The sequence below is a fragment of the Crocosphaera sp. XPORK-15E genome, from assembly GCF_034931425.1.
Classification (GTDB): domain Bacteria; phylum Cyanobacteriota; class Cyanobacteriia; order Cyanobacteriales; family Microcystaceae; genus UHCC-0190.
Map to the genome: position 1 here is coordinate 1 of NZ_JAYGHQ010000014.1, position 57,671 is coordinate 57,671.

A 57,671-nucleotide genomic window follows, 5' to 3' on the forward strand; every position below is an offset into this window, starting at 1 on the left:
GGGCTTTAAGAAGCCCGCACCGTACCGTACTCGGTCGGTGTCGGGAGTATGTCACCCCAACACTTTCATACTGCGATCGCTGCGCCCTGATCTCCCAAACTTCCCACACTTTCAAGAAGCAAGATATAATTTGTTACAAAAGCGTTAACAAAGTTTGCTAAATGAGTAATCCTGTTCTTCATGCCTTCTTTTTAGGTCGAGCTTTCGCTGAAGTTCTCAGTGAGAAAGTCGAAGAGTCCTTAACCAACGCCCTCAGTGAACTGGGGAAATTTGATGCTGAGCAACGGGAACAGTTGCGGCAGTTTATCGAAGAAGTGCAGTCTCGGGCCGAAAGAGATGTGTCTCAAGACAGTACAAGTTCCACCACCACCGGAGATGGTTCCCCCGTGGATCTCCAAGAGACTATTGATGATTTACGGGCAGAAATTGCCCGTCTCAAAGCCGAACTCAAGAATTATCGTAGTCAACAGGTTTAACCGATTTTCTTGCCTCTCATCCCTGAAAAACCCAAATTAGAATCAACCTAAGAAACCGAGTGTCTGCCCTGTCTTCAAACGCCAACTCCTCTCTCCCAGTAAAGAGCAGTGCTTCTGTCTCCAGAAGTATGACCCCGTTAGAAACGGCTCAAAAATACCGTTGGAATCAAGAAAACTACTCCATTACCCGCCGTCGTCTCGATATTTGGCGGTTCGTTCTCACCCTGTTATCTCAATTTTGGCTTAATGGCAAGAAATGGAGTTATCGAGGGGGCTATACAGAACAAAAATTAGCAGTACGGCGAGAAAAACAAGCTCTTTGGATCAGACAAAACTTGCTCAACCTGGGGCCCACTTTTATTAAAGCCGGGCAATTATTCTCAACCCGTGCCGACTTATTCCCTGTTGAATATGTCTATGAACTCTCCAAACTTCAAGACGAGGTTCCCGCCTTTACTTACGAGCAAGTAACCGCCATTATTGAAAAAGATTTCGGTAAACCCCTCGCCAAACTGTATCGAAGTTTTGACCCCGTTCCCATTGCAGCAGCAAGTTTAGGACAAGTTCATAAAGCCAAACTCCATAGCGGGGAAGAAGTCGTTGTTAAGGTACAACGTCCTGGACTGAAACAATTATTTACCATTGACTTAGCAATTCTCAAAAAAATTGCTTACTATTTCCAAAATCATCCCCGTTGGGGCAAAGGAAGGGACTGGCTCGGCATTTATGAAGAATGTTGTCGCATTCTCTGGCTAGAAACTGATTATCTTAATGAAGGGCAAAATGCTGATACCTTTCGCCGCAATTTTCGGGGAGAAAATTGGGTCAAAGTTCCCAGGGTGTATTGGCGTTATACTTCCCCCCGTGTCCTCACTCTAGAGTATCTTCCAGGCATCAAAATCAGTCATTATGAAGGATTAGAAGCAGCAGGGTTAGATCGCAAGTTATTGGCGAAATTAGGAGCCAAAGCTTATTTGTGTCAACTGCTCAATGATGGCTTTTTCCATGCTGACCCCCACCCTGGTAATATTGCCGTTGATACGGATGGGGCCTTAATTTTCTACGATTTCGGTATGATGGGGCGCATTGAGACTAATGTGAGAGAAAAGCTCATGGATACTCTCTTTGGCATTGCCCAAAAAGACGGCGATCGCGTGGTAACATCTCTCGTTGCTCTTGGTGCTTTGAGTCAAACGGATGACATGGGGCCCGTGCGTCGTTCCGTTCAATTTATGCTGGATAACTTCATGGATAAACCCTTTGAAGAACAGTCTGTGTCCCAAATTAGTGATGATTTGTACGAAATTGCTTACGATCAACCCTTTCGCTTTCCGGCCACCTTTACCTTTGTGATGCGGGCCTTTTCAACTTTAGAAGGAGTTGGTAAAGGGTTAGATCCGGATTTTAGCTTTATGGAAGTCGCCCAACCCTTTGCTATGAACTTAATTGCGGATATGGATGGAAACACGGCCAACAGTATTATTGATGAAATTACCCGTCAAGCGACTCAAGTGAGTAATACCGCTTTGGGATTACCGCGACGGATTGAGGATACCATTGAAAAGTTAGATCGGGGAGACATTCGCTTACGGGTGCGCTCAGTGGAGTCCGATCGCTTGTTACGCCGCCTAGGAATGATGCAAATGGCAACAAATTATGCCCTTTTTATCAGTGCTTTAGGGGTTTGTGCTACTATTTTGTTTGTGAATGCTTATGTTAAAGTTGCTGTCGCCGCTATTATAATAGGGTTAGCTCCGGCATGGGCATTAATTCGACTGCTTCGTCGCATCAATCGCTTAGATCGGATGTTCTAAAAGCAGCATTACCATTGTTAATCTTTACTAACCAAGTCACCAATGATAAATCGTCGTTTCAAGGGTCTTACTGATCCAGGACTGTTGAGATCGGTCAATCAGGATAATTTTTATATCGACCCTGATGGGCGTTTTTTCATTGTAGCTGATGGGATGGGTGGCCATGCCGGGGGACAAGAAGCTAGTCTAATTGCCACACAACAGATTAAAACCCACCTTGATAGTTACTGGGAATCTGAATCTTCCTCTGATCAGATTCTGGAAGAAGCGATTTTAAAGGCTAATCAGGGTATTTTAGAAGACCAACAAGAACATCCTGAAAGACGGGAGATGGGAACGACTGCGGTGGTGGTTTTGTTCCGAGGAGAGCAACCTTTACGGGGCCATGTGGGAGACTCTCGTCTCTATCGTCTCCGGGGTGGTAATTTAGAGCAAATTACGGAAGATCATACTTGGGTGGCAAGGGCCCTAAAAGTGGGAGATATTGAGCCAGAACAGTCAAAAACTCACCCCTGGCGGCACGTTTTATTCCAATGTTTAGGTCGTAAGGATACTAATAAGGTGGAAATTGCCGAGTTAGATGTACAGCCAGGAGATCAATTATTATTGTGTAGTGATGGGTTAACGGAAGAAGTTGCGGATGAAGCTATTCAAGAGATTTTTGAGCAGGGTGAATCTTGCGAGGAAATTGCCACAAACTTAATTGAAGCGGCTAAGGATGGCGGCGGTTCTGATAATATTACTGTGGTGATTGTGGCTCAAGATTAAGGACTTGTGATAGCCGATTTTCATGGGGGATCTCAGGGCATCTTAAAGTTGTGCGTTTAGGCAGATGGTGATGTGCCACAGGCAAAAACAAAAAACTGGGTTAAGATTGTCGGAAAAACCTTTCCACAAAGTCAACAGCCTAACATCTGTTTAAGGAGCGAATTTCATGACAGGAGAAAACCCTATGATTCTTGCGGTTAAGAGGGGATTGGCACTGCTCAGTCTAACCACCTTATTAACAATGGCAACAAATAAGGCTGAGGCAGCTTTAATAAGTGTTGATTGGGACTTAGATAACACTCCCGATGGTATGGCTACTGGAACTTTTGGCATCTACGGTGTCACCTTGACTTCTACTAATGGTACAACCAACGGAGGCATTGCCGGTAATTTTCTTGCTAACTGGAGAACTGACTTAGGAACCAACGATGTGCCAGGAATTAACAGTCCTGGTATTGTTCAGGAGGGTGCCGCTATCGATTGGGTGACGGGTCAATCTGGTTTTGTTACGGTTGATTTTGGTGGTGCAACTTTAACTAACCCCATTTTGTTGTTCAACTTTGCCGACGGCATTGTGGAAACTTTTGATTTTAGTGATAATATTCTCATCACCATTTTAGATCAAAATCCCTTAAATTCTGTTAGTATTGCGTCTGGTAACATCATAACTACCAATGGAAGTCATTCCAATAGTAATCATGATGGTTTTGCTATTCAACTAACGGGAAATTTTTCGAGCATTACTTTTAATACTAATACTAACTTGCAAAGATCCGAAAGTCTCGGTTTTTCCGTTTTTGTTGATGAGCAAGATATTCAAGAAGTGGTAGTTCCTGAGCCTTCATCTATATTAGGTTTCTTGGCTTTAGGTATTTTAGGTAGCACTTCTGGTTTAAAACGTCGTTTAGGTCACAGCGAGAAAGATTTGAAAGAAAAACAACGACAATAATTGATAAGGTTTGAGTTGGGTTTCATTCTTCAACCCAACTTACTTACTATCTATTTTCTTACCCTAGCAATAATAGCCCGATATTGACATTTTTCTTCAATCACTCAATTAGGGGGAGTATAACTGAGACTTAGATTTATTTGACTTTTGGGAAAATTTGTGCAATAATGAAAAATAATACTTCATAATGAAAATATGACCTTCAAAAAGCAAAAAAGCCACTATTTCCCATTATAAGATAGTATATCATAAAACTTGCCCCTTTGGATCATTGAAGCTAAAATTTGGCAATTTTTTTTTGAGATTTAGAGACAAAAACAATGATTTTGTGTACCGCGCGAGGCTCTAGGAAGAATCTCTGAGCCGTAACGCTTAATGAGGCTGTGCAGACAGCCTTTGTTCTTATCGTATCAGGCTTTAGACTGTAATGGTCGTTAATTTGGCTAGATTATCCTTCCCAATAATTATACCATTTTCATCTCTAGTTTATAGATAAAGCTTAATTTGCTTGATACAAATAAAGATGAGTTAGGAGGAGTTTATGGATTAATTTATTTGCCATTTTTGCAGTAACCAGCGACTAACTTCAGAATGATTAGTTTCTCTACTTTTCTGTAAAGTTTCAACTAAGATACTCATTTCTAAATCTGGTAAAACCTGAGATTTAGTAATGCGTCTGCTGCCTTTTTCTTCCATTTGAAAAGCAATAATATTGACATTTTTCACATCAATTATCCAATATTCTTGGACACCTAAATCTTCATACAAAAGACGTTTTTCTCCCTTATCATCTGCTAAAGAAGTATTAGAAACTTCAATGACTAAATTAGGGGGAGTATAAATGTTTAAATCAACAATAGAAGTACCATAAGGAATAACATTAACATTATCTCCAATATAAAAAGATAAATCAGGTTGTGCTTCTTTTCTTTCTGCTTTACGATAACTACAATTATCATTACCATTTAAAGGAATATTCCGTAAACCAGCATATAAATAGATAGCATGGCAAATAATTCCATGATCTCTTGAGTGATCATTACCTATAGGTGTCATTTCAATTCTTCCTTGTTCATTATAATAATAAAACTTAGCTTTTTCATAGTTGGGATCATCACATAATTGTAAATAGTTTTCCCAAGTAATAGTTATCCAAGTATCAGTTATCAGTTTAGCTTGTGTGGTAATCATGGTTAGAAAATAATGAACTTATTTCAATGGTAAAGGAGCTTGAGTTATTAATGGACAATTGATAATTGATAATTGATAATTGTTGAAGATTGAGTTTGAGTTGGGTTTGATGCTTCAACCCAACTTACTGACTACTGACTATCTATTTTTTTACCCTAGCAACAATGGCCCGATGACGGGGACTAATAGGAGTAATTTTAGGAGACTCAAACCCGGTTTCCCTCAAAGCTGTTTCGATATCTAAGGAAAAATATTCATCCAAATAGGGTTCCGTACTCTTGAGTAAAGTCAGAATATAAGGAGGCATTTTCTGGTAAGCTTCCGCACGAGGGTTCATATCCATCATGGTAAAATAGCCCCCTGGTTGTAATAAGCGATAAGCTTCTTGAAAAATAGCTTTAGCTGCTTTTTGAGGCAATTCATGGTACAACAAAAAGGTAGAAACCAGGTCAAAAGATGTCTCCGGTAAACCCGTAGATTCTGCTTCTGCGTGTAACCATTTAATAGAAAGATCGCGCTGTTGACTGCGATATTGAGCAACCGCAAGATGATAAGGAGATAAGTCTACTCCTGTAATTTGAGCTTGGGGATAAATTTGTTGTAAGGGAAAGGTACTCATTCCCACACTACATCCTAGATCAACAATCTCTTGAGGTGTAAAAGGTAATTGTTGCTTCAATATTTCATGATAATTCTGACGCAACCGAGGATCGCCATTAACCCCGGCCCCAGGCCAAATACTAGCATGAACCGCACAAGCAGCAGATTCCACTTCTAGGGCAGATTCCCAGCTTAAATTACCCTTATCATAAGCATGGAAAGAACGGAGATAATAGTCAGGGTAGACTAAATTAGGATTTTGGACATTAGCGAGTTCTTTTTCCCAGTCGTGGGTACGAAGTTGACGCACATTTTCCCGCCAAGGAACCCCAATTTTTTCGGCCCTGTTAATCATCATTGAGCGAGCCTGATATTTCGCTAACTTAGCGAGAGGTTTGATGGATAAAATGCCATTAACTAAGCGAGAGGCAATGTTAGGTTGAGATTGAAATGTGGTTGCTGTCATAAAATTTTGCGGCCGTGAATAATGAAATAGCAAGGCTGTGTCGATCGCTAATACAATTTACTTTCTCATTTTTCGGGTAGCAAGTTTAGGGAAAGATCAAGAAATTTAACAAATATTTTGACAATGGCCGCACCTAAGCTAAAACGCATTTAAAAATCACAAAACCCCGATTTTTCAAGACAGCAAACCAAGCATGACTTCGTTGCTATTTTGTAAAAAATCGGGGTTTTCAAGCTAGGTGCAAGATTTCAGTCTAAGATTAAAGGGTCAAAGATTGAGCATTGGTTTCAATTAACTTAGCCAAATCTTGTAAAAAGGCTGCGGCGTGGGCCCCATAGATAACACGGTGATCACAGGTAATAGTGACTGCCATTTGACGTTTAACCCCAAATAACCCTTCTGATGTTGCTACAACTTGGGGACGAGAGGCACCGATCGCTAAAATTGAGCCTTGTCCTGGGGGTAAAATAGCATCAAAGCGATCAACTCCAAACATTCCTAAATTAGAAAGGGTAAAAGTGCCGCTATTGTATTCTTGGGGTTGTAATTGTTTAGTGCGGGCCCGTTCAACTAAATCTTTCCAAGTACGGGACAAGGAATAAATATCAACCTGATCAGCATTTTGTAAAACGGGTGTAATTAAGCCCCCATCATCCATTGCAACGGCGATCGCCACATTGATCGATTGAGGATATTGAATGCCCTGATCGCTATAACTAGCATTAACGAGAGGATGTTTTTGTAAAGTCACAGCCACCGCTTTAGCAAGGAGTGCCGTCATGGTCACGCCTTTGGGCTTAATTTGTTTATAAAGCTTATCTAAGCCATCGGTAGTGATAGTATAGCCCACATGGAAGGTCGGCACTTGTAGGGTAGCTACCATGTTTTGTACCACTGCCTTTTGGAAGGTGGTTAAGGGTACAGTTTCCCCTGCTGTTACGGGTACAGGGGCCGCGGGTGCAGGTTTCGGGGTTGCCACTGGTGCAGGAGGCTGAGGTAAGGTAGCGGTAGGGGTTGAGGTTTTTCCTGCGGCCCGTTCAATATCTTCGGCCACAATTCTGCCATAGGGGCCACTGCCTTCAACGGCATTGAGGTTAACCTTTAATTCTTGTGCTAATTTCTTGGCTCTGGGAGAAGCAACAATGCGGCCATTATGAGCATTGGGGGAAGGAGCCGGGGCTGCGCTAGAGATAACTGTTGGGGTCGTCTCCGCCTTTGTTTCTGGAGGTGGGGGTGGAGTTGGGTCTGCCGTTTTTGAGGGGCTAGAGGGGGCTTTTTGTTGAGCTTGAGCGATTTCTTCTTGGGTTTCTGCAATTAAAGCGATCGCTTGTCCCACGGGGGCTTCTTGTCCGGCTTCGACTAAAATAATGGCGAGATAACCTTCATAAAAGGATTCTACGTCCATATCTGCTTTATCAGATTCTACCACCACCACTGTTTCCCCTTTGGCGACTTTATCCCCTGGAGACTTAACCCAGGAGACGATTTTTCCTTCGGTCATGGTGGAACTTAAAGCAGGCATGAAGATGTCGTGAATCATGGAGCGGCCTTCCCAAATTAGAGTGTTAAAGCGTTATTGATATTGCTGCTGAAGATAGCAGGGGCAAGAAAGTATCAATTGTCTGCCACATTGTATTTTACAGGATTCTGCAAACAAAGCCCCCAAGTCTCAAATTCAATAAGGGATTGACAGCGGTGACACTTAAAGGTAAATATTTTAGTTATAAAAGTAATCAATTGTTGACAATTGCTCCTTATGAGCTATTCTTACCTTCCTCCCGAAGACTTGCCCTCCCAAGTTCCTGTAGACGACTCCCTACAACGGAAGCTTGATCAAGCTGTCACTCAATATTTCTCTGACATCTGCGATCGCTATACCAAAGCTATATTATCTCAATGTGGATGGTATCTCACCACCTGTAGTAATGCTTTAACCCTGGTGATCATTTGTCCTGATAACAGACGTAATTGGGAAATTTTAAAAGTTCTCCCATCTTTAAGGAAATACTTAGCAGAATTTGCCCCAAATACTAAAATCTGCATCTATCCCCCTCCAGGAGAAGGGACATCCTTAAAACTGCGGTTTCAATCAACTTTGCTGGCTCGATAGCTTGTTATTTCCTCCGACATTCCCCAAGATGGTGTATGGTTCATTGAGACAGATATGGGAAAATTTGGGGAATGGATACATCACAACTCATTTTAGAGACAGTACAAAACCTATTTAACGGGTTAGCCATTGGCAGTGTGATCGCTTTAGCGTCCGTAGGGTTAACCCTAACCTATGGCATTTTGCGACTGTCTAACTTTGCTCACGGGGATTTTTTGACCCTGGGTGCTTATTTAACTTGGTTAGTCAATAGTCAAGGGCTAAATTTAGGACTGTCTGTCGTGGTTGGGGCCGCGGGGACTGTTTTGGCGATGTTAATCTCGGAATATCTGTTATGGAAACCGATGCGCGATCGCCGAGCGACATCAACCACCCTCATTATCATCTCTATTGGCTTAGCCTTGTTTCTTCGCAATGGTATTTTAATGATTTGGGGAGCCAATAACCAAAGATATAATATTCCTATTGTTCAGGCTCAGGAAATTTTTGGCTTAAGATTAGCAACAGATCGTATATGGGCCATTATCTTGGCTGTGGTGGCTATATTTATTTTACATTTGGTATTGCAACGGACTAAAATTGGCAAAGCGATGCGGGCCGTGGCGGATAATCTTGATTTAGCAAGGGTTTCAGGCATTAATGTAGAACAAGTAGTGCGGTGGACTTGGGTAATTACAGGAATTTTGACGGCCTTGGGGGGTGTCATGTTTGGCTTAATTACTACTACTGTGCGCCCCAATATGGGCTGGTTTTTGATTTTACCGATGTTTTCTTCGGTTATTTTAGGAGGCATTGGCAACCCTTACGGGGCGATCGCCGGGGGGTTAGTGATTGGAGTGGCCCAAGAGTTAAGTGTGCCTTGGTTGGGGTCTAATTACAAATTAGGGGTGGCCCTCCTGATCATGATTGTGCTGTTGTTGGTGCGTCCTCAAGGACTGTTTAAGGGGACTTTGTAGTTAACAGTTATTGTAAAATAGCCAGCAGTCGTCTATGTGTGGAGTGATTATGGAGTCTAATTTTCTTACTGCGGTTTTTCTCCCTCTTGCCCTGTTTATCATTATGATGGGCATGGGGTTAGGGCTGAAAGTGGATGATTTTAAACGGGTATTGGTTGAACCCAAAGCCGTAATACTTGGACTAATTGCTCAGTTAATTCTGCTGCCCATAGTGGGCTTTTTGTTAGCGGGAATTTTCCCCCTCACCCCAGAATTAGCCGTAGGAGTAATGATTTTAGTTGCTTGTCCTGGGGGTGCCACTTCTAATATGATCACATATTTAGTTCGAGGCAATGTGGCCGTATCAATTACGTTGACGGCTATGAGTAGTTTAATTACTGTCTTTACAATTCCAATGGTTGTTAACTTAGCCATGGAGAGCTTTATGGGAGGAGAAGCGGCTCTACAGTTGCCTATCTTAAAAACCGTGATGCAAATTGCGGTGATCACCCTAATTCCTGTTTCTTTAGGGATGTTGCTGAACTATTACAAACCCCAATTAGCAACTAAACTGGAAAAAACAGTTAAATGGCTATCTATATTTTTCTTGGCTTTAATCATCTTTGGTTTACTGTTAAAAGAACGCGCTAATGTTCTTAATTCTTTACGACAAGTGGGGGGAGTAACATTAACATTAAATATAGTGACGATGCTTATTGGTTATGGTATTGGCACCGTGGCCAAGCTAGATGATAGCATTACTAAAGCGATCACGGTGGAAGTCGGTATCCAAAATGGGACATTAGCGATCACCATTGCCAGCACCTTGCTAAACACACCCAGTATGGCGATTCCAGCAGGTATATATAGTTTACTAATGTTTGTCACCAGCGCAGTATTTGCCCTATGGGTGCGAAATCGAAAAGTTATCTCTATAGATTAATTTCCAGAGGTTGGCGGAACAGGGGAGATAACTGAGTTTGAAGGGGAGGGGTTAGGGGAGGTGGTGTCATTGGGTTTAAAAAGTTGTCCCAGGCCATAAGCACCAGCAGCGATAATAAGAATTAATAGCCCGAAGGCACTAAGTAACAGAGGTGAAATTTTTTGGGGTTGAGATTGAGCAACCGCAGACGGGCTAAGGGGTTCCGTGGGGATAAGATCCTGGGAAGTATCATCTAGGCTGTCTTCTGTGGGTTCTTCTTCCGTTAAACTGGCGAGGGATGCTTCGATCGCCGCCATGGTTAGAGGAGTAGGATTAAGATTAGTTAATTTTACTTGACAATAAACTAAGCCAATTGTTACGTTGTCATGGCCATTTTTATTATTAGCTAACTCAATTAATTGTTTACCAACTGTCGAAAGATCTTTTTCTCCTTTAAGGATAGGGACAATTTCACTATCCCAATATTGATCGATCCGATCATAATCACTTAACCCATCAGAACACAATAAAAAGATACAATCTTCATCAATGATGAGACGTTGCACATTGGGATGCAAATTAGTGGAATTACTCATACCCAAAGCTTGCACCAGGGCCCCTGAGTTTGGATATTTAATGGCATCTCGATAGAATAAATAGCCTAGACGCACTTCTCTAGAAGCTAAATCATCATCAACGGTAACTTGATGACAACTGGTGGTAGTAATTTGGTAGATGCGGGAGTCTCCCACATGAGCTAGATAAATTTCAGGGCCACGAGCTAAAGTTAAAACTAGGGTAGTTCCCATCCGTTGTCGATCTTGACGGTGTTCTGCATCATTGCGTTTACTAATGAGGTTATTAGTTAAAGCGATCACCTCTCCTAACTGTTGCAGACAGTGTTGAGAATTCCAAGTGTCTCGGAAAACAGGGATTTTGGGAATTTCTTGGATTAAGGTATCAATAGCTAATTGAGAGGCAATTTCTCCCCCGTCTTGTCCACCAACGCCATCACAAACCAGGGTAAAATTGGGAAACTCTGGAGAGGGTTGCTTGAGTTTTCCTGACTCTGGATAACAAGCATCTTCGTTATGATGGCGTGTTGGCCCGGCATCGGTTTTGGTAAAGATTTGATATTGTAGTTCGTACCACTGTCCACAATGGCTTAAGGCATTGTCAAAGTAATTGAGAAGATATTCAGGATGGGGAATTTTGCCCCGTTGCAGGTATTGACCAAGGGTTTTTAGGTAATCAGCGATCAGGGGAGATGCTTCCTCAACCAAGGATAACCAAAACTGACCTAATTCTTTAATACTGTGATAGCTATGTTCGTCTTTGCGGAGTTCCAACAGTTGAATGTTCACCCCATTTACCCTGACAAGAAAGGGATCGAGTAAACTGGACACCATGCGCTGTCCTTCTAGGGGTTGCCACAATTTGGCCATTTGCCACAACAAGTTTAATTGTCGCAAGGGGTTGTCTTGATAATCTGCCCAAACTTCAGTTAATTGGGGTAATAAATGCGGATAACAGGGTTCTCCGTTTTCATCTAGGGGAATAGTCCCGTATTCCAGTAAACATACCCCAGCAGGATCAAATTCTTGAATGGGTATTTTTAGGGTTTTTCTCGCTTTTTTCTTTTTCGGTTTCTTGGGGGGAGTTTCCTCTGTCACTGGAGGAGGAGTTTCCTCTGTCACTGGAGGAGAGGTTTCTTCCGTCACGGGAGGGGGAGTTTCCTCTATCGCGGGAGGGGGAGTTTCTTCAACGGTTTCGGGTTCGCTGATGAGGGAATAATAGCTATAAATTTGGGGTAAATGGAGACGATAGGGAAATAATCTTAAATAAGTTCTGAGTAGATCGGGAATATCTTCGTTAAATGAGGGGGGAATTCCTGGTTTAGTGTCTAGGACAATTTTCTCGGCCTTGAGGAGATACCGTTCATCGATTAGTTGACCTACTTGGTACGATTCTATCCAATCACCCAAGGGCCATAAATAACGCTTAAGCAGAGGGGTTCCGCATTTCTCGCAGAATTTGTTGTCTAGCGAGTTGGCAGCTTGACATTCGGGTTTAGAACATTGAGTGGTTGCCACAGTTTCTGTCATGACAGCAATTTTTCCCTAGGGGGAAAGGGTTGGGGGTTGAGTGTTGGGTGTTGGGAAAAATGTACCACCCAAAAAGAACCGTTAAACAAGTCCTAGGAAGACTATTCCATATTATATGATATCAAGTCTTGAGTGTTAGGGTTCACCGGAATAACTGATCAATGTTTATCAATTGACAATTGACAATTGGTTAATTTGGTTTAAAACCTCCTCTTTTAAGGGGAGAAATTAAAAAAATTTTCCTTATTTTCAATCCTCTACCTTTTAGGTAGAGGTAATTGTCAATTGTCAATTGTCAATTGTTGAATGATAACGTGCCGTATCTTTCAATAATACGAACAGGTGTTGATTCTTCTTTGCGGTTACGAATTAAAATTTCATAGCTTTCTTCATATACTTGATCGGATAAATCTCTCTCTCAATTTTAAACTTTAATGGAACTTGGTTCACCTACCGCACCAATAATACGATGACAACCTGAGTCTGGTTTTGCCCATTGATATTGATATTCTTGAGGATTTCCCCAACATAATCCTAAGTATAATTCAGTCCTAGCTGCATCTATTTCTGCCCATTCTACTTCTGTGATAAAGTCTTCAATAGAATCGCCAGAAATAGGACGACGACGATGGGCCGATAACCAAAAATTCATCCCTTCGGTCATTCTCCACCAAAAATTGATGACAGATTCTTTAGATTTCATTAATATTTCTTTGTCTCCTGGAACAGCAATTAATTGATTATGTAATTCAGGATAACGGATAGATTGCCCTTGATAGGTACAGCTACGCCAAATAATACCTGAAACCCGATGTTGTATCTGATATTTATGAATTTGACGGCGAAAGTCTTGATAAGCAAAAACTTGACTCATTTTATCTTGATTCAAGGCTTTGGCAATAACGGGATTATTGATACGATCTTCACAAGATAAAATAACGCGCTCCCCTCTCCAGGTGGCCCGTAATTCTTGATCGAGAATTTTAATCAGTTGTTGAGTAGTATAAGTCATGATGGAATCAGAAATCTAGTTTGATGACCATTATTTATCCTGTCCCTAGTGTATATATAATTTTGAGAATTGTTCATCTTTTTAAGGAATAAATCATCAAAGATAGTTGACTTTTCCCAAATCCCCTATGATGGTGTAAATAGCTACAAATTATTAGGATCATTTTAAATATTGATGCAAATAAGACCAATTATCTTTAACCAAGGGAGAGGAAAAGATGATGGTTGATGCTTCTAAGAGTTGACCTAAGCAAATCCAGAGCTATTGAGTATTGAAAAAATATTATCATAACCATTGTGAATTTTCAAGGTCAACCCTTCATTTTACTGAGATCTTGCACCATGATTTAAAAATCACAAAACCCCAATTTTTAAAGACAGCAAACCCTGTTGACTTCGTTACTATTTGGTAACAAATCGGGGTTGTCAAGCTAGGTGCAAGATCTCAGTTTTAGAATTTTGCCTTATTTTTGACAGCAATTTACGTAGAATTACTATATAATAGAAGTAAATGCTTTGCTGATTACCCATCAGGTTAAATTAATGTTTGATATTATCTCTCTTGGTGAATTTTCTCGTAATAATTGTGTTGGCATTTGTGCTTTTTTAGTGCCGACAAATTTACTTGCTACCCTACTTAGCTTAATCTTTGTTGTGATTAAACCTTCCCGTTTTAAGCTGATAACTTCTGTTATTATAGGGATTAGTTTAGCCCTCATTTTGTCTCTTCATGTTGCCAGTTGGTGGATAGTGGGAGTAATACAAGCACCTACCTTTATTTTACTGGCTTTGTCTACGGTTTGTCTTGGATTAAATATTTGGGCAATAACACAAAAAAACAACCTAGATTGGTTATTTTCTCAAAATTTTGTACCATTTAGGAAGTCTTCAGAAATTTGTTGATCTTTTTAACAGATCAAACCCACAAATACAAACCAAGGGTTAATTTAAACCCGATAAAAATGTAGTGGGTTAACTCAAAAGTTTACCCACTAAAATTCCTGGCACTTATGCTTATTATGAAATACTAGAAAGACATTATATAAGTAATGCTAATTGTTACTTTTGACTTCTTAAATTGCCATTACCCAAAAACCATAAATAATATCCAATGTTAATTATGAATGGTTTTGTATTATAATAGAAACCAAACAATCATTTAACCAAAATGCCCAAGCCTCGTTTTGAATTTAATCGTAAACTCGTCTTTCACTTTATTGAGACTGCCCAACCCTATTTTTTCCCGACTGATTTTAGACAAAGTTGGGTATTTTTTGGACTCTTAGGGATCTTAGTCATTGCTGTTATTAGTTTTACTTTTTTCTTAACAGTTAGCTTGACTTTATTAGGTAATACTATTTTTCCTGAATTTTTTGGGAGTGTTGCGAGTGGACTGGTTAAAAATGTTAATGGTTTGCTGAGTTCAAATATTCCCTATATTGCCTTAGCAGCTTTATTACTTAGCGGGTTAATTTTTGTTTCTCAACAAGCCAAAATAATAGATAAATGGAAACAATGGTCACTGTTAGGGTGTCTTTTATTTCTATTATTTATTGTTAATGGATTAAATGTAATCCTGAGTTATGTTTTCCGGTTTATTGATACCTCTTTAAATGAAAAAGATGCTACAGTATTCTGGCAATTTATGATTCTTTATGGCATTGTTTTAGTGGCGGCTGTTCCGATTATTGTTTCTTACCGTTATTTGCGCCAAAAATTAGGTTTATTGTGGCGAGAATGGCTAACAAAACATTTTATAAAACGATATTTTGACCATCGCGCTTATTATGAATTAGATTCCAATTCTATCAATACAGAAGTAGATAACCCCGATCAACGAATTACCCAAGATATTAAAGCTTTTACGGGGGTCACATTAGATTTTATTCTCGATATTCTTGACTCAATTTTAACGCTCTTATCCTTTACAGTAATTCTCTATAGTATCTCCAAAGAATTAACTTGGGGTTTATTAGTTTATGCTGCATTTGGAACAGCAGTTGCCTTAATTGTAGGTAGTCGTTTAGTGAGAATAAATTATAACCAATTACGGTTAGAAGCAAACTTTCGTTATGGTATGGTACGGGTAAGAGATAATGCAGAATCAATTGCATTTTATCGAGGAGAAGAATTAGAAAAAGGGCAAGTTCTTGATAAGTTAATCGATGCCATTAAAAACTTTGATTTGTTAATTATTTGGCAATCAATTATTAGCTTGTTTCAGTTGGGGTATAACTATTTTACCCGTTTAATTCCTTACATTATTATTGCTCCCTTATACTTAAAAGGAGACTTAGATTTTGGAGCGATCGCTCAAGCAAGTGTAGCTTTTAGTTTAGTTTTAGGGGCCCTTTCTTTGGTCACAAACAGAATTCAAGACATTACTGAATTTGCTGCTAGTATTAACCGTTTAGGAGAATTTTATGAGTCGTTAAATCCTGCATCTTTCAAAAAAGAAAAGTCACAAACTAGATTTATTACAACTCAATATAAACCTGAAGTTTCCCTACGTAAGGTTACTTTGCAGCCTCCAAATTCTGACAGAATCTTAATTGAAAATTTGTCTTTAAGTGTTAGTTCTAGCAGCAATTTATTGATTATGGGAGCGAGTGGAACAGGAAAAAGTTCCTTACTGCGGGCCATTGCAGGATTATGGAATTCAGGAGATGGCATAATTTTACGTCCTCAACCTGAAGATATTCTATTTTTACCCCAACGTCCCTACATGATTTTAGGAACCTTAAAGGAACAATTACTCTATCCTAATCCCAAAAATGAGATTAGTGAGAAAGAATTAAAGAAGGTTTTAAAAACGGTTAATTTACCTAATTTACTAGAACAAGTTGGAGGTTTTGATGCTGAAGAAAACTGGGAAAATGTGCTATCTTTAGGGGAACAACAACGGGTTGCTTTTGCGAGAATTTTGATTACTAAACCCCGTTATGCTATCTTAGATGAAGCGACAAGTGCCTTAGATGTTAAAAACGAGGAAGCACTTTATCAACAATTATCCGACATGAGAACTACTTATATTAGTGTAGGTCATCGACCAACTTTAACCCTATATCATCAACAATTATTAGAGATATTTGATGGAGGAACATGGGAAGTTAAAGGAATACAAAATTAGGTATATATTATGTAGAGACATTGTATACAATGTCTCTACATTTTTTGACAGTTTAACAAACTACATATCAATGGCTTGAGGTTTAATTCCTCGGTTAGTTAAAACCTCTTGTAATTGAGTTTCATCATCTTTACTTAAGGATGTTTTTAACACTTTTCCCCCAAAAGGTGCAACTTCTTCGAGTACCTTATCTGGGGTAACTTTGGTGAGTAAAACAAACAAAGCAGAACTTCCTGGGGTGAGATTTTCTCCTAATTCTCGCATAAAGTTATCATCGACCCCAATATCGCTTAAAGCACCACTCAAAGCACCACTCAAAGCACCTACAGCAACCCCAACCAAGGGGGACAAAAATAAGGTTCCGATCAAAAGACCCCAAAAACTTCCACTCGCTGCACCCGCAGCAGTTAAATTAATGGCCTGTTTGAGTTTAATTTCACCTTTTTCGTTTTTGACGACAACCGCAGCATCTTCGAGTTCAATTAAATGTGCTTTTTGTAGTTTTTCTAAAGTCAGACGAACTTCTTCTGCTTTAAATTTATCATCGTAAGCGATCGCAATTAAGTCACTCATAATTTAATAGTAGATTGTTTGCTTTTTCTTTGTTACTTTAACAAATTTTGGGGGATTTTGTGACAGAATGTTATACAGAATACTAAATTATTAGTTTTCCCAATCATTTATTTTATTAATATTTGTCATAAATTCTTGTAAATTTCCTTTAAAAATTCCTCAAAAGTCAATCGTTCTTGTTCAGGATTTGCCATAGGTTTTTCTGCTTCTTCAAGATCAAGTTTATCTTCTGCTTGTTCTAAAAGTTTGATAAATAGTTCATAGTCTTTAGCAGGAATCATATAGACTGTTTCTTTGCCAGGACTTTTAATAGCAATATGTTCTAAATCACAAGCTACATGGTTTAGGGTATCTGTGAAACATTCTCTTACTTGTTTAGAGGATAAAGAACGCATTTCCATATTTTAAGATGATTACTAGAACTTATATTTATAGTATACACTATAATTAAAGAATCTTTAGCACTTGTAGGTGATAGAATAAGACAGTTGGTAAACTAAGGTTGCATTTTTTCACTGATAAACACAATAATTATTGAAGTAACATTATGACGATTATTCTGGATAATCTTGAACCTGAAATGTTAAAACAATTGCAAAATCAAGCGACTTCTCATGGTCGAACTTTGACAGAAGAAATTAAGGTTATTTTAATCAATGAAGTTCAAAAGAGTAAAACTGACACTCATTATAATGCTTGGGGTAAACCTGTAACGAAAGAGTCTATTCAAAATACTATTAATGAAATGCGAGAGTTACGAAAAAGTATTGCTATAGATAAAAGTGATATTCGGGAAATGAGAGAAGATGGGAGAAGATTTTGATTGAATTTGTTTTAGATTGTTCAATTTCAATTAGTTGGTGTTTAGTCGATGAAGATGATGATTACGCTAATTCTATTTTAGCCTTAATGCCAGATGCAACCGCTTTTGTTCCTGAAATTTGGTCACTAGAAGTTGTTAATACTTTATTAGTCGCTGAAAGAAGAAATCGTATAACCATTCAACAAACGGAAAAAGCGATTAATTTATTAGAGTCTTTATCCATTTTGATTGATTCTTTAACCTCATCACAAGCTTTTCAACAAATATTAACACTAGGAAGATCACAGGGTTTAGCATCTTATGATGCGGCTTATTTAGAGTTAGCTTTGCGTAAAGGTTTACCGTTAGCGACGAATGATAATCGCTTAATTGAAGCGGCAAAACGTTGTCAGGTGAGGTTAATGGAAGTGTGATATTTGTTACTTCTTTAGAGAATAAAAAACCTGATTAAAGACAAGATAATTTAGAGGGAAGGCAGCTAAATCAACTTTTATTTCTTGCTCTATCGCGTCGATATTGTTCAAAATGCGCAGCTTTTCATAACTTTTTATGGCTAATTTTAGTTCTTTGTTTAAGGTCTTTAATTTTGCTTTTAATGTCTTATGTTTCTCCTCTATGTGACATCTTGCTGTATAAAGTTTAGATTCTAACGCTTCTATTTCTTGCTTTGACATAATATTTATACCGTTTTCATGGATAAATATGTATAGAGTTCCCAAAACAGTCCTTAAAATAATCACAGTAGATTAAAAGCTTATAAAGTTATAATTTTATATCTTGACTTGATACAGGACTAAAATAGTAATCCACAATAAACTAGATAAAGCGTTAAATAGAGTAAATGTGAATGGTTAAACAGACTGCATCACCGGAAGTATCCGAACAACAACCCATCAAACTACCGCGCACCAGCGAATCTGATACACTAAAGCGTATCCGTCACACCACCTCCCATGTGATGGCCATGGCGGTACAAAAATTGTTTCCTAAAGCGCAAGTGACCATTGGCCCTTGGACAGAAACAGGTTTTTACTATGATTTTGATGTCCCTGAACCCTTCACCGAACAAGACTTAAAGGCCATCAAAAAAGAGATGATTAAAATTATTAATCGTAAACTTCCCGTCCTCAAAGAAGAAGTTACCTTTGAAGAAGCAAAAAAACGGATTACAGAGCTTAAAGAACCCTATAAACTGGAAATCCTGGAAGGTTTACAACCCCCCATCACCCTCTATCATTTAGGGGATCAATGGTGGGATTTATGCGCGGGGCCTCATGTGGAAACCACCGCAGAGTTAAACCCCAAAGCATTTGACATCGAGTCTGTTGCGGGGGCATACTGGCGAGGGGATGAAACGAAAGCGCAACTGCAACGCATCTATGGGACTGCTTGGGAAACTCCCGAACAGTTGGCCGAGTATAAACGACGCAAGGAAGAAGCCTTAAAGCGTGACCACCGCAAGTTAGGGAAGGAATTAGGGTTATTTATCTTTTCTGACCCCGTGGGGCCTGGTTTACCCCTCTGGACTCCTAAAGGGACTATTATTCGCTCTACTTTGGAAGATTTTTTGAAAAAAGAACAACTTAAACGGGGTTATCTTCAGGTGGTGACTCCCCATATTGGTCGAGTTGACTTGTTTAAAATTTCTGGTCACTGGCAAAATTATAAGGAAGATATGTTTCCTATGATGGCCGAAAATGAGGAGGAAAAACTCAAAGAAATCGGGTTTGCTCTAAAACCGATGAACTGTCCTTTTCACATCCAAATTTATAAGAGTGAGTTACGATCTTATCGTGATTTACCGATGCGTTTAGCGGAATTTGGAACAGTTTATCGTTATGAACAATCAGGAGAATTAGGAGGTTTAACTCGTGTTCGCGGGTTTACAGTTGATGACTCTCATTTGTTTGTCACTCCTGATCAATTAGACGATGAATTTCTCAGTGTTGTGGATTTAATTCTTTCAGTGTTTAAGAGTTTGCAACTGAAGAATTTTAAAGCAAGATTGAGTTTCCGTGATCCTAATTCTGATAAATATATTGGCTCAGATGAAGCTTGGGAAAAGTCACAAAATGCCATCCGTCGCGCTGTGCAAACTTTAGACATGAATTATTTTGAAGCGGAAGGAGAAGCGGCATTTTATGGGCCAAAACTTGACTTTATTTTCCAAGATGCTTTAGAAAGGGAATGGCAATTAGGAACCGTTCAAGTTGATTATAACTTACCCCAACGGTTTGAGTTAGAATATGTGGCAGAAGATGGTACTCGTCAACGGCCTGTAATGATTCACCGTGCGCCTTTTGGCTCTTTAGAACGATTAATTGGTATTCTAATTGAGGAGTATGCGGGGGATTTTCCTCTGTGGTTATCACCCATTCAAATACGTCTTTTCCCTGTGAGTGATGTCCAGTTAGATTATGCTAAAGAAGTGGTGCAAAAAATGCTCTTATTAGGCATTCGTGCAGAAGTTGATACTTCAGGAGAAAGACTGGGTAAAATGATTCGTAATGGGGAGAAAGAAAAGATCCCTGTTATGGCAGTTGTTGGGGCCAAAGAAGTGGAGTCGAATAGTTTAAGTATTCGGACTCGTGCATCAGGAGAATTAGGAATAATGACTGTTGATGAAGTGATAGAAAAGTTAACCGATGCTATCACTAATCATAGCAATTTTTAGGGGTTTAGGTGGGCATTGCCCACCCTACTATCTTCAACAATTAGATTAATCCAAAACTTTTAAAAATAAACTTGGGGTTAAAATTTGTGTTCCATGATAAAACTTTAAAGATAGTAAATGATTGTCAAGAGATACCAAATAATCAGCTTTAGCTTCATAAGACGCTGCTAAAAACATATTATCATTAGGATCTATTTTATCTAAAATGGTTGCTTCATAAACCCCTTCTATCTTCAACGCTAAAGTTTCAATAATCATCACTAAATTTTCGATCAATTCTGATTTAATTCCTTTTCGTAAAAGAACAATAATTAATTCTTCTTGTAACTGAGGAGAAATCACTAAATTAAAACTTCTCTGTTGCCATTTTTCTAAAATTATTGATGGTGATGTTTCTCTATTTTTACTCAAAATAGCTGATACAAAAACTGAGGTATCTAAAACGACTTTTAACATTTTAAAAAGTAATCAATATTTAGCTTTGTTTATTTTCAAATTCTGAAGCAATCTGATCTTTAACTTGATTAAAATCATCCCATAATTCATCAACCGATTTAGAAACATTAGATTGAGCGCGTTCTTTTGCTCTCTGTAGAATTTCTTTAGCTTCTTTTCCCTCTAGGTTTGTAGGTTGTTCTGATACATCTTGTTCTATTAAATCTAAAAACTCTAAAACATCTTGTTGCTTTTCAGTAGAAAGTTTACGAAACTTATCAAGAACCGTTTTTTCAATATTAGTTATCATTAGTTTTTAGTCTAAAAGGCTTTTCTCTTAATCATAGCAATTTTTAGAGGTTTAGGTGGGCATTGCCTACCCTACCCTACTTTAGTTAGCAGAAGATTTATTCACATTAGTCAAACATATGAAGTGATTAATATCACACATAAATATATTAATTTATGTTATTAATAAACACACATACTTTTCAAGCAGACTAAATATTATTATCAAGTTAATCATAATTGGTAAAAATTTATGAACACCGAACAATGGGAAAGTCCTTTATTACAGGTAAAAACTGAAAGCCAAAAAAGACGGAGTATTATTTCACAAAAAGGAATTAATATTGCTGGAATTTCACATACACATGAACGTCCACCGAGAAATCGAAAATGTGCTTGTTGTCATGAAAAACGCTTATGCCGTCTCTATAAAACTAATTTAACTCCTGAAAGATACAATACATCTTTGTGTTGGATTTGTAGCAGAACAATTCTCGAATACCAAGAAGTACATGAAGATTTTCTATCTTTAAATGATCATAATTATCTTGCTTACGATGTGAAATTAATAACAGAACTTGATCCTTTAGATATAGCAGATTTAAGTCATTTTGAAAGCAAACGCCGTAAGCACTAAGTAGTCGGACAAAATTAAAGTTAACTGTGAGGTTAGGGAACAGGGAACGGGGAACGGGGAACGGGGAACAGTTAACAGGTAAGGATTTTAGCTTCGTTAACAATTCTTAATACAGTTCCGTTTATTTATGTCCGACTACTTAGGTTTAGTATTCTGTATAAAGGAGGGTGGGTAATACTCACCCTCCTTTGCTTCTTTAATCTAAAGAACTTGACAAATAGTTCTCATTGTGAGAACATATAAGAGTAAGTTCTGATAAAGACATCTATGGAACTAAGACTTAAAGCTCAGTTAAGAAAGGATGCAGGTAAATATGGTGATACAAAAAGAGTTATAGAATCTTGGATAGAAACTGTAGAGGATGCAGATTGGAATGACATTACTAAAGTCAAAGAAACTTATCCATCAGCAGATTACGTAAATGGTAAAACTGTATTTAATATCAAAGGAAATTCTTACCGCTTAATTACTATAATTGATTATTCTTTAAAATTAGTTGTTTATGTTACTTTTCTTACCCATGCTGATTATGATAAACATCAATTCTAAATTCTCCCAAACCACTCAATAATTTACCCAATGGGGGACTGTATCCCCCCATTATCCTAACTGAATTAAACGAGGTTAACTCACAACTATGACTCTAACAATTAATCAAGATATCTATAGCCAACTCTTAGTTAAATTTCAACCCAAAGTCATCGAAAATGAAGCAGAATATCAAGAGTATGGTGATATTCTAATCGAATTAATGATGAAAACTAATAGGAGCGAAGAAGAAACAGCAATTCTCAAGTTAATTGCTTCTCTAATTAAAGAATATGACCAAAAGCAAGAGCAACCGGAACCTGCTTCTCCTCATGAGATTTTACAACATTTGATGGAGGAACATAACATGAAACAAGTTGATTTAGTTGATAAAATAGGGTCTAAAGGCGTTGTTTCAGAAGTGGTTAATGGAAAACGCTCTATTAGCAAATCTCAGGCTAAAACTTTAGCTGAAATGTTTCATGTTTCTCCGGCATTATTTATCTGATTATTATTTTGAGGAACTAATTCAAAACCTTAACCATTAATTCCTAATTTTTATTCTCCTAAAATTGGCAATGTTAACCAAAATTTGGCCCCATTATTTTCTTCAGTAATTACCCCAATTTCTCCCCCATGGGCTTCAATTATTTGACGGCAAAGATACAACCCTAAACCTAAACCTAACGTTCTTTTAGCTTCTTCTCCTCGTTGATAGCTTTCAAATAAGGTTGCTGCTTGTTCTGGGGTAATTCCGACCCCATTATCTTCTAAAATACAACGAATAAAGTTAGATTTATTCGTTTCTATTACTTCTGCTTTTAGGGTTAATTTTATGCCATTATCATTATGTTTTAAGGCATTAGCAAGGAGATTTTCAAAGACACGCCATAAGCGATCACTATCGCCACTAATTAAAGGTAAATCTGCGGGAATTTGTGTTAGTAAAATAGCTTGTTTTTCCTTTAACATTGGTTCCCATTCAGTCGCTAATTGTTGACTAAAAGTAAACAAGTTTAAGGGACGAAAATCAAGAGAAATTCCCCCCATTTCAAATTGTTGGGTTTCTACCAAAGAATTAATTAAATTAAGTTGGCGATCGCAGCTTAATGACATTTGTTCTAAAACTTGCCAAGAGATCTCTATTTTCTCCTCTTTTTTGTCCTGATTTTTCTTAAGTAAATTCTTTAAAACCATTGATAACCCTAACATGGGATTTCGTAAATCATGGGAAACAGCATGAAGATAAACCCTAAGAGTTTGTTCTGTTTTTTGACGTTCTTTAATTTCCTGTTGTAGTTGCTTTTTTTGCCGTTGTATGATTAATTGATTTTCAATGCGGGCAATGACTTCTTCCGATTGAAACGGCTTAGTAATATAGTCAACTCCCCCAACTTCAAAGGCTTTAACCTTATCCAAAACATCATCTAAGGCACTAATAAAAATTACAGGAATATCTTGAATTACCGGATCTTTTTTGAGTTTTTGACAAACATCATAACCATTCATTGAAGGCATATTAATATCCAATAAAATCAAGTCAGGAGGAACTTGATGAATGGTTTTTAAGGCAGTTTGTCCATTGAGGGCTTTACGGACTTTATAACCCTGTTCTGATAACATTACAGACAGTAAGCGCAAGTTATCAGGGGTATCATCAACAACTAAAATATTACCGTGATCAGTGGTCATAAAAAGACAAGGAAGCTATTACTTATTATTTATTACTTTTGTTGTTCAACTTGGGTTAATTCAACAACAGGTTCAAAAAGGAAATTTTGGGCCCAGTCTTGCAGGGCGATCGCTAGAGGTTCACTTTCAGGAGGAATTTGATTAATCAGTTCTAGTATGCCATCATCACTACATTCTAACGCCGCTTGATGGAGATCTTTAATCCAATCTTTCGGCATTTTTCTAAGATGGGATTGAATAAGATTCGATTCTTCTAGGGTACTGTATCTGATCTCATGATGAGAACCTTTTACCTCCTCTACATCTTCATAAAGATAACGCACACCAAGATGTTGAGCAATTTTTTCCCAAAGTACCTCCTCTCGGAAGGGTTTTCGCATAAAATCATCACATCCTGCCGATAATACCAGATTTCGTTCTTCCTCAAAGGCACTCGCTGTTAAAGCAATAATGACGGTTGCTTGTCCTTTCATCGTCGCTTTAATGCGTTGGGTAGCTTTATAACCATCAATAACGGGCATTCTCATATCCATCCAAATTAAATGAGGTTCCCAGGTTTCCCAGGTATCTAACGCTTGTTGTCCGTTGCTTGCTTGACGAACATTAAACCCCAGAGAAGACAATAATTTCACTAATAGGATACGACTTTCTAGGCGATCATCGACAACTAAAATTCGATATTGAGGTTGATCTGGGGCCAAAGCAATGACACGACGGGTTGGTTTATGGGCTTTAATGGTATTAGCAGTAACGATTTTAACTTTAATACTAAAAGTAAATAAACTACCCCTACCTAATACACTGCTGACGCTAATTTCTCCCCCCATTAATTGTACAAATTTTCGACTAATGGGCAACCCTAACCCTGTCCCTTCTTGGGAATTTCGACCTGTTTCTGTTTGTCCAAAGGCTTCAAATAATTGATCCACTTCTTGGGGGGCAATACCTGGGCCGGTATCTTCTACTTCAAAGGTTAACATAATGGACTTGGTTCTGCGTTTTTTGCGTTCTCCTTTAACCCGTAAAATAACGCCCCCTTCTTGGGTAAATTTAATGGCATTGCCTAACAAATTAATTAAGACTTGACGCAATTTTCCTTCATCGGTTTGAATATATTGGGGAACATCTTGAACTTTTTCAAAGATTAATTGTAATTGCTTTTCTTCTGTTTTGAGGTGTAGCATAGATTCTAAGTTATCAAGAAGACGATAAAGATCAAAACTAACCTGATTAAATGTCGTTCGTCCCGCTTCAATTTTTGTCATCTCTAGAATATCATTAATCAACTCTAATAAATGTTCTCCACTACGACCAATAATTCCTAAATTTTGCTGTTGTTCCTCATTTAAAGAACGATCTCGTTGCATCACTTGAGTAAACCCTAAAATGGCATTTAAGGGAGTGCGTAATTCATGACTCATGCTGGCTAAAAATTCACTTTTAGCTCGGTTAGCAGCATCAGCAGTTTCTTTTGCTTGTTTGAGGGCTTCTTCTGCCTGTTTTCGTTGAGTAATATCTCGAATAATGGCGGTAAAAATAGTTCGGCCTCGCAGTTTAATTTTAGAGATAGATACTTCTGCCAAAAATTCTGTTTCATCTTTACGTTGCCCAAAAACGGGACGACGGCCCCCCATTTGTCTTGCGGTTTCTGGGGTTTCTCCAAATGTTTCAATATGCTGTTGATGATAGTCAGTAAAACGAGGGGGAATTAACAGGTTAAAAGGTTGCCCTAAGACTTCCTCTGCTGTGTAACCAAAGGTTTTTTCTGCTGCATGATTAAACAGGGTAATATTTTGGTTCTCGTCTATGGAAATTATTGCTTCATTTGCATTATCTAAAATGCCAGCAAATCTTGCCTGTGAGTCTTTTTGCGCTTCTTCAGCATTGGATCTTGCTTCAGCGATCGCTATTAATTCTCCTATCAATTTCAAGAGGTTAACTTGTTCATTTGTCCACCGTTTTGATGCTTTGCCATCTAATCCTAAATACCCCAAAATCTTGCCTCCTACCGTCATGGGAACCACAACTAAGGTAGGGCTTAAACTGTTTTCAAAAGCATCTTTTTCTGCGATAGCTTGAAAGGGAAGATCGTCAACATGATTAATACAAATTGCTTTGCCGTTGATTAATTGTTCCGAAAACCAAGGAAAGACTTCTAAGGGAATATTTTGAGATTCATTAATAGTTGATGGTGTATATTCACTACACCATTCATGGATCATACTCCAAGCTTTTTCTTCAGGAAAATAATCAATTACATAACTGCGATCGCAGTTGGTAAACTTCCCTAATGCTTCTAAGGTAAAATTAATGGCAATATTCAGATCTTGATCAATTAATTGTCGAGCAATATTACTTAATAAAGCATCTCGTTCTCCTTGTTTCTTGATGGCTTCTTCTTTGTGTTTGCGATCGGTAATATCTCGACTAATACCAATGGTTCCCATTAACTCACCTTCAACACAACAAAAAGGGGTTTTTAAGGTATCAACTAAGCGACGACTACCATCAGGATAGGTAAGCCATTCTTCATTGCGTCGAGACTGTTTTTGTTGCATCATGAGGCGATCTTGTTGCCGAAAAAAGAGGGCTTCTTCTGGGGGAAAAAGTTCAAAATCTGTCTTACCAATGATTGCTGATCTATCTAATCCCACAAAATTCTCAAAGGCATTATTACACATTTTATACATCCCTTTAACATCTTTACAAAAGACTAAATCAGGGATGCAATCAATTAATGAGGTTAATAAAATTTGTTCCTTTTTGCGCTCGCTAATATCACTATGGGAACCAGCCATTCTGATCGGTTTGCCCTTATTATTCCACAAAGCTTGTCCCCTAGAAAGAATCCATTTATAGCTACCATCTTGACATCTTAAGCGAAATTCAGCACTGTAATGATCCGTTTTTTTCTCTAAATATTCTTGGACAATTTTCATCACTCTTTCCGTATCTTGGGGATGAAGTAATTGCTTCCAAGTATCAATATGATTCGGCAATTCTTCATCTTCATACCCTAACATCTCTTTCCAACGAGCAGAAAAAAACATCTCATCAGTTTTTAAGTTCCAGTCCCAAATTCCCTCATTAGTTCCCTTTAAAACTAATTGCCAACGTTCTTCACTTTCTCGCAGATCTTCTTGACTTTTCAACGCTTCTTGTTTCGCCGCCTTTAAATGATTAATCTCAGCTTTTAGTTGCTGAATAATTAGGTCTGGGTTTGGATATTTTTGGGGACTTTTCATAATGATTGAAAACCGAAAAAGAAGCGATAATAAGGATTATCGCCCCATAATTTTAACTTAATTTATTGAATTTCGACCAATTCAATTTCAAAGGTTAAATCTTCCCCTGCTAAGGGATGATTCGCATCTAAAGTGACTTGAGAATCAGCAACATTGGTAATCACGACAGGAATCACTTGACCACTGGGATGACGCATTTGTAACTGTTGGCCAACTTCTACATCTAATTCTGGTGGCATTTGTTGTTCTTCCACAATCATCACTAATTGTTCCTGATAAGGGCCATAAGCTTGATCAGAAGGAATGGTCACAGTTTTGGCCTCTCCTAGATTCATCCCCACCACTGCTTCTTCAAAACCAGCAATCACCTGGCCTTCTCCCACAGCGAATTCTAAGGGATCACGATCAACCGAAGAATCAAACACAGTCCCGTCTTCCAACTTACCCGTATAGTTTACCCTGACTGTATCACCGAGTTTGGCTTGTACCATTTTACTAAACCTGCTAAATTAATGTGTCTGTGATGGGACTTTTTTAAGGTAGTTTTTTCTATCAGTTTTGTCAACTGACTAGGTATCGCTCTGCTAAGCAATTATCAATAATCAATGACGAATGAGCAATAAAATGAAACCAATAATTGAAAATTTAGATTTACTTAAGCTTGCTTCGGGGGATCAACTTTCGCTTCAAGTATATAAATTTATTGGCAAAAAAAGTCAGAAAAAAGTTTATATTCAGTCTAATTTACATGGCTCAGAAATTGTTGGCAATGCGGTTATTGCTCAATTAATTGATTTTTTTTCAGGGTTAAAACCAGATCAACTTGATGGCGAAATTTGGCTTGTCCCAATTTGTAATCCTATGGGAACAAATCAAAGAAATCATTTTTTTGCTACGGGAAGATATAACAGTTATGATGGCAAAGATTGGAATCGAATTTTTTGGGATTATCAAAAAGTTTGTCAAGATTTAGAGGGATTTGTTAAAGCTCATTTCAATCTTGATCCTTTAACAATTCAAGAAAGTTTTTTAAAGCAACAAAAAACCGCTTTTACTAAACAATTAGATAAAATTAATCGTCCTAGTAGCGCACCCTTATTTGAACAATATCGCTATCAATTACAATCCCTTTCAATTGATGCTAATTATGTGATTGATATTCATAGTTCGAGTAATCAAGGTATTGATTATCTCTTTTGTTTTCCTGGTAAACAAGAAGATAGTGCTAAATATTTTAACATTGATTATGGAATTTTAATGAACACTTATGATGGAGATGCCTTTGATGAAGCCTTTATGAAACCCTGGTTAGCATTAGAAAATAAGTTTAAAGAATTGGGTAGAGACATCAAATTTGATCGGGAATCTTGGACACTTGAATTAGGTTCAGGAATGCAAATGAAGCCTGAATCTGTAGCAGTTGGAGTGGCAGGAATTAAAAATTATTTATTCAAAAAAAATGTCCTCAAACTTCCTAATTATTTACCTGAAATCACAGACATAAAATTAGTATCTAGGCAGCAAATTAAAAGCTATTATGCCCCGACAGGTGGCATGATTCAAAATAGAATGAATCTGAAACAGCCTGTCAAAGTAGGAGATAAATTATATGAAATACTCAGTTTTAATAAACAAGAAAAATTGCCAGAAATCATTGATATTTATGCAGAGACTGACGGCTTTATTTTTGATGTTTCCACTAGCTATTCTGTCAACCAAGGAGAATATGTGTTAGCCTTGCTTAGTCCTGAATAACTAAGTAACCTAGCCTTACAAGTCTTGCTTCTGTTACAATTCGTTACCTACAAACTAACAGAAAAACGCTCCATCACCAAGGGATAGGGCGTTTTTCAAGCAATATTTAAGCTTAAGGGCTATTGAATATGTAAATAAGCGGCTTCAGCTTCTAGTTGACGGAGCAATTTTTCATTATTAGACGCTCTGGCGACTTCTAGACGATGTTGTAAGCTTTTGCGTAGGCTTTCACGATGGGCTTGAATCGCTTCTGTCAGAGTTTCTTTACTATTTTTGTTCATGGTGGACATCCCCTTTTTGTTTTTTATGCTAACCCTATTCTCAACATAACATTTAACGGATGGTTTCTGCTAGTCGTTACCAAATCTTCATATAGAGCTAACCTTGATCCCCAATACTAAAATGTCAAAAACCAGGGTGATTGCCTTATTATCAGATTTTGGGTTAAAGGATGGTTATGTGGGAATTATGAAAGGGGTAATTGCCTCGATTAATCCTCAAATAACTATTATTGATCTAACCCATGAGATTCCGCCTCAGCAAATTTCGGCAGGACGGTTTTGTCTAATGAACGCTTATCCCTACTTTCCCCTAGAAACGGTCTATATTGGGGTGATCGATCCAGGGGTCGGTAGTCAAAGACGAGGAGTGGCCATTGAAGTTCCTGGGGGGTATTTAGTCGGCCCTGATAATGGTCTGTTTAGCGGTGTCCTCAGTCAAGTTCAGGCGATCGCTGCAGTAGCATTGACGAATAGAAACTATTGGCGAGTTCCCGCTCCTAGTTTGACGTTTCATGGTCGAGATATTTTTGCTACTGTGGGGGCCCATTTAGCGAGTGGTATTTCCTTAGAAAAGTTGGGACAGTCTATTGATATAGAGAGTTTAGTTAATTTTCCTTTAGAACCCATAAAAATTACAGAAAAAGGACTAAAAGGAACGATTCAATATATCGATTATTTTGGCAACTTAATTACGAATATTCCAGCCGCTCAAGTTAGGGGAAAACCTTGGTCAATTATCATTAAAAATCAAACAATCAAGCACAGTTTAACCTATAGTGATAGGCAACCAGGGGAACTTATTACCTTAATTGGTAGTCATGGTTGGGTAGAAATTGCGGTTAATAGGGGAAATGCCCAACAAAGATTACAAGTTCAGTGGGGAGAGCAGATTAACCTAGTTTTTAGGTAGATTAATCTCTAATTGTGTTATCCTGTAGTTTATTTCTGTTGGTGGAGGATAGAATGAACATACTTGGAATCTCAGCCTATTATCATGATAGTGCAGCAGCTTTAGTGCAAAAGGGAACAATTCTTGCGGCTGCTCAAGAAGAAAGATTTACTCGCAAGAAACATGATGCAAGGTTTCCCAAAAATGCCATTATTTATACTTTAGCTGAAGCCAATATTTCTTTACAAGAATTAGATTATATTGTTTTTTATGAAAAACCCCTAGTTACTTTTGAACGTTTGTTAGAAACTTACTTAACTTATGCTCCGCAGGGTTTTCGTTCTTTTATTACCGCTATGACAGCATGGTTACAAGAAAAACTCTATTTAAAGACTATTTTAAAGAAAGAATTAGCCAAACTTGCTAACTGTAAAACCTCTCAATTGCCTCCCTTATTATTTACAGAACATCATCAATCTCATGCTGCTTCTGCATTCTTTCCGAGTCCGTTTGAAAAGGCTGCGGTTTTATGTTTAGATGCGGTAGGAGAATGGGCAACCACTTCTTTATGGTTAGGAGAAGGTAATAAAATGATTCCCCAATGGGAGATTAATTTTCCTCATTCTTTGGGGTTATTATATTCAGCTTTTACTTATTATACAGGCTTTAAAGTTAATTCTGGTGAATATAAATTAATGGGGTTAGCTCCCTATGGAGAAGCGAAATATGTTGATATTATATTAGAGAATTTAATTGACTTAAAAGAGGATGGAACTTTTCGCCTCAATATGGAATATTTTAACTATGCCACAGGGTTAACGATGACAAATGATAAATTTGCTCGTCTCTTTGGTGGATCTCCCCGTAAACCTGAAACTCAACTCACTCAACGGGAGATGAATATTGCTGCTTCTATTCAAAAAGTAACCGAAGAAATTGTCCTAAGATTAGCAAATACAGCTTATGAAGAATTAGGCACAGATTATCTTTGTTTAGCGGGAGGAGTCGCCTTAAATTGTGTCTCAAATGGACGACTTTTAAGAGAGAGTAAATTTAAAGATATTTGGATTCAACCCGCCGCAGGAGACTCAGGAGGAGCCATAGGAGCAGCTTTAGCTGTATGGTATCAATATTTAGAAAACCCCCGACAAGGTGGAACTTTTGATGCAATGCAGGGGACGTATTTAGGGCCAGAATTTAGTCATGAAGAAGCTCAAGAATATCTCAATGACGTAAAAGCTAAATATGTTTATCTAGAAGATGTTGAATTATTTACCAAGGTAGCAGAAATATTAGCAGAAGGTAATGTAGTTGGCTGGTTTCAAGGACGGATGGAATTTGGACCCCGTGCTTTAGGAAATCGCTCAATTATTGGCGACCCCCGTAATGAGAAAATGCAGTCTGTTATGAACTTAAAAATTAAGTATCGAGAGTCCTTTCGTCCCTTTGCTCCTTCAGTTTTGTTTGATCGAGTTTCGGATTATTTTGAGTTGGATAAACCCAGTCCTTATATGTTATTAGTAGCTGAGGTTAACTCAGAGTTACGCTTACCCATGAATGAGGAAGATAAACAATTATTTGGAGTCGAAAAATTAAAAGTTCCTCGCTCAACTATTCCCGCTATTACTCATGTAGACTATTCAGCAAGGGTGCAAACTGTTCATCCCGAAACTAACCCCCGTTACTATCAATTAATTAAACAATTTGAAGCCTTGACAGGTTGTGGTGTTTTGGTTAATACTTCCTTTAATGTACGGGGAGAACCCATTGTTTGTACTCCAGAAGATGCCTATCGGTGTTTTATGCGGACAGAGATGGATTATTTGGTGATTAATAATTATTTATTGGCCAAATCTGAACAACCTCAATGGCAAAAAGATGAAGCTTGGAAAAACGAATTTGAACTTGATTAATTACAATAAGAGGAAAAAAGATGTTTGATGAAATTCCAAAACTAGATCAAAAAGGATTGCGAGATTTTGGCTTATTAACAGGAACAATTATTGCCCTATTATTGGGGTTGATTTTACCCTTATTGTGGGGTCATAGTTTACCTTTAATTCCTTGGATAATTGGTGGAGTTTTAATCAGTTTAGCCCTATTTATTCCTAAATCTCTTGACCCCATTCATTATGGGTGGATGAAGGTTGCACAGGTACTTGGTTTTGTTAATAGTCGCATTATTTTAGGCATTGTTTTCTTTGTTGTTGTCACCCCAATGGGTTTAATTATGCGTCTAAATAATCGAGATCCGATGACAAGAAAATTTGAGTTTAACTTAGAAACCTATCGAGTTTCTAGTAAAATTAAAAGTAAAGTTAGCATGGAGAAACCCTATTAATGGAAGCATTTATTGACTTATTAAAAGATCTTTGGGGATTTTTAAACGAGCGTAAAAAGTATTGGTTAGCTCCTTTAATTATTACATTAGTGCTGTTAGGTGCATTAATTGTCTTTACTCAAGGATCAGCGATCGCACCTTTCATTTATACTTTATTTTAGACATTAACTTGACTTAAACTGATGACTGCACAAAAATTGATCTCCGACATGGAAACCGTCCAATCTTTCCTAAAAGAAGATAGTCGAAAAGTTCCCCCTGTTTTATTAGAAGAATCTCAAAAAAATCTAGGGACTGATGATATTCCCAATGATGTCTTTTTATCCCGTGACTATCATGATCTAGAAGTCGAAAAACTCTGGAAAAAAGTATGGCAATGGGTTTGTCGAGAAGAAAATTTACCCAAAGCAGGGGATTATTTAGTTTATGAAATAGCTGATTTATCAGTCATTATTGTACGGGGAACTGACCAAAAAATTCGCGGCTTTTATAATTCCTGTCTCCATCGTGGCACACAATTATGTGTCGAGCAAGGTCATACTTTAGCCTTACGTTGTCCCTTTCATGGTTGGACATGGAAATTAGATGGCAACTTAGCACATATTCCCTGTCAATGGGACTTTGAGCAGGTTAAAAATGAATCATTTAAACTTCCCCAAGTAAAAGTCGAAACTTGGCAAGGATTTGTCTTTATTAACTTTGATACTAATAGCGAATCCTTAGAAAGTTACCTCGAAAATATACCCGAACATTTCCAACAATTTGCCTTACAAGACCGATTTATTGCCGCCCATGCTGTGCAAGTTATGCCCGCTAATTGGAAAGTAGCTTTAGGCGCAACATTGGAAGCTTATCACACCATTACAACCCATCCCCAAATCCTCAAATTTACCGGAGATGCTAACTCTCAATATGATATCTATGGTCGTCATAATCGCATGATAACTCCCTTTGCGGTGCCAAGTCCCCACCTCGGTGAATCATCAGATCCCCTGTCTGCGGCCAAAGCTTTCTTGGAATTTGGGGGAACCGATATCAATACCATCGATTTTCCTGAAAATACAAATCCTCGGACATTTGCTGCTGAATGTTCACGAAAAGGACTTCAACAGTTGACAGGAATTGATTATACGGATGTTTCTGACACTGAAATGTTAGATGCGCTTTCTTACTTTATTTTCCCTAATTTTATGAGTTGGCCGGGAGTGGGTTCGCCACTACAATTTCGTTTTCGTCCCTATGGCAATGATCCTGATGCTTGTATCATGGATGTATTGCTGCTACAACCTTGTCCAGAAGGGAAACGTCCCCCTGCGGCTAAAACTCGCTGGTTAACCCTTGAACAAACCTGGGCAGATGCACCAGAATTAGGGGGACTTGGGGCCTTTTTAGATCAAGATAGCTCAAATTTCTATCGCATTCAAAAAGGGTTAAAAACGGCGGCAAAACCAGGCATTACTTTAGGGACTTATCAAGAGTCTCGCATTCGTCATTTTCATCACATATTAACTGAGCAATTACAAGCTGAATAATATATCAGGGACATAATATATTATGTCCCTACTGACTGTTAGATATGTCCATCAACAAAAATGTTATATTATTTCTTAGATTAGAGTTAATGTATCAGAGAACCGATCAACCATGCTAATTGATAGAAACCTTTCTAAATATATCGTCTTCTCTGAAGACAGCATTCTTAACGCACTTAAAAAAATTAGTGATAATAAAAGTCGCATTATCTTCTCTGTAACCGAGTCAGGAGTATTAGAAGGAGTGCTGACAGATGGTGACTTTCGACGGTGGTTAGTGGGACAAAATACCATTGAGCTTAATCAGTCGGTTTCTAATATTAGTAATAAACAGTTTAAATATGCTGCTTTTGATGAAGATCCAGAAAAAATTGAAAGCTATTTTTCAGAACAAATTGAATTTATTCCCCTACTAGATAGCAACGATCATTTAGTTGCGATCGCTCGTAAACGTCCCGATGAAATTACTATCGGTGACTTTCTGATTAATGGGGATTCTCCTGCTTTTATTATTGCAGAAATTGGCAACAATCACAATGGCAGTTTAGACTTAGCTAAAAAGTTAATTGATGAGGCGATTGCTGCTGGTGCAAACTGTGCCAAATTCCAATTAAGAAGTCTTAAATCTCTCTATTATAATGCAGGAAATGCCAATGATGCTAGTGAAGATTTAGGGTCACAATATACCCTAGATTTACTCTCTCGCTTTCAACTTTCTGATGAGGAAATGTTACAGGCGTTTGATTATTGCCAAGAAAAAGGTATTTTAGCTCTATGTACTCCTTGGGATTTAGATAGTTTAAATATTCTGGAAAATTATGGCATGATTGCCTATAAAGTGGCCTCGGCTGACTTAACCAATCATCAATTATTGAAGGCATTGGCAAAAACAGGAAAACCCTTGATTTGTTCAACGGGAATGTCCACCGAAGCAGAAATTAGTCAATCAGTTCAATTATTACAAAGATGGGGAGCAATGTATGTTTTATTGCATTGTAATTCCACCTATCCTGCACCCTTTAAAGATGTCAATCTTAACTATATTACTCGCTTAAAAGAATTAGGAGATTGCCCCGTCGGATATTCGGGACATGAACGAGGAATTAATGTGGCGATCGCTGCCATTGCCAAAGGTGCAAAAGTGATCGAAAAACACTTTACCATTGATAAATCTATGGAAGGAAATGACCATAAAGTAAGCTTATTACCCCAGGAATTTAAAGCGATGGTTGAGGGAATTCGTCAAGTAGAAGAAGCATTGGGAACGGCGGGAGAAAGGCGGTTAAGTCAGGGAGAATTAATGAATCGAGAAACCCTGGCCAAGAGTTTAATTATTAACTGTAAATTAGAACCTGGCCAGGTAATTACAGAAGCAATGATTGAGATTAAAAGTCCAGGAAAAGGATTACAACCTAACCGCAAAAAAGAGTTAATTGGTAAGGCCGCAAAAAGACAATTTAAAGCCGGAGATTTCTTCTTTTTAAGTGACTTAGAAGAAGCACAAGTTACGGCTAAAAACTATCAATTTAATCGCCCTTGGGGTTTACCTGTTCGTTATCATGATTTCACTAAACTTTTAGCAAAATCTAACCCAGATTTATTAGAGTTTCACCTCAGTTATAAAGATTTAGAACAGGAGATCAATCAATATTTTGAGCAACCCTATGATTTAGATTATGTGATTCATAGTCCTGAATTATTTGCTGGTGATCATGTATTAGATTTATGTTCTCTGGATGCTAATTATCGCAACCATTCCATCGAAGAATTACAGCGAGTAATTGATATTACTCGGAAGCTAAAACCCTTCTTTAAAAAAGCATCTCAACCCTTAATTGTCACGAATATTGGTGGGTTTACTCTTGATGAACCCTTACCCATTACACAACGTCAAAAGTTATATGATTTACTGTTAGAAAGTTTATCTAAATTAGACAGTGAAGGAGTCGAAATCATACCGCAAACTATGCCGCCCTTTCCCTGGCATTTTGGGGGACAAAGATATCATAATTTATTTGTTGATCCTCAAGACATTGCGGAGTTTTGCTCACAAAATAACTATCGGGTTTGTTTAGATACCTCTCACTCTAAATTAGCTTGTAATCATCATAATTTATCCTTTAAAGAGTTTATGGAACAAGTAGGGCCATATACAGCACATTTACATATTGCTGATGCAGAGGGATTAGATGGAGAAGGGTTACAAATAGGAGATGGAAATGTAGATTTTCCGGCCTTAGCAGAAGACTTAAAGAAAACGGCCCCGAATGCTTCCTTTATACCTGAAATTTGGCAAGGCCATAAAAATGACGGGGAAGGATTTTGGATATCTTTGGAAAGGTTAGAAAAGTTGTTCAAGTAATCCTTTGTAGGATGGGTTAGACGGCGATAAGATTATGTTGTATTCATTAACTTAACTATCCGTCGTAACCCATCAAAACCCTATTTACCTAGCTTGAAAACCCCGATTTTTTACCAAATAGTAACGAATTTAATAGGGTTTCAGGCTTTAAAAATCGGGGTTTTGTGATTTTTTAATCATGGTGCAAGATCTCAGTTTAAGGTATTTGAAGAAACCTCAACCAATCTAATCGATTACTAATAAAAACTGGCTACTAGCGGGCAATTTGGGGTAATTTCAACTGTTTATGTGTCTTAATTCCAGGATTTACATTACGATTTAACTTAGGGGGTAAAACCTTTCGAGATTGATAGAATGGTGATGGAAATAACCGTGAATATTTATTAGTATCTGGTAATTCTAGATGATTAGAAACTGCCTTGACTCGTTCCGATAATTCTAAATCAAATCGATAAGAATCTTCATTTTCTGTGTCCACTAATTCAATGGTATAATTAACCGGATTATATTGATGAGTCACCAGGGAAAAAGAACTCTCATCAAGTATAAATCCCCTCATGGTTTCTAAAACAACCTCTCCTACCAAAGTATCACCATTAATTGCTTCAGTAATTTCTAAAGTATAATTAAACTGATAAGGGAGTCTTTCATCACACAAAACATAGTCTTCAGTTAACAGAATTTCTTCTGTTTCAGGATGCTTAAGTTGACAGCGTAGTTTCCCAGTAAACGCGAGATCTCCTTTAAGATCAATGCCTTCAATATGACCTAATAAACTAATGTTTTCATCAGGATTTCTCGTCAAATCTTGCTGCTCTAAACTTAATTTAATAAGAGGTTTAATCCCATCTTTCTCAGGAATATCTTCAGATTTTTCTACCTGATTATTATTTAAAGTTGGTTCAATTTTATCCCTTAATAACTGTTCTAATTGTTGTAGGTAATATTGAGCTTGAGAATTGCCAGAATTAGATAACTGTAATGAAGAATTAGGGGCATTTTCTGGAACAGATGCAGTATTATTGGTGACAACCGATGGTAAAATACTTAAAGTAAGTTGTTCTTGCCAACTTTCTCCCAAAAACTCCGATAAAACATCCCCATAACAGCGAATATCCCAAAGAGTTTCTGGGGATAATTCAGTATAGGGAAGAATCATCACCAACCCTTGGGAATTAACCCGACGTTGATATTGTTGCGCTTCTCCACTTTGGGAAGTAATACGAACTTCAAGAATACTATTAAAACGGTTAGATTGGGCGAGAATGCGGTATTTTCCGGCTTCTAGTTGCCAGGTAGGAGAATTAATAGGATGCCATTGACGATCGCCTTCTTTTTGGATGAGGAATTCCCAAGACTTCATCGGTTTAATTCTGTTTATTGTGTTAAGTGAGTAGCTGTTTTTTTATGTCTGTCAACTTGCTCCTTAAGTTCCCCAATCTTGTTAAGTAATGTTTCTTGGGTCAGTTGTTCTTGTTCCTTGGTGGTTAACCATTTCAGTTGAACTGTCTTGTTTGCTGCTTCCTCATCTCCCAAAACCAAACAAGCGATCGCCCCACTGCGATCGGCCCGTTTAAACTGCTTACCAAAAGCACTCCCACTCATATCTAATTCTACGGTTAAGCCCTCATAACGCAACTTTTGGGCTAAGTATAACCCCTGGGCCTCTGCTGCTTCTCCCCGCGAAACAATGTAGAGATCTGGAGACATTTGGGGGGCCGCTTTCAATTGTTTCAGCAGAATAATTAAGCGTTCCATACCGATCGCCCATCCCACGGCCGGAGTTTGTCCCCCGCCTAATTCTGCCACTAACCCATCATAACGCCCGCCTCCGCATACTGTTGCTTGGGCCCCTAAATCATCAGATTGAATTTCAAAAGCAGTATGGGTATAGTAATCTAAGCCTCGCACTAAACAAGGATTTAAGTGATATTCAATGCCTAAATCAGTTAATAATTGTTGGACTTGCTCAAAATGTTTCTGAGACTCCTTACCTAAATATTGCAAGATATTGGGCGCATTTTGATTAATTTCTTTGGTACGTTGATCCTTACTATCTAAAATGCGTAAGGGGTTCCGTTCTAAACGATCTTGAGAGTCGGGATCTAATTCATCTTTATAAGGTAAAAAATAGTTAACTAACGCCTCTCGATAGTGTTGTCGATCGCTGCGATCGCCGACGGAATTAATATCTAATTTTAAACTTTGTAATCCCAAGGCTTTGAGAATATCCGTTGCTAAAGCGATCGCTTCCACATCAGCCCTAGGATCGCCTGTGCCGATTAATTCTAACCCAATTTGATGAAACTGTCGCTGACGACCCGCTTGAGGTCGTTCATAGCGAAACATGGGGCCACAATACCAGAGACGTTGTAGCCCACCTGCTGCATAGAGGTTATTTTGTAAAAAAGCACGAACTACCCCTGCGGTTCCTTCAGGACGGAGAGTAACAGAGCGATCGCCCCTATCAGTAAAAGTATACATTTCCTTACCTACTACGTCCGTCCCTTCCCCAATACCCCGTTCAAAGAGAGAGGTTTGCTCAAAAATAGGGGGACGAATTTCTTGATACATAGCGCGACTCAGTATTTGAGTAGCAATGGTTTCTACATATTGCCAGTAACCAATTTCCTCTGGCAGAATATCCTTTGTTCCTGGTAGTGTTTGAATTGTACCCATTGGGGTTTACTTGACCTTAAAAATCGCTACGGTGGATTATAATTCTTAGGGGACAAGGGTTAATCGTAAACTTGTCCCAACGTCCTGTTAATCTAGGTTTAACTGATTACCCCGTTTGTATTGCAGATAAGCAGCAACAAATAATCCTGCTAAGGTGATAGGGATAAGACCTAAAACAATGCCTAATAGTAAGGGTTCAATCACGGTATTTCTCCTTGAAAAGACTAAGCTAGATCTAAATTAACATATTTTTTGACAATAAAATAAAATATATTATACTCTGTAGAGGCAATTCATGAATTGCCTCTACATTAATGAATATTTGGCAACGGATTGAAATTGAATGTCACTTAACTTAATTTGTTACGGAAAAAAGGAATCAACATGGGAACTTCACGACGGTATTTTTCATAGGTTTCGCCATGAATTTCGAGCAAATCTGTTTCCTCTAATTGAATGGCAATTAAAATATAAAGGGTTGTCATAATCGCAAATAATAAATGTGTAACTGTCATTTTAGGAGTCAACCAAAATGCTAATAACCAACCGACATAAAGAGGATGACGCACATATTTATAAAAAGCAGGTGTTTTAAATTCTAAATAAGTGTAATTTTTTCCTTGTAAATAGAGATAAACTTGTCGCAGTCCAAATAAATCAAAATGATTGATTAAAAAGGTGGAAACAAGAACAATTAACCAACCTAAACCAAATAAAGATAATAAAATAATCTGTCCCCATAAATTATTAATATTCCAAATAACTCCCCCTAATGGTTGCCATTGCCAAAATAGTAATAATAGGGCTAAACTTGAAAATAACACATAGGTGCTTCTTTCTATGGGTTGAGGAATCAACTTTGTCCACCAATTTTTGAATTCTTTACGGGCCATTACACTATGTTGCAAGGCAAAAATTCCTAATAACAGAATATCAATCAATAAAGCTGGTAAAAACGAAATTTGAGCAGCAGAATCAATTGATTTTGGCACAATAATATTGCCAACAAACCCCAAAGCATAGACAAACGTTACCAAAAAGATAATATAGGAAATTACCCCATACAGAAAGACAAAAATTCTGCCTAAATTAAAAGAATTAACCCTTGGTTGTGTTTCCATCTTTATAATTACCAATGATCAACAATAAATTAATACATCATGGTTATCGAGCGGAGTCAAAATACCCCATTCCTATGGCTATCGAGCGGAGTCAAAATACCCCATTCCTATGGCTATCGAGCGGAGTCGAGATACCCCATTTTACCTTTTAACAATCTTTAACAATTCCTGACCATTGAACTTTCTTTTCTTTAGTTCGTCGATAGGAAAAGAAATGAGAAGGAGATTGATAGGTGCAATAAGGGGCGATCGCAATTTGTTCGGGTGCAATGCCCAACTGTTCTAATTGTAATTGATTTACCCGTCGCACATCTAACCGTACCTTACCCACTTCTGGATCAGGCAATATGGGGGGTGCAGACATGGCTTGTAATGGCGTTAAAATGCTTTCTAAACCATCAATTTCCTCCTTTTTGAACAAACTGCCCCCAACCTCAGCCGCCACCTCAATCGAGACTTGGTAAACCTCTCCGCTAATGGCAGGCCCTAAAGCAATGCGTAAATTTTCCAAAGAACTCCCCCATACTTGCAAACGGGCGATCGCTTCTGGGACAATTTTTTGCGCTGTACCGCGCCACCCCGCATGAAGGGCGGCGATGTTTCCCGTTTCTACATCTCCTATAAGTACAGGCGTACAGTCAGCACTGGCGACCCAAATACTTTGTTTTTCCTGGTTAGCAATGAGGCCATCTGCGGACGGAAACCCTTCATTTAAGCCCTCTGCGGCAATTTCGGCGGGGCTTAAGACTCGGTTGCCATGAACTTGTTTAAGTCTATAGGCAATGGCTTCTGGGTGGAGAATTTCTGTTAAGCTTTCGGGAGTGCGCGGGTAAAAGGGTTGGGTAAAAAAGCCGTGAGGCCAAGCTTGTAACAAAGAACAGGTTAAATAGGGTAAACCTTCTCCTGCTTGCCATTGCCATGTCGGGGTTTGGGTTTGGCGATCGCTGATTAGATGAGAAACCACAACAGATGACCTCAATTTTTTGATCTACTCTTAGAATTTAGCGGGTTTTCGCATTAAATCGCTAATGGAGAGATCAACATTAGTGGTTCCCTCAAACACTGTCCCCACTTTAAAGCGTTGTAACTGAATTTTGGCTAGACTGTAAGCTTCTGGGGGTAAGGGAATATAACCCACTTCAGCCACTAATTCTGGGGCTTTTTCTAGATAATATTCCACAAATACTTCTAAGGCTGGATTTTCTTGGGCTTTTTTGGCATTGACATAGAGGAAAAGGGGACGGGCCAAGGGGCGATATTGTTCCTTTTCTACCGTTTCTCTGGAAGGAAGAACAGCCCCATTGCCGTTATCTATGGCTACGGCTTTGAGTTTCTCCTGATGCTGTTGATAATAAGCATAACCAAAATATCCGAGGGCGTTGGGGTCTTGGCTGACTCCTTTAACTAATACTTCATCATTTTCACTATCAACATAATCTTGACGACTTGCTCCCTCTTTACCTACAATGGCTTGAGTAAAATAATCGTAAGTTCCTGATAGTTTATCGGGGCCATAAAGGGTTAAGGGACGGTTAGGATAATTGGCATCAACTTGGTTCCATTGTTTAATATAATCTTGGGCAGCAGGTTCCCAGATCGTTTTTAATTGTGCTACCGTTAAGCTCTCTGTCCAAGTATTTTTGGGGTTAACCACAACGGTAATGGCATCAAAGGCAATGGGAAGTTCAATATAGCGAACTTCTTGATCGTTACAGGCTTTCATTTCGTCAGCAGAAATGGGACGAGATGCAGCATTTACGTCTGTTTCTCCTGCACAGAATTTTTTAAACCCTCCCCCAGTGCCAGAAAAATCTCCCTCAATTTTAAGCTCTTTTATCCGTTGATTTGCGGCTTGAGTTTTGTAATTATTCAAGACAGCTTCAGTGATGGGAAAAACCGTACTAGAACCATCAATCTTAATTGGCTGGATGGCAGTTTCTGGGACAGAGGCACAGGCAGATAATAGAGCAACAAATAGGAAAGCTATTCCCCATGTTTTCCCATTAAACCTTAGCTGAAAGTTGGTTATCTTCATTATTTTTCCTCAATTAAATGCTAAAAATTGTCAATTACGATTAAGTCATACTTAAGTTTTGAAAATTCCTATAAGCTTTGGTTAAAGTTTGTTTAAACTTTTTGGGATTAAGCTCTTGAAACAGAACCAGTTTAATGCTATGACCCAGAAAAAAGCTTAAATTTAACAAAAAATTTAGAAAAGAATTTTTCAGGATGAAACCTTTAAATCATCAGGATTTTGAATTTCCTTAACCTAATGTTTACCATAATTTGCTAGATTCTGCTCTAAGATTTGTGTGAGTTTACTTAATTAACAAAAAATTCTATGTTCAAGACCATCTCATCGAGCAAACGCAGCATAGTATCCTCATTATCAATTATCACCTTAGCGGTTAGTTTAACGGCTTGTGGTGGTGGTACGCCGACTGATACCGCCGCTTCCCCGGAAGCAAGTCCCGCAGAAGGAGGGACAGGCACTGAAACTGCAGCCGCACCAGAATTAAAACCCCCCTTAGAAGGTAATGTGTCTCTAACGGGTGCGGGTGCTTCTTTCCCTGCGCCTTTATATCAAAACTGGTTTGTGCAACTTAACAAAGAAGTTCCTCAACTTCAAGTCAACTATCAGTCTGTGGGAAGTGGGGCCGGCGTTGAACAGTTTACGGCGGGAACCGTTGACTTTGGGGCCAGTGATGTGGCCATGAAAGATGAAGAAATTGCCAAAGTCACTAAAGGAGTCTTAATGCTACCTGTCACCGCAGGAAGTATCGTCTTCGCCTATAACTTACCTGGAGTAGAAGGACTGAAACTTTCCAGAGAAGCTTATGTGGGGATTTTTGATGGTAGTATCACCAAATGGAATGATCCCAAAATTGCCGCAGCTAACCCAGGCGTAACCTTACCTGACGAAGCCATTACCGTTGTTCACCGTTCTGATGGTAGCGGAACCACCGGAGTCTTTACCAAACACCTCAGTACCATCAGCAAAGAGTGGGAAACCGCCATTGGCCAGGGTAAAAGTGTGGAATGGCCCACCAGCAAAGGGAAATTTATTGGGGCTAAAGGAAATGAAGGAGTAACTGCTTCTATCCAACAGAATCAAGGGTCAATCGGTTATGTTGAATATGGCTATGCCAAGAATAATGACTTAACTATGGCAGTTCTAGAAAATGCGGCGGGTAAATTCGTTGAACCCAGTGATGCAGCCGCCTCAGCAACCCTAGATGCTGTTACCTTACCTGAAGATTTACGGGCCTTTATTACTGACCCCGAAGGAGAAGCTTCCTATCCCATTGTTACCTATAGTTGGCTTTTAGTTCCTAAAACCTTTGATGATCCTCAAAAAGCGATCGCCATGGAAGCCATGATTCAATATGCTTTAACCACAGGTCAAGATCAAAGTGCAGCCCTTGGTTATGTGCCTTTACCTCCTAGTGTCAGAGAAAAAGTAGCAGCCGCGGCTGATGTAATTTCCCCTGATTTTCAAATCAAACTTAACTAATTGCTGACATAATTAGTTAAGGGAATTCTTAACAAAAAGTCTGGAGGTCAGAAGTTATGGGAAATGTTTACCCTGCTCCTGACTCTTGATAACCCTTATTTTCTCCTCACCTTTCTTTGTAAATTATTGTTGTTTCTTTAAGCAAAAAATTGCTAAACCTATCGTGACTGCAACACCTTCTAGACGACAAACCGGAGTGGGCTTTCGTCCCCACACGGAAAAAACCTTTGATACAGGGTTTGTTTGGTTAACCTTAGCCTTTGCCCTTACCATTGGTCTAATTTTACTGTCCATTGCTATTGTTATTACTTGGCGAGCCTGGCCAGCGATTCAAACCTATGGCTTAGGCTTTCTCTTTAGTAGTTCCTGGAACCCTGTCAAGGGAAGGGAACAATTTGGGGCCTTACCTGTTATTTATGGAACCTTAGTTAGTTCCTTAATTTCCTTAGTTATTGCCATTCCTTTAGGCATTGGCACGGCACTTTTTTTGAGTGAAAATTTCATTCCTTTAAAGTTCCGAACGCCCCTAGTTTTTCTCGTAGAATTATTAGCAGCTATCCCCAGTGTTGTTTATGGACTTTGGGGTATTTTTGTCTTAATTCCCCTTGTTAACCCCATTGCTGTCTGGTTACACAATTATTTAGGTTGGATTCCTATTTTTAGTACCCCTCCTGCGGGTGGCCCTGGAATGTTTCCGGCAGGTATTGTCTTGTCCATCATGATTTTACCGATTATTACTGCCATTTCTCGTGACTCTTTAGCCTGTTTACCTCCTGATTTACGACAAGCTTCTTTAGGGTTAGGTGCAACCCGTTGGGAAACCATTTTTCGTGTCCTCATTCCCGCCGCTTTTTCGGGTATTGTTGGGGGTATTATGTTAGCTTTGGGTCGCGCGATGGGAGAAACCATGGCCGTTACCATGATTATTGGTAATGTGAATAGAATTAGTATTTCTATCTTAGAACCTGCCAATACAATTTCTTCTCTTATTGCTAACCAATTTGCTGAAGCATCAGGAATGCAGGTAGCCGCCTTAATGTATGCTGGTTTAGTGTTAATGATATTAACTTTTGTGGTTAATATTGCGGCTGATTTTATTGTGAGTCAAGTCAAAGCAAAATATTAATAGGTTAATGTCTGACCATTGCCTATTTACTGTCCCCTAGCTTCTTTCTAATTCAATCATGGAATCTCAAGGATTAAGTCTGAAAAAAAAGCCCACTAGCCCCCGTTCTCTTATTAATAGCTTCTGGACGGGGATAGCTTCTCTCTGTATGATTATTACCCTAATTCCCCTCTTTGCTGTCTTAGTTTTTGTGACACTTCAGGGATTTAGAAGAATTAATTTTGACCTATTTACTCAGTTACCGCCCCCTCCTGGACTCTCGGAAGGAGGCATCGCTAATGCAATTATTGGGACTTTAATTACTGTAAGCATTGCCACATTAATTGCAGTTCCTATTGGGGTTTTAGCGGCGGTTTATCTCTCGGAATTTAGTGAGGGAAATAAAATCGCTTATTGGGTACGTTTTGCCACCAATGTGTTAAGTGGAGTCCCTTCTATTATTGCGGGGGTATTTGCTTATGGTTTGTTAGTGGCATCAGGAATTGTAGGATTTTCCGCCATTGCAGGGGGTGTTGCGCTCTCGGTTTTGATGTTACCAACTATTATTAGAACGACGGATGAAGCTCTACAAATTGTTCCCCAAGATGTGCGCTGGGCCGCCTTTGGGATAGGAGCTTATAAGTATCAAACCGTCTTAAAAATTGTCCTTCCGGCGGCAATTCCTTCAATTTTAACAGGTGTTACCCTAGCGGTTGCCCGTGCTGCGGGAGAAACTGCACCCCTAATTTTTACCGCCCTTTTCTCCAACTTTTGGCCCAGTCCCCCCCCGAAAGGACTGTTAGAACCAATTGCCACCTTATCTGTGTTAGTTTATAACTATGCCATTGTGCCGTTTAAACCACAACAGGAATTGGCTTGGGCGGGTTCTTTAATTTTAGTGTTGTTAGTGTTAACTACGAGTGTCATTGCTCGTATGGCAACCCGTCAGAAAACTTATTAATTGTGAGACGGAATTGAGGAGGAAATTGAACATTTTCAGGAGTAAATTAAGATGGAAAACCTAGAGCAAGAAATTTCACAACTTACCACAGAGCAAACGGTCTTTAGTTTAGACCATGTGGATATTTATTATGGAAGTTATCGCGCTGTTCGTGATGTTACTTTTACCATTCCCAAAAATCAGGTAACAGCTTTTATTGGCCCTTCTGGTTGTGGAAAAAGTACCATTTTACGGTGTTTAAATCGGCTCAATGATTTAATTGATATCTTTCACCTTGATGGCCAAATTAAATATCATGGACAAAATCTTTATGCCCCTGATATTGATCCTATTGAAGTGAGAAAACGCATCGGTATTGTGTTCCAAAAACCTAATCCTTTCCCTAAAACTATTTATGATAATGTTGCCTATGGTGCCAGAGTTAATAAATATGAAGGGAACCTAGATGAGTTGGTAGAAACATCTTTAAGACGGGCTGCTTTATGGGATGAAGTCAAAGATAAATTAAAAGAAAGTGGCTTCTCTTTATCAGGAGGACAACAGCAAAGACTCTGTATTGCTCGTACCATTGCTGCTCAACCAGAAGTTGTGTTAATGGACGAACCTTGTTCCGCATTAGATCCTATTTCTACCTTAAAAGTTGAAGAATTAATGCACGAATTAAAGGAAAATTATACCATCATCATTGTCACCCATAATATGCAACAAGCCACCCGTGTTGCTGATAGAACGGCTTTCTTTAATGCTGAGGCAACCGATAAAGGTAGTAAGGTGGGTTTTCTGGTTGAATATGATAATACTGAGGTAATTTTTGGCAATCCTAGTCAACAGGATACCAAGGATTATGTCAGTGGACGTTTTGGTTAAACTTGGGCAGATTTTTGTTACTAATTTTAGAGGTTTAAGGTAGGAAAATGATGACTGATATTGCAACAGAAACCGTTTTAAGGACTCAGAATCTTAATGTTTTTTATGGTTCTAATTTAGCTGTTCGGGATGTTTCCTTAGACATTCCCCAAAATAAAGTAGTGGCTTTTATTGGCCCTTCTGGATGTGGAAAAAGTACCGTTTTGCGGTGTTTTAATCGCATGAATGATTTGATTCCTATTTGCAGAGTTGATGGAACAATCACCTATCATGGTAAGGATATTTACGCCGATAAAGTTGACCCTGTAGACTTGCGTTGTCGTATTGGGATGGTATTTCAAAAACCCAACCCTTTCCCCAAATCAATCTATGAAAATATTGCCTTTGGTGCGCGATTAAATGGGTTTAAAGGTGACATGGATGAATTAGTAGAAAACTCCCTGAAAAAAGCGGTTGTCTGGGATGAAACTAAGGACAAATTACACCAAAGTGGCCTTGCTTTATCAGGGGGACAACAGCAAAGACTTTGTATTGCGCGAACCATTGCTGTGAAACCTGATGTTATTTTAATGGACGAACCTTGCGCGGCCCTTGACCCCATTTCTACCCTAAAAATTGAGGAATTAATTCATGAATTGAAGCAAGATTACACCATTATTATTGTGACTCACAATATGCAGCAAGCCTCACGGGTATCTGATTTAACGGCTTTTTATAATGCAGAAGCCACTCCAAAAGGCGGTAAAGTTGGCTATTTAGTGGAATATGATCATACTGAAGTCGTTTTCCAAAATCCCGCCCAAGAATCTACCAGAGATTATGTTAGTGGAAGATTTGGTTAAATCAGTTAAAAATTGAGCGCAAATATCAATTCTAAAAGCCTACGAAGGTAGGCTTTGTTTATGTAGCCTTAGCCTTTAGGCTGAGGTAATCTTTATGTTTATCCAAAAATCGGATTTTTTTAGCTTTTCAGTGTTGGTGCAAGATCTGAGTTGAGAAAATCCCTCATATATTCATTAACAAATTGAGGTTGTTCTTGTTGTACCCAATGGCTACAATTAGGAATATATTTAATAGTAAGATTTTCTGCATAATCTTCTGTTCCGTATGTTAATTCTTTCCCTAATGCGACATCATTTTCTCCCCAAATCATTAAAATAGGCATTGATAACTTTTTCCATTCCTGTTGAGAAGTTTTAAAGAATCCTTGAAAAATATTCCGATAATAATTTAACATAGCTGTTAATGCCCTTGGTTTAGCTGCTGCTTCTCTATAAATGTCTAAATCTTCTGAACTAAAAGCACTTTCATCAACTGCTTTAAACATATAAGCAATTAATTGATAATTATTTCTTTGTAATAACCATTCTGGTAATTGAGGAAGTTGAAAGGCAAATATATACCAACTTTTTAATAATTGCTGAGGGGTTTTTAATCCTTGTTTAAATTTAGCAGGATGAGGAAGATTCATGATAATTAATCTCTCAATCATTTCAGGATAAGTATTAGCAAAATACCAAGCGATCGCCCCTCCCCAATCATGGGCAACTAAGATACAATTATCATAGCCTAATCCCCTAATTACTCCCTCGATATCCTTAACTAATTCGGTGATTTGATAAGCTTTTAATGCTTGAGGTTTATCACTTTCATTATACCCTCTTAAATCTAAGGCAACCACTTTATAATCTTGAGAAAATTCAGTAATTTGATATCGCCAAGAATACCAAAATTCAGGAAATCCATGCAACATTAACATCAGTTTTCCTTGACCTTTAGTGACATAATGTAATTGGATACCATTGGTTTGAATATAACCATCTTGCCAAACTTTTTCTAAGACATATTTAAGCATTTTTATTCCTCAAATATTTTTATAAAACAAGGTCTACCGAACCTATTATATACTCAAACCCTTAAGGGTTAAACTATACAGACAAAGCCCGCCTTCGCGGGCTTATCATTGGGCTGTGCAGACAGCCTTTGCTGTTATCGTATCAGGCTTTAGACTGTATATAGTTGTTGATTTTGCTGCAAGTTAGGTACAATCATAAAATATTAATTCATCCGTCTTGATTTAGCCAATTGCCAACTAAGAAAAATGACGGGAATCATACCAACTAAAACAATGGCTAAAGCGGGTGCTGCTGCTTCCGGTAAGCGTTCATCTGACGCATATTGATACACTCGAATAGCTAAGGTATCAAAGTTAAAAGGACGAATAACTAAAGTAGCAGGTAACTCCTTCATAACATCCACAAATACTAACATAATTGCGGTTAACATTCCCCCTGTAATTAAAGGAGTATGTACCTTAACTAAAATCTTGCTAGGGGTTGAGCCTAAACTTCTGGCAGCATCATCTAAACTTGGTTTAATTTTCCCTAAACTTGACTCAACTGCCCCAAATGCAACGGGTAAAAAACGCACTAAATAAGCATAAATTAATGCCAGAATTGTACCACTAATTAATAACCCTATTTTCAGATTAAAGGTGTCTTGTACAAAATTAGCGATCGCATTATCTAAATGTCCCACGGGAATCAAAATTCCCACGGCAATAACCGAGCCAGGAATAGCATAACCCAAGGCAGCAATTCTAATACTAATCTTCATGAAAAGATTGTTTTTTAATCGTTGTCCATAGGCCATAATTAAGGCAAAAAGTAAAGCAGCGATCGCACTAATAACCGCCACAATTAAACTATGACTGGCCAACTGCCAAAAATTATTAGCGAGAGCATCAGCAGCATTCGCCATAACTAAATGAACTAAATAAATTGCTGGAGCGAAGAAGCCCAAAAAGAAGGGGAAAAAACAAACTAACCAAGCAATTATTGCCCGCCATGACTTTAGCTGATATCGAGGTAAATGAAGTTGAGGACTACTGGTTTGATAATAACGAGCTTGACGACGTGACCATAATTCTATGGCAATTAACCCTACAATAAATAACATCAAAAAAGCTGCTAATTGGGCGGCTGCTTGCCGTTCTCCTAATCCAAACCAGGTACTATAAATCCCAGTAGTAAAAGTATTTACGCCAAAATATTGTACCGTTCCAAAATCATTAAGAGTTTCCATCAAAGCTAAAGCTAACCCTGCCATAATAGCAGGACGAGCTAAGGGCAAAGCCACTTTAAAAAAGCTTTGCCAGGGACTACATCCTAAAGAGCGACTCGCCTCTAAAGTGCAGATAGATTGTTCTAAAAAAGCAGTCCGTGCTAGTAAATAAACATAGGGATAAAGCACTAGAATTAACATGATTATTGCTCCCCATAAAGAACGAATATCAGGGAACCAATAATCATTAACACTACTCCATCCAAACCACTGACGTAGGGTAATTTGTACTGGGCCATAATAGTCCAGCATATTAGTATAAGTGTAAGCTAATAAATAGGCAGGGGCGGACAAAGGTAATAATAATAGCCATTCAAACCAACTACATCCCCAAAAGCGACATAAGGTGACTAACCAAGCGGTTGAGACTCCCATTATGAGTACCCCTGCCCCAACGCCAAACATTAGCCACAGGGAGTTTATAATATAATCAGCGAGGACGGTGGCGGCTAAGTGTTGCCAGACAGCTTGAGCATTGGTAAAAAGGCTACTGACTACAAATAAAATCGGTGTAGCAATTAAAGCTGCAATGATGATTACCAGTGCTGTCCAACCATTCAAGGAAAGACGGCTGAGCCAAGATTGAGGGGTGAGAGAAACGGGTTTAGATTCGGTCATGAACAATCAGCTAACTATCTAATTAAATATAGCAATTCTCAAGGATTTATGAGTAGTTTTCTGTTTCCTGTTTTCTGATGCCTGTCCACTTTTTAAACTTGTTTTCGGCCAAAAACTTGATATTTTTTAACATAAAATCCTCAAAAAAAATGTTAGTCTGAAAGTATAACATGAGTAGAGGTAATTTATGAATTGCCCCTATGGATGGGATTGGTGCCTAAGTCTTAATCAAGGCATACTCTGACTTGATTGCATAGAAGCCCATCTGGAGGTCACAACCATTATGACGATTCGGTTTTATAATCGCACAGAAGCAGGGCAACAGTTAGCTGCTCACCTAACGGAGTTTAAAAACCGCAAGGATGTCTTAGTTTTAGCTTTGCCGAGGGGTGGGGTTCCCGTGGCGTTTGAAATTGCTAAAAAACTGAACCTTCCCTTAGATGTGTGTTTAGTGAGAAAATTGGGAGTTCCCGATCGCCGAGAATTAGCTATGGGTGCGATCGCTTCTGGTGGGGTGAGAATCATCAATTATGATGTGGTGAACTGGTTACATCTCTCACCGAGTATTATTGAAGAAGTTGCCCAACAAGAGGAACAAGAATTACAACGTCGTGATCGCGCTTACCGAGGAAATAAACCTTTCCCTAAAATCTGTGATCAAACAATTATTCTGGTAGATGATGGCATTGCCACAGGTTCAACTATTAAAGCGGCGATCGCTATTTTAAAGCAACAAAACCCCCAAAAAATTATTGTAGCGGTTCCCGTTGCGCCTCCCTCTGTTTGTCGCCAATTAGAGCTTGAAGTTGCTCAAGTAGTTTGTTTAGAAATGCCTGAATCTCTTAATTCTATCAGTCTTTGGTATAACGATTTTTCTCAAACCAGCGATCAAGAAGTCTGTAACTTATTAGCTCTTGCTTCTGGGGTGTCTCTTGCTAATTAGGGTTAACAAAAATTACTGATAACTACTTGCTTGTCGGGTAAACATTAGGTGATAACGTCCACTTTTTGCCATAAGTTCTTGATGGGTTCCTTCCTCAATAATTTGCCCATTTTCTAACACTACAATGCGATCAACGAGTTTACACAAAGCGAGACGGTGACTAATTACAACAGCCATTTTATTACTGGCTAATGTACGAAAAATTTGGTAAATTTCGTATTCAGTTTTAGCATCAAGGGCCGCAGTTGGTTCATCAAAAATCAATAATTCTGCTTGGGGTAAACGTAATAAAGCACGAGCGATCGCTATTTTTTGCCATTGTCCTTGAGATAATTCAATTCCTCCTTCCCATTCCCTGCCTAAAGGTGTCTCTAATCCTAAGGATAATGATTTTATTATATCATTCATGCCGACTTTTTCTAATGTTGTCTCAATCCTTGCATTATCGTCTAATAAAGGGAGATAACCGAAGCCAATATTTTCTCTAATTGTTGCAGGAAATTGGCTATAATCTTGCATAACTACTGTAATACTATTATGTAATTCTTCCCAGTCCCATTGACGTAAATCTTTGCCCTTCCAAGAGATTATACCATTATCAGGATCATAGAGACGACAGAGTAACTTAGTTAAGGTAGTTTTTCCTGCTCCATTTTCCCCAACAATGGCAATAATTTCTTTAGTATTTATCCTAAAGTTGAGATTATTTAAAATGAGTTTATCACTGCCAGGATAAGTAAAAGAAAGATTATTAATTATTATGCCTGAAAAGGTTTCAGAGGCAGGTGAATGTAGATCAGAGGGCGGTAAAGATACTTTTAAGGTTGAGGATAAATCTAAGACTTGGAAAATAGGGGTTGTTCCTAATATAATTTCATAAGCATCGGAAGCATTATTAATTAGGATAAAGAGACTTTGACGAATTTGTAAAATTAGTCCAGCATATAAGGCTAAATCTCCTAAACTATATTGTTTATTTAAAGTTCCTAAAATAACATAAAAATAGGGAATTCCTACCCCAAAGCCACTAATAATAGACCAACAAATAACTAAATAACTGCCTTTTTCTCGAATTTTCTGCATCGCATTAAATGTTTTCTTAAAAAGAATCAACCAGCGACCAATAAAAATATCTTGTAAATGAAATAAGCGTAATTCTTTTGCATAAGTCTTGTGAGTTAAAACTGTTTTATATAGTTCCATTTCTCGATAAAAATCTGCTTGAGTTTCTTCTACTCTCCAGGTTTTTTCCCGATAGGATAATTCATAATAAATTGCAGGAGAAGAAGTAAGACATAAAATAATAGGAATCCACCAAACAATAGAAATTGATAAAAATACGGCAGGGATAAAGATAAAAATGCCGTTAAGAGTGGTCATGAGAATAAAAGATAATTCTTCTAAACGATTAATTCCTTTTTCGGTTAATTTGGTTAAGTTTAATAATTCTGGAGTTTCAAATAAGGCAATATCGGGAAAATTAGCTATTTTATCTAAGAGCTTTTTTTGTGTAAATCCTCTAACGCGATCGCGGAGAGCAGAAAAGGTAAAATTTGTGAGATTATTGGTAATATCCCCCAGTAAATTAATAATAAGTATCCCGAAAATACTACCAAGTAATAGGGGTTCCTGGAGTAAGATTTTTAGAGGACTATTGATAGATTCTTGTTGAATTAAAATAGCCGCATGATCAATAATAATTTTATTAAGAAACAGGGCAATAACGGGGCCAACGCCACTAATTAAGGTGACAAGGGTTAAAAGACGTAATTCCGAGGGTGCAGCTTGAATAATGAGGGTTAGGCTACGCCGTAAAACTTGGACAGGCTTGGGTTGAGAAACTGGCAAAACTTATCCTTATAGACGAATCTGTTTACTATAAATATTCTTACATTTTTCGGTTAAAAGATGTTAAATGTGTCACAATAGAGTTGTAGGAGTTCTATGGTTGATACTATGTTAAACAACAAATTAGAAGTCAAACAAACCAAAAATAATCAACGCCTTCCTTATGGTAAACCCAAAGTTTATCACTTAGGCTCAATTGATAAAGTGCAAGGTTATCCTAGGGGATCTTATCCTGAACCCAATGGTTACTACAATGGTTAAATAATACTCAATCCGCAGTATTAAGCACAGTCCTTAGCTTTAGGGTAGGGGTAATTCATGAATTACCCCTACTAAAAACGCAACGTATAGAGGCGTTGCGTAAGCCTTATCTAATTTAATTATTTTGAGTTAGGTTCAAATTAGGTTCAGGACAATCTGTTTTAGTCCTCTCAAAATGTTCATGGCTGTGAGGTAACGTTGCTCGGCATAGTGTTGCTGCTTTATCTAAGTTTTTGAAATTTGCCAAATTTACACCTGTTAAATTAGCATTAGTTAAATTAGCATTAGTGAAATCAGCCTTAGTTAACTTAGCATTAGTCAAGTTAGCATTAGTCAAGTTAGCATTAGTCAAGTTAGCATTAGTTAGATTAGCATTAGTTAAATTTGCCTCAGTTAAATCAGCCCCCTCAAAATTAGCATTACTCAGATCAGCACTTTGAAACTGAGCTTGTTTAAAGTGAGTGCCTTCAAAACGTCCATTTTCCAAGATAGCTTTTCTGAGATCAGCTTGTTGATGATCTTCTCCTGACCAGTTTACTGGTAATTGTTTCCAATCTACTGGTAATTGTTTGTTATCTATAATCATACTGTTAATCGCTAAAATTTGTAGAGGAGATGAAAGAGTTTTTAGATAGTCATAAACACTACGATGAGGAACATATCTCATACCATAGCGTAATGTAATATTATGATCAAATGGTAATCGAGTATGCTGATCGTATTCAGCATCAGTAAATTTAGTATCTTTATCAAACTCAATGCTGGTTAAGTTAGCGTCTTGCAATTTGGCATTACTTAACTCAACCCCTGATAAATCCACATAACTTAAATCCCTTCCCCTTAAGTCAGCTTCTTTTTCAAGTTTTATCATTCCTCTCTTTTTGGCTTCAACATCAGAAAATGGCAACTGAGTTTTGTCATCATATAAAGCTTTGTTTAATAATTTATCTTGATCTATTGTTGCATGAGATAAATCTGCCCCTCTCAGATCTGCTTGACTGAGATTGATTCCTGTAAGAATAGCATTAGTAAGTTCAGCACCTCGTAAGTCAGAATTTGATAAATCGACATCTTCTTTTTCACTGAGATCAAGGTTTCGCTCAATCTTGATCATATTCCAGTTAGTTGCTTCCTCGTCAGAAAAAGGTAGTGTTGTACATTTATCGTAAAGAGCATTTTCTAAAGTTGTTGGACTCCAACTCGGAATCGGAATCGTAATCCAACCTATTTTCTGGTAATCCCATCTCGATCTCCAAGTTAAACCTATTTTTGCATCAGTCTTTTCTACTGGAGTTAGGTTTTCTTGCGAATCTGCTTCTTTTTCTTCTTTGCAATCTGATTTTTTCTCTCCAGGTTTAGTTGCTTTCAAGGTAGCCCCTCTAAGATTAGCTCCTCTGAGATCAGCCCCTCTAAGATTAGCTCCTCTCAAATCAGCACCTCGAAGATTTGTGGGGATTGTTCGCAAAATTTTCTTAGTTTTTGTATCTTGTATGATAAATTGATTCATCTGAGCATTGCTCAAATCAACTCCCTTTAAGTCAGTATCTTGGAGATTGGCTGCGAGTAATTTAGCTCCTATTAGGCTAGTATTTTTTATGTCTTGTTCTCTCTCACATTTAGCTTGATTCTTTTGTGCTGAATTTTGAGGCACTTGACGTTCAGTATTTTCTGGCAAACATCCTGGTTTTTGCCATAACCATGCACGTCTAAGATTGGCTTGATTGAGTGTAGCATTATCCAAAATAGCCCCAGTCATTGTAACATCTTTCAAATTTGCGTTCCCTAAGTTTGCATTGCTCAAGTTAACATTATTTAAGTTAGTTCGTAGTCCTTGTAAATCAGCTTGCGATAACTTTGCATTTATCAATATGGCTTCCTGTAGGTTAGCATTTTCCAAGATGACTCGATTTAACTCAACGTTGCTAAGGTCAACCCCTTGCAAATTAATTCCGCAGAAAAAGTGATGAAATGTATAATCTTTCGGTTGAGATTTAGGTTGATAACCTAAAGTCTCTTTTTCAATGCAGACATTTTGAATGATATTATTAGTATAAGTCTTTTCTACTTTATCAGGAGGGAAAAACCCAACACCAGATTCGGTTAAAAAGTTAATTAAGTTTTGTTTTTCAGTATTCCCATCTCCTTTGATCGCTTTTAACGTATTCCCTGTTTTTGCACGCACAAAGGCTTCAATTTCTTCAACTGAAATTTCGGGATATTTAGCCGTTTTCCCATGATGATAGTCATCAAGAATAAGAGTCTTCACTGATTCAATATAGTCTTTTACAAGGTTAGCATTATATTTTTGAGTTGCATCATTAGCCGTTCGGACATTCCAAAGAATTGTCGCAATTAAAGCAACTAAACTAACACTAGCACCAGACTTGAGCCACTCCCATATTGCCGGATTTTTGAGGCAACTTAATCGGATTAATCGGTAATTTTTGTTATTTTTACCATCAATTACGCTATTTGGAGAAGGTTGCTCCTTCTTTAGTTCTACTTTATCTAACTCAATGGATGGTTTTTGATTAGGATTCTTAGGTGCAATTGTCATGGCTTTTTCCTCCTTTTTTTGCAACCCCAGCACTCAGACACAAATCTAATTAACTGTGTCAACGAACACAACATTAACGGTTAACTTTTCGCCTGTTTTTGCTAAAATAAAATATCGGTCTAGGGAACCTATTTTTCGGATTCTCTCTTATCTGAATCACACCACTATCCTTGATACTTTTATGCTACAACTATTAAGTAGGTTTACTCAATAGCTCAAGCAATAAATTAACAAAATGTCTTATTTGTTCACAAAAATAAATATTAAGCAATTTCCGAAAACTCAGCCAAACAATAACCATCATTCTTATCAACTCAACCAAGATGTATTATTATACAATCAGGAGGGTATTGTCCAACTTTTAGACTTTAATCAGGGACAATTTTACGCCCTCGATCGCATTGCTACTGTTATGGTGTCTTCACTCCTTGATCAAGGGATAGAAGCAACCATTACTAATCTTAGTCAAATCTATGAGACAACAGAAGAAGAAATTCGCAGCGACTTAACTGAATTATCAGAAGTTCTCGTTAACAAAAAACTGTTAATTACTAGGGATAGTCTGACCACAAAGCCTCAATATTTACAACAGTTTATTAATAATTTTTTCTTGTATATTCTTAAACTAATTATTGCTTTATTCCGTCCCCTAATTAATCCTCAATCAGACCCAAATTCTCTAACAATTAATCTATTATTAACCCTGAGTTGGTTGAGTTTTCGTTGTTTAGGATGGAGTAGAACTATTACATTATGGCAAGAATGGCATCAACATCATATTAATCATACTGTTGATAAACAGATAATTGAAACACTTGATCAGAAAATCAAAAAAGCGGCTGCTAGTAACCCCTTATTGCCAATAATGTGTAAAGAACGCGCCTTAGTTGGTTATCATTTATTACGCACCTTTTATCATGTACCTGCTACCCTAAAGATTGGCATTAATAATGATCCCTTTGAAGTTCATGCTTGGGTAGAATATGAAGGAATGATCCTTACAGATGATCCCACCCATTGTCAACAATTTACCCCTGTTACTAATTATAAGTAAATTTATAGCTGGACTTAAATATCTCTATTTGTTACATTAGGATATGTATGAGATTGAATTGAGTAAAACGGCAACAAAAAAATTACAACGGTTGCCCCAAAATTTGGCAAGACGCATTATCGAAAAACTGCGTATTATCGCCGAAAACCCTTATGGGTCACACAATAACGTTAAGAAGCTTGTGGGCAGAACGAGTTATAGACTTAGAGTTGGAGACTGGCGTATTATTTATGAAGTTGAAGACAAAAAACTGCGAATTCTTGTCTTAGAAATTGATACAAGGGGAGGCATTTATCAGTGAAATATGAAATTATTCAAAAAGAGGGACATTCTCATGTGGTCATTCCTGTCGAGATGTATGAACAGTTATTAGAAGATTCTGAAATGCTTGCCGACATTCAAGTGTATGACAAAGCCAAAAACCGTGAAGAAGAATCTTTTCCCCTTGATCTTGTCGAAAGGATCTCTATTTGTGGCGAAAACCCCCT

56 protein-coding genes (1 of these 56 running past the window's edge) are annotated in these 57,671 nt (G+C 38.1%); 32 read left to right on the forward strand and 24 right to left on the reverse strand.

Translation table 11 applies throughout. The annotated features are described in order from the left end of the window. Nucleotides 1–161: 161 nt before the first annotated feature. The 4 genes from VB691_RS15995 (at nt 162) to VB691_RS16010 (ending at nt 4,007) form a co-directional block, all read left to right on the forward strand. Entirely contained in the window at nt 162–476 is a 315-nt protein-coding gene (locus tag VB691_RS15995; protein ID WP_323292513.1) for a DUF6825 family protein, read from the forward strand. 128 nt (nt 477–604) lie between these two features. Next, nucleotides 605–2,290 carry an AarF/ABC1/UbiB kinase family protein gene (locus tag VB691_RS16000; protein ID WP_323292514.1) on the forward strand — a complete coding sequence of 562 codons (1,686 nt, stop codon included), beginning with the start codon at nt 605–607 and terminating at the stop codon, nt 2,288–2,290. Nucleotides 2,291–2,332: 42 nt separating this feature from the next. Beyond that, nucleotides 2,333–3,058 carry a Stp1/IreP family PP2C-type Ser/Thr phosphatase gene (locus VB691_RS16005; RefSeq protein WP_323292515.1) on the forward strand — a complete coding sequence of 242 codons (726 nt, stop codon included), beginning with the start codon at nt 2,333–2,335 and terminating at the stop codon, nt 3,056–3,058. Nucleotides 3,059–3,299: 241 nt separating this feature from the next. Further along, nucleotides 3,300–4,007 carry a PEP-CTERM sorting domain-containing protein gene (locus tag VB691_RS16010; RefSeq protein ID WP_323292516.1) on the forward strand — a complete coding sequence of 236 codons (708 nt, stop codon included), beginning with the start codon at nt 3,300–3,302 and terminating at the stop codon, nt 4,005–4,007. 546 nt (nt 4,008–4,553) lie between these two features. On the opposite strand, the gene VB691_RS16015 is transcribed toward VB691_RS16010, so the two are convergent. From VB691_RS16015 to VB691_RS16025, 3 genes are all read right to left on the reverse strand, one after another. After that, nucleotides 4,554–5,198, reverse strand: a complete 645-nt coding sequence (locus VB691_RS16015; protein ID WP_323292517.1) for a Uma2 family endonuclease — start codon at nt 5,196–5,198, stop codon at nt 4,554–4,556. Nucleotides 5,199–5,340: 142 nt separating this feature from the next. Further along, complete coding sequence (locus VB691_RS16020) at nt 5,341–6,264, reverse strand: class I SAM-dependent methyltransferase (protein WP_323292518.1); 924 nt, start codon at nt 6,262–6,264, stop codon at nt 5,341–5,343. 259 nt (nt 6,265–6,523) lie between these two features. After that, a complete protein-coding gene (locus VB691_RS16025; protein WP_323292519.1) occupies nt 6,524–7,804 on the reverse strand; it encodes a dihydrolipoamide acetyltransferase family protein in 1,281 nt (426 codons plus the stop codon). Nucleotides 7,805–8,020: 216 nt separating this feature from the next. On the opposite strand from VB691_RS16025, the gene VB691_RS16030 reads away from it, so the two are divergent. The 3 genes from VB691_RS16030 (at nt 8,021) to VB691_RS16040 (ending at nt 10,252) form a co-directional block, all read left to right on the forward strand. Further along, nucleotides 8,021–8,374 (forward strand): hypothetical protein, encoded by a 354-nt coding sequence (locus VB691_RS16030; protein ID WP_323292520.1) that lies wholly within the window; start codon nt 8,021–8,023, stop codon nt 8,372–8,374. Nucleotides 8,375–8,445: 71 nt separating this feature from the next. After that, nucleotides 8,446–9,330: a branched-chain amino acid ABC transporter permease gene (locus VB691_RS16035; RefSeq protein WP_323292521.1), complete on the forward strand. Its 885-nt coding sequence runs from the start codon at nt 8,446–8,448 to the stop codon at nt 9,328–9,330. A gap of 49 nt (nt 9,331–9,379) precedes the next feature. Further along, on the forward strand, nt 9,380–10,252 hold the full coding sequence (locus VB691_RS16040; RefSeq protein ID WP_323292522.1) for a bile acid:sodium symporter family protein: 873 nt from the start codon (nt 9,380–9,382) through the stop codon (nt 10,250–10,252). Here the strand turns inward: VB691_RS16040 and VB691_RS16045 are convergent. After that, nucleotides 10,249–12,336, reverse strand: coding sequence for a PP2C family serine/threonine-protein phosphatase (locus VB691_RS16045; protein ID WP_323292523.1), 2,088 nt, complete (start codon nt 12,334–12,336; stop codon nt 10,249–10,251). The two genes, VB691_RS16040 and VB691_RS16045, sit on opposite strands and share 4 nt — an antisense overlap. Nucleotides 12,337–12,760: 424 nt before the next feature. After that, the gene (locus VB691_RS16050; RefSeq protein WP_323292524.1) at nt 12,761–13,348 is read right to left on the reverse strand and encodes a hypothetical protein; all 588 of its coding nucleotides are present in this window, start codon (nt 13,346–13,348) and stop codon (nt 12,761–12,763) included. A gap of 542 nt (nt 13,349–13,890) precedes the next feature. On the opposite strand from VB691_RS16050, the gene VB691_RS16055 reads away from it, so the two are divergent. Both VB691_RS16055 and VB691_RS16060 read left to right on the forward strand, forming a co-directional pair. After that, nucleotides 13,891–14,250 carry a hypothetical protein gene (locus VB691_RS16055; RefSeq protein ID WP_323292525.1) on the forward strand — a complete coding sequence of 120 codons (360 nt, stop codon included), beginning with the start codon at nt 13,891–13,893 and terminating at the stop codon, nt 14,248–14,250. A gap of 265 nt (nt 14,251–14,515) precedes the next feature. Next, complete coding sequence (locus VB691_RS16060; RefSeq protein ID WP_323292526.1) at nt 14,516–16,477, forward strand: ABC transporter ATP-binding protein/permease; 1,962 nt, start codon at nt 14,516–14,518, stop codon at nt 16,475–16,477. A gap of 60 nt (nt 16,478–16,537) precedes the next feature. Here VB691_RS16060 and VB691_RS16065 read toward each other — a convergent pair whose 3' ends face one another. Together VB691_RS16065 and VB691_RS16070 are read right to left on the reverse strand one after the other, a co-directional pair. Beyond that, the gene (locus VB691_RS16065) at nt 16,538–17,050 is read right to left on the reverse strand and encodes a DUF1269 domain-containing protein (protein WP_323292527.1); all 513 of its coding nucleotides are present in this window, start codon (nt 17,048–17,050) and stop codon (nt 16,538–16,540) included. A gap of 125 nt (nt 17,051–17,175) precedes the next feature. Next, nucleotides 17,176–17,451: a type II toxin-antitoxin system Phd/YefM family antitoxin gene (locus VB691_RS16070; protein WP_323292528.1), complete on the reverse strand. Its 276-nt coding sequence runs from the start codon at nt 17,449–17,451 to the stop codon at nt 17,176–17,178. Nucleotides 17,452–17,597: 146 nt separating this feature from the next. Here VB691_RS16070 and VB691_RS16075 point away from each other — a divergent pair, with 146 nt between their 5' ends. Then, nucleotides 17,598–17,873, forward strand: a complete 276-nt coding sequence (locus tag VB691_RS16075) for a hypothetical protein (RefSeq protein ID WP_323292529.1) — start codon at nt 17,598–17,600, stop codon at nt 17,871–17,873. Next, on the forward strand, nt 17,870–18,286 hold the full coding sequence (locus VB691_RS16080) for a type II toxin-antitoxin system VapC family toxin (protein ID WP_323292530.1): 417 nt from the start codon (nt 17,870–17,872) through the stop codon (nt 18,284–18,286). Before VB691_RS16075 ends, VB691_RS16080 begins: the two co-directional genes overlap by 4 nt. 6 nt (nt 18,287–18,292) lie before the next feature. On the opposite strand, the gene VB691_RS16085 is transcribed toward VB691_RS16080, so the two are convergent. Next, the gene (locus VB691_RS16085) at nt 18,293–18,547 is read right to left on the reverse strand and encodes a hypothetical protein (protein WP_323292531.1); all 255 of its coding nucleotides are present in this window, start codon (nt 18,545–18,547) and stop codon (nt 18,293–18,295) included. 173 nt (nt 18,548–18,720) lie between these two features. On the opposite strand from VB691_RS16085, the gene thrS reads away from it, so the two are divergent. Then, on the forward strand, nt 18,721–20,547 hold the full coding sequence (gene thrS / locus VB691_RS16090) for a threonine--tRNA ligase (protein WP_323292532.1): 1,827 nt from the start codon (nt 18,721–18,723) through the stop codon (nt 20,545–20,547). A gap of 45 nt (nt 20,548–20,592) precedes the next feature. On the opposite strand, the gene VB691_RS16095 is transcribed toward thrS, so the two are convergent. Both VB691_RS16095 and VB691_RS16100 read right to left on the reverse strand, forming a co-directional pair. After that, nucleotides 20,593–21,003, reverse strand: coding sequence for a putative toxin-antitoxin system toxin component, PIN family (locus tag VB691_RS16095; protein ID WP_323292533.1), 411 nt, complete (start codon nt 21,001–21,003; stop codon nt 20,593–20,595). 19 nt (nt 21,004–21,022) lie between these two features. After that, on the reverse strand, nt 21,023–21,292 hold the full coding sequence (locus VB691_RS16100) for a hypothetical protein (RefSeq protein WP_323292534.1): 270 nt from the start codon (nt 21,290–21,292) through the stop codon (nt 21,023–21,025). Between the two features lie 231 nt (nt 21,293–21,523). Here VB691_RS16100 and VB691_RS16105 point away from each other — a divergent pair, with 231 nt between their 5' ends. From VB691_RS16105 to VB691_RS16115, 3 genes are all read left to right on the forward strand, one after another. Continuing rightward, nucleotides 21,524–21,907, forward strand: a complete 384-nt coding sequence (locus tag VB691_RS16105) for a hypothetical protein (RefSeq protein ID WP_323292535.1) — start codon at nt 21,524–21,526, stop codon at nt 21,905–21,907. A gap of 267 nt (nt 21,908–22,174) precedes the next feature. Beyond that, nucleotides 22,175–22,456 carry a type II toxin-antitoxin system HigB family toxin gene (locus VB691_RS16110; protein ID WP_323292536.1) on the forward strand — a complete coding sequence of 94 codons (282 nt, stop codon included), beginning with the start codon at nt 22,175–22,177 and terminating at the stop codon, nt 22,454–22,456. Between the two features lie 88 nt (nt 22,457–22,544). Beyond that, nucleotides 22,545–22,943 carry a helix-turn-helix domain-containing protein gene (locus tag VB691_RS16115; protein WP_323292537.1) on the forward strand — a complete coding sequence of 133 codons (399 nt, stop codon included), beginning with the start codon at nt 22,545–22,547 and terminating at the stop codon, nt 22,941–22,943. 50 nt (nt 22,944–22,993) lie between these two features. Here the strand turns inward: VB691_RS16115 and VB691_RS16120 are convergent, their stop codons facing one another. The 3 genes from VB691_RS16120 to VB691_RS16130 form a co-directional block, all read right to left on the reverse strand. After that, nucleotides 22,994–24,127 (reverse strand): hybrid sensor histidine kinase/response regulator, encoded by a 1,134-nt coding sequence (locus VB691_RS16120; protein WP_323292538.1) that lies wholly within the window; start codon nt 24,125–24,127, stop codon nt 22,994–22,996. Between the two features lie 32 nt (nt 24,128–24,159). After that, a complete protein-coding gene (locus VB691_RS16125; RefSeq protein WP_323292539.1) occupies nt 24,160–27,372 on the reverse strand; it encodes a PAS domain S-box protein in 3,213 nt (1,070 codons plus the stop codon). 62 nt (nt 27,373–27,434) lie between these two features. Further along, entirely contained in the window at nt 27,435–27,863 is a 429-nt protein-coding gene (locus tag VB691_RS16130; RefSeq protein WP_323292540.1) for a peptidylprolyl isomerase, read from the reverse strand. 133 nt (nt 27,864–27,996) lie between these two features. Here VB691_RS16130 and VB691_RS16135 point away from each other — a divergent pair, with 133 nt between their 5' ends. Further along, nucleotides 27,997–29,127: a succinylglutamate desuccinylase/aspartoacylase family protein gene (locus VB691_RS16135; protein ID WP_323292541.1), complete on the forward strand. Its 1,131-nt coding sequence runs from the start codon at nt 27,997–27,999 to the stop codon at nt 29,125–29,127. 119 nt (nt 29,128–29,246) lie between these two features. Here the strand turns inward: VB691_RS16135 and VB691_RS16140 are convergent, their stop codons facing one another. Beyond that, nucleotides 29,247–29,408 (reverse strand): hypothetical protein, encoded by a 162-nt coding sequence (locus VB691_RS16140; RefSeq protein WP_323292542.1) that lies wholly within the window; start codon nt 29,406–29,408, stop codon nt 29,247–29,249. Nucleotides 29,409–29,529: 121 nt separating this feature from the next. Here VB691_RS16140 and VB691_RS16145 point away from each other — a divergent pair, with 121 nt between their 5' ends. The 6 genes from VB691_RS16145 (at nt 29,530) to VB691_RS16170 (ending at nt 36,532) form a co-directional block, all read left to right on the forward strand. After that, nucleotides 29,530–30,318: an SAM-dependent chlorinase/fluorinase gene (locus tag VB691_RS16145; protein WP_323292543.1), complete on the forward strand. Its 789-nt coding sequence runs from the start codon at nt 29,530–29,532 to the stop codon at nt 30,316–30,318. A gap of 53 nt (nt 30,319–30,371) precedes the next feature. After that, complete coding sequence (locus VB691_RS16150) at nt 30,372–32,210, forward strand: carbamoyltransferase (protein WP_323292544.1); 1,839 nt, start codon at nt 30,372–30,374, stop codon at nt 32,208–32,210. A gap of 20 nt (nt 32,211–32,230) precedes the next feature. Beyond that, a complete protein-coding gene (locus tag VB691_RS16155) occupies nt 32,231–32,638 on the forward strand; it encodes an SxtJ family membrane protein (RefSeq protein ID WP_323292545.1) in 408 nt (135 codons plus the stop codon). Next, nucleotides 32,638–32,799, forward strand: a complete 162-nt coding sequence (locus VB691_RS16160; protein ID WP_323292546.1) for a DUF5989 family protein — start codon at nt 32,638–32,640, stop codon at nt 32,797–32,799. The genes VB691_RS16155 and VB691_RS16160 overlap by 1 nt, the downstream gene beginning before the upstream one ends. Before the next feature lie 21 nt (nt 32,800–32,820). Beyond that, nucleotides 32,821–34,170, forward strand: a complete 1,350-nt coding sequence (locus tag VB691_RS16165; RefSeq protein ID WP_323292547.1) for an aromatic ring-hydroxylating dioxygenase subunit alpha — start codon at nt 32,821–32,823, stop codon at nt 34,168–34,170. Nucleotides 34,171–34,282: 112 nt separating this feature from the next. Beyond that, a complete protein-coding gene (locus VB691_RS16170) occupies nt 34,283–36,532 on the forward strand; it encodes an N-acetylneuraminate synthase family protein (protein WP_323292548.1) in 2,250 nt (749 codons plus the stop codon). A 253-nt stretch (nt 36,533–36,785) separates the two neighbouring features. On the opposite strand, the gene VB691_RS16175 is transcribed toward VB691_RS16170, so the two are convergent. The 6 genes from VB691_RS16175 to VB691_RS16200 form a co-directional block, all read right to left on the reverse strand. After that, nucleotides 36,786–37,895, reverse strand: coding sequence for a hypothetical protein (locus VB691_RS16175; protein ID WP_323292549.1), 1,110 nt, complete (start codon nt 37,893–37,895; stop codon nt 36,786–36,788). A gap of 14 nt (nt 37,896–37,909) precedes the next feature. Then, on the reverse strand, nt 37,910–39,211 hold the full coding sequence (gene hisS, locus VB691_RS16180; RefSeq protein WP_323292550.1) for a histidine--tRNA ligase: 1,302 nt from the start codon (nt 39,209–39,211) through the stop codon (nt 37,910–37,912). An 87-nt stretch (nt 39,212–39,298) separates the two neighbouring features. Next, nucleotides 39,299–39,415 carry a cytochrome b6-f complex subunit V gene (petG, locus tag VB691_RS16185; RefSeq protein ID WP_008278251.1) on the reverse strand — a complete coding sequence of 39 codons (117 nt, stop codon included), beginning with the start codon at nt 39,413–39,415 and terminating at the stop codon, nt 39,299–39,301. A 146-nt stretch (nt 39,416–39,561) separates the two neighbouring features. Beyond that, the gene (mddA, locus tag VB691_RS16190) at nt 39,562–40,332 is read right to left on the reverse strand and encodes a methanethiol S-methyltransferase (protein WP_323292551.1); all 771 of its coding nucleotides are present in this window, start codon (nt 40,330–40,332) and stop codon (nt 39,562–39,564) included. Between the two features lie 148 nt (nt 40,333–40,480). Continuing rightward, a complete protein-coding gene (gene pgeF, locus VB691_RS16195) occupies nt 40,481–41,296 on the reverse strand; it encodes a peptidoglycan editing factor PgeF (protein WP_323292552.1) in 816 nt (271 codons plus the stop codon). Nucleotides 41,297–41,326: 30 nt separating this feature from the next. Next, nucleotides 41,327–42,367: a PstS family phosphate ABC transporter substrate-binding protein gene (locus tag VB691_RS16200; RefSeq protein WP_323292553.1), complete on the reverse strand. Its 1,041-nt coding sequence runs from the start codon at nt 42,365–42,367 to the stop codon at nt 41,327–41,329. A gap of 306 nt (nt 42,368–42,673) precedes the next feature. Here VB691_RS16200 and pstS point away from each other — a divergent pair, with 306 nt between their 5' ends. The 5 genes from pstS (at nt 42,674) to pstB (VB691_RS16225) (ending at nt 47,621) form a co-directional block, all read left to right on the forward strand. After that, nucleotides 42,674–43,846, forward strand: a complete 1,173-nt coding sequence (gene pstS, locus VB691_RS16205) for a phosphate ABC transporter substrate-binding protein PstS (RefSeq protein WP_323292554.1) — start codon at nt 42,674–42,676, stop codon at nt 43,844–43,846. A gap of 163 nt (nt 43,847–44,009) precedes the next feature. Next, on the forward strand, nt 44,010–44,972 hold the full coding sequence (gene pstC / locus VB691_RS16210) for a phosphate ABC transporter permease subunit PstC (RefSeq protein WP_323292555.1): 963 nt from the start codon (nt 44,010–44,012) through the stop codon (nt 44,970–44,972). A gap of 58 nt (nt 44,973–45,030) precedes the next feature. Continuing rightward, nucleotides 45,031–45,912: a phosphate ABC transporter permease PstA gene (pstA, locus tag VB691_RS16215; protein ID WP_323292556.1), complete on the forward strand. Its 882-nt coding sequence runs from the start codon at nt 45,031–45,033 to the stop codon at nt 45,910–45,912. A gap of 51 nt (nt 45,913–45,963) precedes the next feature. Then, nucleotides 45,964–46,779: a phosphate ABC transporter ATP-binding protein PstB gene (gene pstB, locus VB691_RS16220; protein WP_323292557.1), complete on the forward strand. Its 816-nt coding sequence runs from the start codon at nt 45,964–45,966 to the stop codon at nt 46,777–46,779. A 47-nt stretch (nt 46,780–46,826) separates the two neighbouring features. Beyond that, on the forward strand, nt 46,827–47,621 hold the full coding sequence (gene pstB, locus VB691_RS16225) for a phosphate ABC transporter ATP-binding protein PstB (protein ID WP_323292558.1): 795 nt from the start codon (nt 46,827–46,829) through the stop codon (nt 47,619–47,621). Nucleotides 47,622–47,740: 119 nt separating this feature from the next. Here the strand turns inward: pstB (VB691_RS16225) and VB691_RS16230 are convergent, their stop codons facing one another. Together VB691_RS16230 and VB691_RS16235 are read right to left on the reverse strand one after the other, a co-directional pair. After that, nucleotides 47,741–48,634, reverse strand: a complete 894-nt coding sequence (locus tag VB691_RS16230) for an alpha/beta hydrolase (RefSeq protein ID WP_323292559.1) — start codon at nt 48,632–48,634, stop codon at nt 47,741–47,743. A gap of 203 nt (nt 48,635–48,837) precedes the next feature. Next, nucleotides 48,838–50,520, reverse strand: a complete 1,683-nt coding sequence (locus tag VB691_RS16235) for an iron ABC transporter permease (RefSeq protein ID WP_323292560.1) — start codon at nt 50,518–50,520, stop codon at nt 48,838–48,840. 283 nt (nt 50,521–50,803) lie between these two features. Between VB691_RS16235 and VB691_RS16240 the strand changes: the two genes are divergently transcribed. Next, nucleotides 50,804–51,463 (forward strand): phosphoribosyltransferase, encoded by a 660-nt coding sequence (locus VB691_RS16240; RefSeq protein ID WP_323292561.1) that lies wholly within the window; start codon nt 50,804–50,806, stop codon nt 51,461–51,463. A gap of 12 nt (nt 51,464–51,475) precedes the next feature. Here VB691_RS16240 and VB691_RS16245 read toward each other — a convergent pair whose 3' ends face one another. After that, on the reverse strand, nt 51,476–53,311 hold the full coding sequence (locus VB691_RS16245) for an ABC transporter ATP-binding protein (protein WP_323292562.1): 1,836 nt from the start codon (nt 53,309–53,311) through the stop codon (nt 51,476–51,478). A 96-nt stretch (nt 53,312–53,407) separates the two neighbouring features. Between VB691_RS16245 and VB691_RS16250 the strand changes: the two genes are divergently transcribed. Further along, nucleotides 53,408–53,572 (forward strand): hypothetical protein, encoded by a 165-nt coding sequence (locus VB691_RS16250; protein ID WP_323292563.1) that lies wholly within the window; start codon nt 53,408–53,410, stop codon nt 53,570–53,572. Nucleotides 53,573–53,687: 115 nt separating this feature from the next. On the opposite strand, the gene VB691_RS16255 is transcribed toward VB691_RS16250, so the two are convergent. Beyond that, nucleotides 53,688–56,129 carry a pentapeptide repeat-containing protein gene (locus VB691_RS16255; protein WP_323292564.1) on the reverse strand — a complete coding sequence of 814 codons (2,442 nt, stop codon included), beginning with the start codon at nt 56,127–56,129 and terminating at the stop codon, nt 53,688–53,690. Between the two features lie 235 nt (nt 56,130–56,364). On the opposite strand from VB691_RS16255, the gene VB691_RS16260 reads away from it, so the two are divergent. The 3 genes in view from VB691_RS16260 to VB691_RS16270 are tightly spaced (at most 43 nt apart) and all read left to right on the forward strand, a layout consistent with a single transcriptional unit that may run on beyond the window. Next, the gene (locus tag VB691_RS16260; protein ID WP_323292565.1) at nt 56,365–57,183 is read left to right on the forward strand and encodes a lasso peptide biosynthesis B2 protein; all 819 of its coding nucleotides are present in this window, start codon (nt 56,365–56,367) and stop codon (nt 57,181–57,183) included. 43 nt (nt 57,184–57,226) lie between these two features. Next, nucleotides 57,227–57,484 carry a type II toxin-antitoxin system RelE/ParE family toxin gene (locus VB691_RS16265; RefSeq protein WP_323292566.1) on the forward strand — a complete coding sequence of 86 codons (258 nt, stop codon included), beginning with the start codon at nt 57,227–57,229 and terminating at the stop codon, nt 57,482–57,484. Next, on the forward strand, nt 57,481–57,671 hold the 5' portion of the coding sequence (locus VB691_RS16270; protein ID WP_323292567.1) for a helix-turn-helix transcriptional regulator. 175 nt of this gene lie beyond the right edge of the window; 191 of the gene's 366 nt are visible here — the first part of the coding sequence; its start codon is at nt 57,481–57,483; its stop codon lies beyond the right edge, outside the window. Before VB691_RS16265 ends, VB691_RS16270 begins: the two co-directional genes overlap by 4 nt.

Coding starts and splice junctions, on each gene's coding strand:
- VB691_RS16060 (WP_323292526.1), top strand. CDS start 14,516: ATGCCCAAGCCTCGTTTTGAATTTAATCGTAAACTCGTCTTTCACTTT.
- VB691_RS16265 (WP_323292566.1), top strand. CDS start 57,227: ATGTATGAGATTGAATTGAGTAAAACGGCAACAAAAAAATTACAACGG.
- VB691_RS16120 (WP_323292538.1), bottom strand. CDS start 24,127: ATGACCACTGATCACGGTAATATTTTAGTTGTTGATGATACCCCTGAT.
- VB691_RS16250 (WP_323292563.1), top strand. CDS start 53,408: ATGGTTGATACTATGTTAAACAACAAATTAGAAGTCAAACAAACCAAA.
- pstB (WP_323292557.1), top strand. CDS start 45,964: ATGGAAAACCTAGAGCAAGAAATTTCACAACTTACCACAGAGCAAACG.
- VB691_RS16095 (WP_323292533.1), bottom strand. CDS start 21,003: ATGTTAAAAGTCGTTTTAGATACCTCAGTTTTTGTATCAGCTATTTTG.
- VB691_RS16125 (WP_323292539.1), bottom strand. CDS start 27,372: ATGAAAAGTCCCCAAAAATATCCAAACCCAGACCTAATTATTCAGCAA.
- hisS (WP_323292550.1), bottom strand. CDS start 39,211: ATGGGTACAATTCAAACACTACCAGGAACAAAGGATATTCTGCCAGAG.
- VB691_RS16025 (WP_323292519.1), bottom strand. CDS start 7,804: ATGATTCACGACATCTTCATGCCTGCTTTAAGTTCCACCATGACCGAA.
- VB691_RS16115 (WP_323292537.1), top strand. CDS start 22,545: ATGACTCTAACAATTAATCAAGATATCTATAGCCAACTCTTAGTTAAA.
- VB691_RS16140 (WP_323292542.1), bottom strand. CDS start 29,408: ATGAACAAAAATAGTAAAGAAACTCTGACAGAAGCGATTCAAGCCCAT.
- VB691_RS16160 (WP_323292546.1), top strand. CDS start 32,638: ATGGAAGCATTTATTGACTTATTAAAAGATCTTTGGGGATTTTTAAAC.
- VB691_RS16070 (WP_323292528.1), bottom strand. CDS start 17,451: ATGGAAATGCGTTCTTTATCCTCTAAACAAGTAAGAGAATGTTTCACA.
- VB691_RS16100 (WP_323292534.1), bottom strand. CDS start 21,292: ATGATAACTAATATTGAAAAAACGGTTCTTGATAAGTTTCGTAAACTT.
- VB691_RS16015 (WP_323292517.1), bottom strand. CDS start 5,198: ATGATTACCACACAAGCTAAACTGATAACTGATACTTGGATAACTATT.
- VB691_RS16045 (WP_323292523.1), bottom strand. CDS start 12,336: ATGACAGAAACTGTGGCAACCACTCAATGTTCTAAACCCGAATGTCAA.
- VB691_RS16165 (WP_323292547.1), top strand. CDS start 32,821: ATGACTGCACAAAAATTGATCTCCGACATGGAAACCGTCCAATCTTTC.
- VB691_RS16005 (WP_323292515.1), top strand. CDS start 2,333: ATGATAAATCGTCGTTTCAAGGGTCTTACTGATCCAGGACTGTTGAGA.
- VB691_RS16000 (WP_323292514.1), top strand. CDS start 605: ATGACCCCGTTAGAAACGGCTCAAAAATACCGTTGGAATCAAGAAAAC.
- mddA (WP_323292551.1), bottom strand. CDS start 40,332: ATGGAAACACAACCAAGGGTTAATTCTTTTAATTTAGGCAGAATTTTT.
- VB691_RS16035 (WP_323292521.1), top strand. CDS start 8,446: ATGGATACATCACAACTCATTTTAGAGACAGTACAAAACCTATTTAAC.
- VB691_RS16200 (WP_323292553.1), bottom strand. CDS start 42,367: ATGAAGATAACCAACTTTCAGCTAAGGTTTAATGGGAAAACATGGGGA.
- VB691_RS16130 (WP_323292540.1), bottom strand. CDS start 27,863: ATGGTACAAGCCAAACTCGGTGATACAGTCAGGGTAAACTATACGGGT.
- VB691_RS16235 (WP_323292560.1), bottom strand. CDS start 50,520: ATGACCGAATCTAAACCCGTTTCTCTCACCCCTCAATCTTGGCTCAGC.
- VB691_RS16040 (WP_323292522.1), top strand. CDS start 9,380: ATGGAGTCTAATTTTCTTACTGCGGTTTTTCTCCCTCTTGCCCTGTTT.
- VB691_RS16030 (WP_323292520.1), top strand. CDS start 8,021: ATGAGCTATTCTTACCTTCCTCCCGAAGACTTGCCCTCCCAAGTTCCT.
- VB691_RS16150 (WP_323292544.1), top strand. CDS start 30,372: ATGAACATACTTGGAATCTCAGCCTATTATCATGATAGTGCAGCAGCT.
- VB691_RS16175 (WP_323292549.1), bottom strand. CDS start 37,895: ATGAAGTCTTGGGAATTCCTCATCCAAAAAGAAGGCGATCGTCAATGG.
- thrS (WP_323292532.1), top strand. CDS start 18,721: ATGGTTAAACAGACTGCATCACCGGAAGTATCCGAACAACAACCCATC.
- VB691_RS16065 (WP_323292527.1), bottom strand. CDS start 17,050: ATGAGTGACTTAATTGCGATCGCTTACGATGATAAATTTAAAGCAGAA.
- VB691_RS16075 (WP_323292529.1), top strand. CDS start 17,598: ATGACGATTATTCTGGATAATCTTGAACCTGAAATGTTAAAACAATTG.
- VB691_RS16145 (WP_323292543.1), top strand. CDS start 29,530: ATGTCAAAAACCAGGGTGATTGCCTTATTATCAGATTTTGGGTTAAAG.
- VB691_RS16020 (WP_323292518.1), bottom strand. CDS start 6,264: ATGACAGCAACCACATTTCAATCTCAACCTAACATTGCCTCTCGCTTA.
- pstS (WP_323292554.1), top strand. CDS start 42,674: ATGTTCAAGACCATCTCATCGAGCAAACGCAGCATAGTATCCTCATTA.
- VB691_RS16085 (WP_323292531.1), bottom strand. CDS start 18,547: ATGTCAAAGCAAGAAATAGAAGCGTTAGAATCTAAACTTTATACAGCA.
- VB691_RS15995 (WP_323292513.1), top strand. CDS start 162: ATGAGTAATCCTGTTCTTCATGCCTTCTTTTTAGGTCGAGCTTTCGCT.
- VB691_RS16110 (WP_323292536.1), top strand. CDS start 22,175: ATGGAACTAAGACTTAAAGCTCAGTTAAGAAAGGATGCAGGTAAATAT.
- VB691_RS16170 (WP_323292548.1), top strand. CDS start 34,283: ATGCTAATTGATAGAAACCTTTCTAAATATATCGTCTTCTCTGAAGAC.
- VB691_RS16010 (WP_323292516.1), top strand. CDS start 3,300: ATGGCAACAAATAAGGCTGAGGCAGCTTTAATAAGTGTTGATTGGGAC.
- VB691_RS16260 (WP_323292565.1), top strand. CDS start 56,365: ATGTCTTATTTGTTCACAAAAATAAATATTAAGCAATTTCCGAAAACT.
- VB691_RS16105 (WP_323292535.1), top strand. CDS start 21,524: ATGAACACCGAACAATGGGAAAGTCCTTTATTACAGGTAAAAACTGAA.
- pstB (WP_323292558.1), top strand. CDS start 46,827: ATGATGACTGATATTGCAACAGAAACCGTTTTAAGGACTCAGAATCTT.
- VB691_RS16055 (WP_323292525.1), top strand. CDS start 13,891: ATGTTTGATATTATCTCTCTTGGTGAATTTTCTCGTAATAATTGTGTT.
- VB691_RS16240 (WP_323292561.1), top strand. CDS start 50,804: ATGACGATTCGGTTTTATAATCGCACAGAAGCAGGGCAACAGTTAGCT.
- VB691_RS16230 (WP_323292559.1), bottom strand. CDS start 48,634: ATGCTTAAATATGTCTTAGAAAAAGTTTGGCAAGATGGTTATATTCAA.
- VB691_RS16050 (WP_323292524.1), bottom strand. CDS start 13,348: ATGACTTATACTACTCAACAACTGATTAAAATTCTCGATCAAGAATTA.
- VB691_RS16135 (WP_323292541.1), top strand. CDS start 27,997: ATGAAACCAATAATTGAAAATTTAGATTTACTTAAGCTTGCTTCGGGG.
- VB691_RS16155 (WP_323292545.1), top strand. CDS start 32,231: ATGTTTGATGAAATTCCAAAACTAGATCAAAAAGGATTGCGAGATTTT.
- pstA (WP_323292556.1), top strand. CDS start 45,031: ATGGAATCTCAAGGATTAAGTCTGAAAAAAAAGCCCACTAGCCCCCGT.
- VB691_RS16255 (WP_323292564.1), bottom strand. CDS start 56,129: ATGACAATTGCACCTAAGAATCCTAATCAAAAACCATCCATTGAGTTA.